General features: G+C 69.1%; 51 protein-coding genes (2 of these 51 cut by a window edge). 21 read left to right on the forward strand and 30 right to left on the reverse strand.

The window, feature by feature from the left end; all coding sequences use genetic code 11:
• A protein-coding gene (locus AC0IY0_RS11845; protein WP_471763863.1) for a hypothetical protein crosses the window boundary here: on the forward strand, positions 1–527 show its 3' portion. It extends 175 nt beyond the left edge of the window; 527 of the gene's 702 nt are visible here — the last part of the coding sequence; its start codon lies off the left edge, out of view; it ends in the stop codon at positions 525–527.
• Positions 528–580: 53 nt separating this feature from the next.
• Here the strand turns inward: AC0IY0_RS11845 and AC0IY0_RS11850 are convergent, their stop codons facing one another.
• Positions 581–865, reverse strand: coding sequence for a hypothetical protein (locus AC0IY0_RS11850; protein ID WP_147906706.1), 285 nt, complete (start codon positions 863–865; stop codon positions 581–583).
• A 495-nt stretch (positions 866–1,360) separates the two neighbouring features.
• Between AC0IY0_RS11850 and frc the strand changes: the two genes are divergently transcribed.
• Together frc and AC0IY0_RS11860 are read left to right on the forward strand one after the other, a co-directional pair.
• Positions 1,361–2,638 carry a formyl-CoA transferase gene (gene frc, locus AC0IY0_RS11855; RefSeq protein ID WP_147854566.1) on the forward strand — a complete coding sequence of 426 codons (1,278 nt, stop codon included), beginning with the start codon at positions 1,361–1,363 and terminating at the stop codon, positions 2,636–2,638.
• Positions 2,639–2,757: 119 nt separating this feature from the next.
• A complete protein-coding gene (locus AC0IY0_RS11860) occupies positions 2,758–3,690 on the forward strand; it encodes a methionyl-tRNA formyltransferase (RefSeq protein ID WP_471763864.1) in 933 nt (310 codons plus the stop codon).
• A gap of 20 nt (positions 3,691–3,710) precedes the next feature.
• Here AC0IY0_RS11860 and AC0IY0_RS11865 read toward each other — a convergent pair whose 3' ends face one another.
• Complete coding sequence (locus tag AC0IY0_RS11865) at positions 3,711–4,361, reverse strand: class II aldolase/adducin family protein (RefSeq protein ID WP_147906703.1); 651 nt, start codon at positions 4,359–4,361, stop codon at positions 3,711–3,713.
• 91 nt (positions 4,362–4,452) lie between these two features.
• Entirely contained in the window at positions 4,453–5,730 is a 1,278-nt protein-coding gene (gene oxlT / locus AC0IY0_RS11870; RefSeq protein ID WP_147906702.1) for an oxalate/formate MFS antiporter, read from the reverse strand.
• A 487-nt stretch (positions 5,731–6,217) separates the two neighbouring features.
• Between oxlT and AC0IY0_RS11875 the strand changes: the two genes are divergently transcribed.
• The 4 genes from AC0IY0_RS11875 (at position 6,218) to AC0IY0_RS11890 (ending at position 9,193) form a co-directional block, all read left to right on the forward strand.
• Complete coding sequence (locus AC0IY0_RS11875) at positions 6,218–6,910, forward strand: GntR family transcriptional regulator (RefSeq protein WP_147906701.1); 693 nt, start codon at positions 6,218–6,220, stop codon at positions 6,908–6,910.
• A gap of 331 nt (positions 6,911–7,241) precedes the next feature.
• Positions 7,242–7,394 (forward strand): hypothetical protein, encoded by a 153-nt coding sequence (locus AC0IY0_RS11880; RefSeq protein WP_187193691.1) that lies wholly within the window; start codon positions 7,242–7,244, stop codon positions 7,392–7,394.
• A 113-nt stretch (positions 7,395–7,507) separates the two neighbouring features.
• Positions 7,508–8,581: an HD-GYP domain-containing protein gene (locus tag AC0IY0_RS11885; protein WP_419830505.1), complete on the forward strand. Its 1,074-nt coding sequence runs from the start codon at positions 7,508–7,510 to the stop codon at positions 8,579–8,581.
• A 117-nt stretch (positions 8,582–8,698) separates the two neighbouring features.
• Positions 8,699–9,193: a CAP domain-containing protein gene (locus tag AC0IY0_RS11890; protein WP_471763865.1), complete on the forward strand. Its 495-nt coding sequence runs from the start codon at positions 8,699–8,701 to the stop codon at positions 9,191–9,193.
• Positions 9,194–9,248: 55 nt separating this feature from the next.
• Here AC0IY0_RS11890 and recJ read toward each other — a convergent pair whose 3' ends face one another.
• The 9 genes from recJ to AC0IY0_RS11935 form a co-directional block, all read right to left on the reverse strand.
• Positions 9,249–11,072 carry a single-stranded-DNA-specific exonuclease RecJ gene (recJ, locus tag AC0IY0_RS11895; protein WP_471763866.1) on the reverse strand — a complete coding sequence of 608 codons (1,824 nt, stop codon included), beginning with the start codon at positions 11,070–11,072 and terminating at the stop codon, positions 9,249–9,251.
• A gap of 136 nt (positions 11,073–11,208) precedes the next feature.
• Entirely contained in the window at positions 11,209–12,606 is a 1,398-nt protein-coding gene (locus AC0IY0_RS11900) for an NAD(P)(+) transhydrogenase (Re/Si-specific) subunit beta (RefSeq protein WP_147906697.1), read from the reverse strand.
• 4 nt (positions 12,607–12,610) lie between these two features.
• Positions 12,611–13,066 (reverse strand): proton-translocating transhydrogenase family protein, encoded by a 456-nt coding sequence (locus AC0IY0_RS11905; protein ID WP_147906696.1) that lies wholly within the window; start codon positions 13,064–13,066, stop codon positions 12,611–12,613.
• A 24-nt stretch (positions 13,067–13,090) separates the two neighbouring features.
• Positions 13,091–14,320, reverse strand: a complete 1,230-nt coding sequence (locus tag AC0IY0_RS11910; protein ID WP_147906695.1) for a Re/Si-specific NAD(P)(+) transhydrogenase subunit alpha — start codon at positions 14,318–14,320, stop codon at positions 13,091–13,093.
• Positions 14,321–14,507: 187 nt separating this feature from the next.
• Positions 14,508–14,801 (reverse strand): aa3-type cytochrome c oxidase subunit IV, encoded by a 294-nt coding sequence (locus tag AC0IY0_RS11915; RefSeq protein ID WP_147906694.1) that lies wholly within the window; start codon positions 14,799–14,801, stop codon positions 14,508–14,510.
• 124 nt (positions 14,802–14,925) lie between these two features.
• Complete coding sequence (locus tag AC0IY0_RS11920; protein ID WP_471763867.1) at positions 14,926–16,287, reverse strand: ABC1 kinase family protein; 1,362 nt, start codon at positions 16,285–16,287, stop codon at positions 14,926–14,928.
• An 85-nt stretch (positions 16,288–16,372) separates the two neighbouring features.
• Entirely contained in the window at positions 16,373–16,777 is a 405-nt protein-coding gene (locus tag AC0IY0_RS11925; protein WP_471763868.1) for a type II toxin-antitoxin system death-on-curing family toxin, read from the reverse strand.
• Positions 16,774–17,199 carry a hypothetical protein gene (locus AC0IY0_RS11930; RefSeq protein WP_147855379.1) on the reverse strand — a complete coding sequence of 142 codons (426 nt, stop codon included), beginning with the start codon at positions 17,197–17,199 and terminating at the stop codon, positions 16,774–16,776. Before AC0IY0_RS11930 ends, AC0IY0_RS11925 begins: the two co-directional genes overlap by 4 nt.
• 84 nt (positions 17,200–17,283) lie before the next feature.
• On the reverse strand, positions 17,284–19,146 hold the full coding sequence (locus AC0IY0_RS11935; RefSeq protein WP_471763869.1) for a M3 family oligoendopeptidase: 1,863 nt from the start codon (positions 19,144–19,146) through the stop codon (positions 17,284–17,286).
• Between the two features lie 236 nt (positions 19,147–19,382).
• On the opposite strand from AC0IY0_RS11935, the gene AC0IY0_RS11940 reads away from it, so the two are divergent.
• The 3 genes from AC0IY0_RS11940 to AC0IY0_RS11950 all read left to right on the forward strand — a co-directional run bounded on the left by AC0IY0_RS11940 (position 19,383) and on the right by AC0IY0_RS11950 (position 24,818).
• Positions 19,383–20,867, forward strand: a complete 1,485-nt coding sequence (locus AC0IY0_RS11940; protein WP_147906690.1) for a sigma-54-dependent transcriptional regulator — start codon at positions 19,383–19,385, stop codon at positions 20,865–20,867.
• Positions 20,868–21,110: 243 nt separating this feature from the next.
• Complete coding sequence (locus AC0IY0_RS11945) at positions 21,111–23,114, forward strand: L,D-transpeptidase family protein (protein ID WP_471763870.1); 2,004 nt, start codon at positions 21,111–21,113, stop codon at positions 23,112–23,114.
• Between the two features lie 195 nt (positions 23,115–23,309).
• Positions 23,310–24,818, forward strand: a complete 1,509-nt coding sequence (locus tag AC0IY0_RS11950) for a peptidoglycan L,D-endopeptidase MepK (RefSeq protein WP_471763871.1) — start codon at positions 23,310–23,312, stop codon at positions 24,816–24,818.
• Positions 24,819–24,845: 27 nt separating this feature from the next.
• Here AC0IY0_RS11950 and AC0IY0_RS11955 read toward each other — a convergent pair whose 3' ends face one another.
• The 15 genes from AC0IY0_RS11955 to AC0IY0_RS12025 form a co-directional block, all read right to left on the reverse strand.
• Positions 24,846–25,097 carry a hypothetical protein gene (locus AC0IY0_RS11955; RefSeq protein WP_147855265.1) on the reverse strand — a complete coding sequence of 84 codons (252 nt, stop codon included), beginning with the start codon at positions 25,095–25,097 and terminating at the stop codon, positions 24,846–24,848.
• A gap of 204 nt (positions 25,098–25,301) precedes the next feature.
• The gene (ppdK, locus tag AC0IY0_RS11960) at positions 25,302–27,992 is read right to left on the reverse strand and encodes a pyruvate, phosphate dikinase (protein WP_419830512.1); all 2,691 of its coding nucleotides are present in this window, start codon (positions 27,990–27,992) and stop codon (positions 25,302–25,304) included.
• A 157-nt stretch (positions 27,993–28,149) separates the two neighbouring features.
• Positions 28,150–28,302 (reverse strand): DUF3096 domain-containing protein, encoded by a 153-nt coding sequence (locus AC0IY0_RS11965; RefSeq protein WP_147855263.1) that lies wholly within the window; start codon positions 28,300–28,302, stop codon positions 28,150–28,152.
• 118 nt (positions 28,303–28,420) lie between these two features.
• Positions 28,421–29,533, reverse strand: a complete 1,113-nt coding sequence (gene pufC, locus AC0IY0_RS11970; protein WP_147906686.1) for a photosynthetic reaction center cytochrome PufC — start codon at positions 29,531–29,533, stop codon at positions 28,421–28,423.
• 10 nt (positions 29,534–29,543) lie between these two features.
• Positions 29,544–30,524: a photosynthetic reaction center subunit M gene (gene pufM, locus AC0IY0_RS11975; protein ID WP_147906685.1), complete on the reverse strand. Its 981-nt coding sequence runs from the start codon at positions 30,522–30,524 to the stop codon at positions 29,544–29,546.
• 95 nt (positions 30,525–30,619) lie between these two features.
• Positions 30,620–31,444: a photosynthetic reaction center subunit L gene (gene pufL / locus AC0IY0_RS11980; protein WP_147855260.1), complete on the reverse strand. Its 825-nt coding sequence runs from the start codon at positions 31,442–31,444 to the stop codon at positions 30,620–30,622.
• 84 nt (positions 31,445–31,528) lie between these two features.
• Positions 31,529–31,717 (reverse strand): light-harvesting antenna LH1, alpha subunit, encoded by a 189-nt coding sequence (pufA, locus tag AC0IY0_RS11985; protein WP_147906684.1) that lies wholly within the window; start codon positions 31,715–31,717, stop codon positions 31,529–31,531.
• 10 nt (positions 31,718–31,727) lie between these two features.
• Complete coding sequence (pufB, locus tag AC0IY0_RS11990; protein ID WP_147906683.1) at positions 31,728–31,964, reverse strand: light-harvesting antenna LH1, beta subunit; 237 nt, start codon at positions 31,962–31,964, stop codon at positions 31,728–31,730.
• 125 nt (positions 31,965–32,089) lie between these two features.
• A complete protein-coding gene (locus AC0IY0_RS11995; protein WP_187193692.1) occupies positions 32,090–32,311 on the reverse strand; it encodes a hypothetical protein in 222 nt (73 codons plus the stop codon).
• A 35-nt stretch (positions 32,312–32,346) separates the two neighbouring features.
• Positions 32,347–33,813, reverse strand: a complete 1,467-nt coding sequence (gene bchZ, locus AC0IY0_RS12000; protein ID WP_471763872.1) for a chlorophyllide a reductase subunit Z — start codon at positions 33,811–33,813, stop codon at positions 32,347–32,349.
• Complete coding sequence (gene bchY, locus AC0IY0_RS12005; RefSeq protein ID WP_471763873.1) at positions 33,813–35,342, reverse strand: chlorophyllide a reductase subunit Y; 1,530 nt, start codon at positions 35,340–35,342, stop codon at positions 33,813–33,815. Before bchY ends, bchZ begins: the two co-directional genes overlap by 1 nt.
• Before the next feature lie 3 nt (positions 35,343–35,345).
• Positions 35,346–36,350, reverse strand: a complete 1,005-nt coding sequence (locus AC0IY0_RS12010) for a chlorophyllide a reductase iron protein subunit X (RefSeq protein ID WP_419830515.1) — start codon at positions 36,348–36,350, stop codon at positions 35,346–35,348.
• Positions 36,347–37,285 carry a chlorophyll synthesis pathway protein BchC gene (gene bchC / locus AC0IY0_RS12015; RefSeq protein WP_471763874.1) on the reverse strand — a complete coding sequence of 313 codons (939 nt, stop codon included), beginning with the start codon at positions 37,283–37,285 and terminating at the stop codon, positions 36,347–36,349. Before bchC ends, AC0IY0_RS12010 begins: the two co-directional genes overlap by 4 nt.
• 100 nt (positions 37,286–37,385) lie before the next feature.
• Positions 37,386–38,465, reverse strand: a complete 1,080-nt coding sequence (locus AC0IY0_RS12020) for a methyltransferase (protein WP_147938501.1) — start codon at positions 38,463–38,465, stop codon at positions 37,386–37,388.
• A 71-nt stretch (positions 38,466–38,536) separates the two neighbouring features.
• On the reverse strand, positions 38,537–39,406 hold the full coding sequence (locus AC0IY0_RS12025) for a polyprenyl synthetase family protein (protein ID WP_471763875.1): 870 nt from the start codon (positions 39,404–39,406) through the stop codon (positions 38,537–38,539).
• A 109-nt stretch (positions 39,407–39,515) separates the two neighbouring features.
• Here AC0IY0_RS12025 and crtD point away from each other — a divergent pair, with 109 nt between their 5' ends.
• Together crtD and AC0IY0_RS12035 are read left to right on the forward strand one after the other, a co-directional pair.
• Entirely contained in the window at positions 39,516–41,051 is a 1,536-nt protein-coding gene (gene crtD, locus AC0IY0_RS12030) for a 1-hydroxycarotenoid 3,4-desaturase CrtD (RefSeq protein ID WP_471763876.1), read from the forward strand.
• Complete coding sequence (locus tag AC0IY0_RS12035; RefSeq protein WP_147906675.1) at positions 41,048–41,908, forward strand: carotenoid 1,2-hydratase; 861 nt, start codon at positions 41,048–41,050, stop codon at positions 41,906–41,908. The genes crtD and AC0IY0_RS12035 overlap by 4 nt, the downstream gene beginning before the upstream one ends.
• 456 nt (positions 41,909–42,364) lie before the next feature.
• Here AC0IY0_RS12035 and AC0IY0_RS12040 read toward each other — a convergent pair whose 3' ends face one another.
• Complete coding sequence (locus tag AC0IY0_RS12040) at positions 42,365–43,105, reverse strand: hypothetical protein (protein ID WP_147938499.1); 741 nt, start codon at positions 43,103–43,105, stop codon at positions 42,365–42,367.
• Between the two features lie 205 nt (positions 43,106–43,310).
• Positions 43,311–44,576 (reverse strand): glycosyltransferase family 87 protein, encoded by a 1,266-nt coding sequence (locus tag AC0IY0_RS12045; protein WP_471763877.1) that lies wholly within the window; start codon positions 44,574–44,576, stop codon positions 43,311–43,313.
• A 206-nt stretch (positions 44,577–44,782) separates the two neighbouring features.
• Between AC0IY0_RS12045 and AC0IY0_RS12050 the strand changes: the two genes are divergently transcribed.
• The 9 genes from AC0IY0_RS12050 (at position 44,783) to AC0IY0_RS12090 (ending at position 56,946) form a co-directional block, all read left to right on the forward strand.
• Positions 44,783–46,021 carry a glycosyltransferase family protein gene (locus tag AC0IY0_RS12050; protein WP_471763896.1) on the forward strand — a complete coding sequence of 413 codons (1,239 nt, stop codon included), beginning with the start codon at positions 44,783–44,785 and terminating at the stop codon, positions 46,019–46,021.
• On the forward strand, positions 46,018–47,298 hold the full coding sequence (locus tag AC0IY0_RS12055) for a glycosyltransferase (protein WP_471763878.1): 1,281 nt from the start codon (positions 46,018–46,020) through the stop codon (positions 47,296–47,298). Before AC0IY0_RS12050 ends, AC0IY0_RS12055 begins: the two co-directional genes overlap by 4 nt.
• Positions 47,286–49,331, forward strand: coding sequence for a glycosyltransferase (locus AC0IY0_RS12060; RefSeq protein ID WP_471763879.1), 2,046 nt, complete (start codon positions 47,286–47,288; stop codon positions 49,329–49,331). Before AC0IY0_RS12055 ends, AC0IY0_RS12060 begins: the two co-directional genes overlap by 13 nt.
• The gene (locus AC0IY0_RS12065) at positions 49,328–51,169 is read left to right on the forward strand and encodes an ABC transporter ATP-binding protein (RefSeq protein WP_471763880.1); all 1,842 of its coding nucleotides are present in this window, start codon (positions 49,328–49,330) and stop codon (positions 51,167–51,169) included. The genes AC0IY0_RS12060 and AC0IY0_RS12065 overlap by 4 nt, the downstream gene beginning before the upstream one ends.
• The gene (locus tag AC0IY0_RS12070; RefSeq protein ID WP_147938494.1) at positions 51,169–52,047 is read left to right on the forward strand and encodes a hypothetical protein; all 879 of its coding nucleotides are present in this window, start codon (positions 51,169–51,171) and stop codon (positions 52,045–52,047) included. Before AC0IY0_RS12065 ends, AC0IY0_RS12070 begins: the two co-directional genes overlap by 1 nt.
• A 47-nt stretch (positions 52,048–52,094) precedes the next feature.
• Entirely contained in the window at positions 52,095–54,086 is a 1,992-nt protein-coding gene (locus AC0IY0_RS12075) for an ABC transporter substrate-binding protein (protein ID WP_471763881.1), read from the forward strand.
• On the forward strand, positions 54,083–55,099 hold the full coding sequence (locus tag AC0IY0_RS12080) for an ABC transporter permease (protein WP_147906667.1): 1,017 nt from the start codon (positions 54,083–54,085) through the stop codon (positions 55,097–55,099). The genes AC0IY0_RS12075 and AC0IY0_RS12080 overlap by 4 nt, the downstream gene beginning before the upstream one ends.
• Positions 55,100–55,124: 25 nt before the next feature.
• Positions 55,125–56,267, forward strand: coding sequence for an ABC transporter permease (locus AC0IY0_RS12085; protein ID WP_471763882.1), 1,143 nt, complete (start codon positions 55,125–55,127; stop codon positions 56,265–56,267).
• 436 nt (positions 56,268–56,703) lie between these two features.
• On the forward strand, positions 56,704–56,946 hold the full coding sequence (locus tag AC0IY0_RS12090; protein ID WP_471763884.1) for a hypothetical protein: 243 nt from the start codon (positions 56,704–56,706) through the stop codon (positions 56,944–56,946).
• A 29-nt stretch (positions 56,947–56,975) separates the two neighbouring features.
• On the opposite strand, the gene AC0IY0_RS12095 is transcribed toward AC0IY0_RS12090, so the two are convergent.
• Positions 56,976–57,671, reverse strand: the 3' portion of a protein-coding gene (locus tag AC0IY0_RS12095) for a sensor histidine kinase (protein ID WP_147906664.1). It continues 1,521 nt past the right edge of the window; 696 of the gene's 2,217 nt are visible here — the last part of the coding sequence; its start codon lies off the right edge, out of view; it ends in the stop codon at positions 56,976–56,978.

The following is a 57,671-nucleotide window of genomic DNA, read 5'->3' on the forward strand; positions in this document are numbered from 1 at the left end:
CCGAAGGTCCCCTCGCCGCCCTGATCACGGATCGAACCGATGTCACCGCGCGCGACGAGGAATTGCGCGTCCTGCGGCGTCAGCGCATGGCGCCGGAGCGCGAACGCGAGTTGCTCGAGGCCAACAACCGGGTGCTCGCGCGGGCCAACGCGGCGGAAGCCGAGCGCGTGACCGCCGACGCCGAACTGACGACGGCATTGCGGGAAAGGGACGTCGCCCGGGAGGCCGAAGCGTTCTGGCAACGCTTCGCCTTCGATGCCGACGAATTGGCGACCCGCCGCCTGATCGAGCAGACCGACGCCCGGGCGGAAGCCGAGCGCGTCGCGATCCGCGAACGATGCCGACGTGAGCGGGCCGAGAGCGCGCTCCGCCTGTTCGCCGACAGGGCCGAGGTCATGCCGAAGGAGGGCTGGGCGTCGGACCTGGCCACCGCCAACCGGGACATCCCGCTCTGGTGGTTTCATGCCGCCCGGGTGGCCCTCGACTCACACGAGCCACAGCCTGGCCCGGAGCCGAGCACGCCGTAAGCCGGACCACGCCCACAGGGCGGGCAATGCAAGCCGCCAGCGTGGTGCGGACTTCAGGCGGCCGCGGGCCTCGCGAGATCCGCGGGCGGCTCGCGGAACAGGGCGGTGCAGCCGGAGCCGCGGTGCATGCTGAGGATCGAGGCGCGGTCGATGTCGGGATGCGCCTTCAACACCTTCTGCACGCAGCACAATACGCGGTCATATTGCGCGGCATCGAAATTCGGTTCCAGCGGGCTCACGGCGATGTAGGTCTCGACGACGAGCACGCGTTCCGCCCGGTCGCGGTCGACATCGACGGCGATCCAGGAAGACTTGATCAAGCTGGTGCTGGCGAGCATGGGCGTTCCTCGTTCAGCGTTGTCGCGGGACCGTCCGTTTGGCGAACGGTGGATTTTGGCGGAATGATGGACCGCCTTAAGACGCATGCCAAGAGGGACCGGATCAGTTCCCCCAGTGCACGGAGCCCGCAGCGTTGAGACGCAGAACTCTTGGGTCTATGCTAGGGCGATGCCTACAACCTTCGCGAGTGCTTCTTTCTACTCGCCTCCCGCGAATGGCATGTGGTATACAAGTGTGACGGCCCTCTCGACGGGGCCGGCGTGACGGGTCCGCGAATCGACGGGACCGCGCATCGGGAGGGAGTGTCGGCATGATCCGTCCGAGACGCGGGGACGCGGGTCTCCAAGATCGTTACGCAGCCGTCGCGACGGCGCGGCGCGCGAGACCTCACCGCTGCAGCCCGTCACCGTCCGTCGGCGCCAGGCCGATCACGGACCCGACCTGAGACACAGCCCGCCGCTTCCCGAAACCCGATCCGAGATCCGAGACCGACCATGACCAAGGCCCTTGAAGGCGTCCGCATCCTGGACTTCACCCATGTGCAATCCGGCCCGACCTGCACCCAGCTTCTGGCCTGGTTCGGCGCTGACGTGATCAAGGTCGAGCGGCCGGGAGTCGGCGACGCCACCCGCCAGCAGTTGCAGGACATCCCGGATGTGGACAGCCTGTATTTCACGATGCTGAACCACAACAAGCGCTCCCTCACGCTCGATTCCAAGAACCCGAAGGGCAAGGAGGTGCTCTGGCGCCTCATCGAGGAATGCGACGTCCTCGTGGAGAATTTCGCCCCCGGCGCGTTGGCCCGGATGGGTCTGACCTGGGAGAAGATCCACGCGAAGAACCCGCGCATGATCTTGGCATCCGTGAAGGGCTTCGGCCCCGGCCGCTACGAGGATTGCAAGGTTTACGAGAACGTCGCGCAATGCGCCGGCGGCTCGGCCTCCACCACCGGGTTCCGGGACGGCATCCCGATGGTGACCGGGGCCCAGATCGGCGATTCCGGCACCGGCCTGCACCTGGCGTTGGGCATCGTCACGGCGCTCTACCACCGCACCCAGACCGGCCTCGGCCAGAAGGTCGACTGCGCCATGCAGGACGGCGTGCTGAACCTCTGTCGGGTCAAGCTGCGCGACCAGCAGCGCCTCGAGCACGGCCCGCTAAAGGAATACAGCCAGTTCGGCGAAGGCATCCCGTTCGGCGAGGCGACCCCGCGGGCCGGCAACGATTCCGGCGGCGGCCAGCCGGGCCGGATCCTGCGCTGCAAGGGCTGGGAGCAGGACCCGAACGCCTACATCTACGTCATCACCCAGGCAGCGGTCTGGGACCCGATCTGCGACATCATCGGCGAGCCCGATTGGAAGACGGACCCGAACTACGCCTCCCCGAAGGCGCGCCTGCCGCACCTCAATGAGATCTTCACGCGCATCGAGGCCTGGACGATGAAGATGTCCAAGTTCGAGGCCATGGACATCCTGAACGGGCACGACATCCCGTGCGGCCCGATCCTGTCGATGAAGGAGATCGCCGCCGACGAGGCGCTGCGGGCGACCGGTACCATCGTGGAGGTCGATCACCCGACCCGCGGACGCTACCTCTCGGTCGGCAACCCGATCAAGCTCTCGGCGAGCCCGACCGAGGTCGTGCGCTCGCCGCTCCTGGGTGAGCACACCCAGGAGATCCTGCGCGACGTGCTCAAGTACTCGGAGGAGGAGGTCGGCGAGATCTCCGGCTCCGGCGCCATCGGGGGTGTGCAGAAGATCGCGGCCGAGTAAGGCCCTCAGGCGATTCCGGGCCGAGCGTCCGGGATCGCCGCCGACTGCCCGCTTAACGTCGTAGTCCAACTCAAGAAATCCCGCCTCGCTTCGGGGCCGGACGACGCCAGGGATCGCCCATGCGCATCGCCGTCATCGGTCAGCAGGACTTCGGCAAGGCCGTCCTGGAGGCATTTCTGAAGCGCGGGGATACCGTGGCGGGCGTGTTCTGCGCGCCGGAGAAGCCCGGTGCCAAGCCCGACGTGCTGAAGACCGCGGCGGAGGAGCACGGGCTGCCGGTCTTCCAATTCCCAAGCCTGAAGAGCCCGGAGGCCGAGGCGGCGATGCGCGGCCTCGAGGCCGATATCGGCATCATGGCGTACGTGCTGCAATTCGCGCCGCAGAGCTTCGTCACCATCCCGAAGCACGGCACCATCCAATACCACCCGAGCCTGCTGCCGCGTTATCGCGGTCCGTCCTCGATCAACTGGCCGATCGCCAAGGGCGACCTCCAGACCGGGCTGACGATCTTCCGCCCCACTGACGGCCTCGATGAGGGCCCGGTGATCCTGCAGAAGGTCTGCGAGATCGGCGGGGATGCGACCCTCGGAGACATCTACTTCAACAACTTGTTCCCGATGGGCGTGGACGCCATGCTGGAGGCGGCTGACCTCGTGGCGGCCGGCCAGCATATCGAGATCGACCAGGACGAGGACGCGGCGAGTTACGAAGGCTGGTTCCGTACCGCGGAGGCCGAGATCCGCTGGTCCGCCCATGCCGAGCAGATCTACAACCTGATCCGCGCCGCGAACCCGGCTCCGGGCGCCTGGACCACCCTGGCCGGCAAGAAGCTGCAGATCTTCGATGCGCGCCTGCACCCGGTCCGCCGCCTGGGCGACGTGAAGGGCAAGCCGGGAGAGGTCATCGTCGTGGACGACGACGGGTTCAGCGTCTGCGCGCAGGGCGGCTGGATCGAGGTCCGGAAGGTCAAGCCGGAGGACGGCAAGAAGGTCTCGGCCGCCGAGTTCGCCGCGTCCGGCGGCATCGCGGTCGGGCAGTTTCTCGGGCGCTGACTGCCGACCGAGCGCCGATATCAGTCGGTGGCATTGAGCCCGTAGCCGCGGAAGCGCTCGACGGTGTTGGCGATCTCGTGGTCGGACAGGACGTTCGGAGCCCCGACCTGAAGCGCCACGGCATATTGCCAGCACAGGGTCTCCAACTCGACGGCCAGCCACACGGCCTTCTCTAGGCTGCCGCCGGCGGCGATCATGCCGTGATTGGCCAACAGGCAGACGTTTCGGCCTTCGAGGGCGGCGAGCGCCAGTTCCGACAGCTCCGCGGTGCCGTAGGGCGCGTAGGGTGCGCAGCGCACGTTGGGGCCGCCGAAGGCTGCGATCATGTAGTGGACCGCCGGGATCTGCCGCCCGCAGAGGGCGAAGGCGGTGCAGTGGATCGGGTGGGCGTGGACGACGGCGCCCACCTCGGGCCGCGCCGCCAGGATATCCCGGTGGAAGCGCCATTCCGAGGACGGCTTGAGCCCCGCCGGGTAGGTCCCGTCGAGGGCCATCGGCACGATGTCGTCCGGGCCCATGCGCGCCGTCGGCACCCCCGAGGGGGTGATCAGCAGGCCGTCGCGGAACCGCACCGAGACGTTGCCCGAGGTGCCCCGGTTCAGACCCTGCGCGTCGAGATCCCGCGCCGCCGCGACGACGCCTTCGCGCGCGATCCGTTCGTCCTTGTCCATGCCCGGTCTCCGGTTGCAGCCGGCATCCGGTACGCATGAAGGCCCGGCGCCGTAAAGCGGCGCCGGGCCTCTGAGCGGATGGGTCCTGCCGTTACTGGGCCAGAACTGGTGCCAGGCTCGTCTGCGGGGCCTTGGTGTAGGCTGCGCGCATCGGCTTGAGAACGAACAGGGCCAGGAGCGCCGCCAGGATGTTGAGACCGGCCGCCACCAGGAACACCGTGTGCCAGCTTCCGGTCATGGTCGTGAGCACGCTGGTATAGGGCACGATCAGGGCCGCGGTGCCTTTGGCCGTGTAGAGCAGGCCGGCATTGGTCGCCGCGTATTTCGACCCGAACGTGTCGCCGCAGGTCGCAGGGAACAACGAATAGATCTCGCCCCAGGCGAAGAACACCAGGCCGGTGAGCAGCACGAAGGCGATCGGGTTCTCACCGAACTGGCTCAGCGCGTAGATGCCCAGACCTTCGATGGCGAAGGAGATGAACATCGTGTTCTCGCGGCCGATATGGTCCGAGACCCAGCCGAAGAACGGCCGCGTCACGCCGTTGAGCACGCGGTCGAGGGTCGCCGCGAAGGTAAGCGCAGGCAGCGTGATCCCCAGCAGCGAGACCGGGACGTCGGCGATCTTGAAGTCCTTGGCGATCGGGCCGAGCTGCGCGGTGGCCATCAGGCCGCCGGCGGCCATCATGACGAACATCGCGTACATCACCCAGAAGATCGGGGTGCGCACCATCTCGCCGGGCTTGAAGTCGCGCTTGGACTGGCTGACCCGGGCGACGTCCGGGACCTGGCCCTTGGCCGGCGACCGCAGGAACAGGGCGATCAGCATCACGATCACGCCCTGGCCGATGCCGAAGTAGAAGAACGCGGCCTCGTAGCCCTGCGACTTGATCATCGCCTGGATCGGCACGACGGTCAGTGCCGAACCGGCGCCGAAACCCATCGCGGTGATGCCGGCGGCGAGACCGCGGCGGTCCGGGAACCACTTGAGCGAATTGCCGACGCAGGTGCCGTAGACCGCTCCGGCGCCGGTGCCGCCGATCGCGGCGGCGACGTAGAGCATCGTCAGCGTTTCGGCGTAGGAATTCATCACCCAGGCGATGCCGCACAGCAGGCCGCCGAACAAGGTGACGATCCGCGGACCGTACTTGTCCACGAACCAGCCTTCGATCGGGACCAGCCAAGTCTCGGTGACGACGAACAGCGTGAACGCGATCTGGATCGCGGCGCGATCCCAGCCGTGACGCTCCTGCATCGGATTCACGAAGAAGGTCCAGCCGTACTGCATGTTGGCGATCATGCACATGCAGACGACGCCGAATGCGAGCTGCAGCCATCGGCCCGCCCCAACCGGTTTGCGAATCTCGGACATACGCTTCCCTCCTGGCTGGATTTATTATTCTGTATCTAATCCTGGCGGTGTTTATGCCCGGACACGGCCGCCCTTGTCAGAACAAAGCGAACGGCATGCTTTGAAAAATTCTTGACCGACAGACAAACGAAAACTCTGCCGGTGTTATCACTGACCGTCGCACCCCGTCACCGAATACATGCTGGTGTACGGTATGCCAGAAGGATGGTGCTGGCGACGGGAGATTCTGTCAATCGATCCTGCATAAAAATACACGAATATGCCGCTGGATTAATGCGCGCCGTCATTCGTATGGGCCAAATCCGGAACTACCGTTCCAGATAGTGCTCCTCGACGGCGCGGGGGCCGGACTGCGCTCAGGCCCAAGGGTCTGTGGGTCGGCTCGTAATTGACTAGGATCGGGAAAAGGTTTGCGTTAGTTCGTTTTACGAGCGCACGACAGAGAACACGTGCGAGACAATATGGGCGTGGGCCGGCTGGACGAGGCATGTCGAACTCAGAACCGTTGAGCGTTAAACCGATCGTCGCCAGCTCCAGTCTACGGACCTTGGCTTATGAAGCGCTCAAAACTGCTATAACCAACATGGATATCTACGGGCGGCCCGATGAGGTGCGGCTCGATGAGCGGAAACTGTCGCAGGATCTCGGGGTCAGCCGCACACCCGTGCGCGAGGCGCTCACCGTGCTGGAGCAGGAGGGGTTCGTCCGGTCCGAGGCGCGCCGCGGCGTGTTCGTCATCAAGAAGAACAAGGGCGAAATCGTCGGCATGATCCACGCCTGGACGGCGCTGGAGAGCATGGCGGCCCGGCTCGCCTGCACCCGGGCCACCGACGCGCAGCTACGTGCCCTGCGTGAATCATTCCCGGAATTCTACGAAGGACAGCCGTCCGAGCACATCGACGAATATTCGGATGCCAACATCCGCTTCCACCAGCGGATCATCGCGCTCGGACATTGCGAGCCGATTGCGGAGCTCACCAGCAATCTGCTGATGCATGTGCGGGGGATTCGCAGCACCGCGTTGCGGCAGGGCGACCGCGCGCAGCATTCGATCCGCGAGCACGTGGCGATCATCGCCGCGCTGGAGGCCCGGAACGCCGACACGGCCGAGCGGCTCGTGCGCGAGCACGGTCTTGGGCTGGCGCAACACGTCGACACCTACGGCGATTATCTGGACTGACCGTCCGTCCCAAGCGGGAATTGGCGCGACAACGCTTAGCGGTCCGTTCAACGCCACGGCACGCTACAAGCGACCTCAATCCTCAGCCGTGCCTGTGATTGCAGCCGCGCTTGCGGTGCAACACGTCGCTCGCGGATCGCACGAGGCTGTCGCTTAGAAAGTGGCGATCCCCTTCGGAAATGCGTCGGCCGGTCGGTTTCACCGCCTCGGCGAGGGCATGCGCTCTCGACATATTTGGCATTCGGTATTTGGCATACCAGTTTGCGTTGCGGCATGGCATTTCTTGCATCGCACCATTCAGCGTCCAGCCGAGCCGTACCGGAGCCTTCCGATGATCGCCAACTTCGTCGTCGTATTTACCGCCTTCGCCGCCTGCCAGGCCCTCCTGGCCGTCAAGCTCGCCGACGTACTGAGCCCGGCGTCCGATGCCGGCAAGCCCGTCGCGCAGCAGACCCGACAGGACGGCGCCGTCAGCCTCGCGTAAACACTGTTTTTCGGCGCCTATACGCCGGCAGATTGCGTAGGGTTAACACTTTGCTCAAAGGTTTCCGTTAGCGTCAACATATCGTTGACCATGCGGACCGGGGAGCAACCGCGTTGGCCCTCGGCATACAAGCGCAGACCGCAAACAGCCCGTTCGTGCTGTTGATTTCGGATCGCCCGACCGAGCGGGCGGCCCTGGAGCGCGCCATCGCGCTGGTCATGGATTGCCGGGCGGTTGCCGCCGGCTCGGCGATCCCGGCGGGGCGCCCGCACCTCATCATCCTGGATTTGCATCCGGCGCAGGCCGCGGCTTTCGAGCCGGCCCTGACCCATCGCGGCCGTCCGATCCCGCGCCTGGTCCTGGTCCGCGGCGAGCCGCTCAGCCCGGCGCCGCATCTTCGGCAGTTGCCCGCCGCCGCACCGCGCCAGCTCGTGCTGGCCAACGTCTTCGCCATGATCGAGGCGGTGACGCGCTCGGTGGAAACCCGCATGCAGCGCCTCGTCGGCCGCGTCACGGATGCCACCGGGATCGTGGCCGAGCTGTTCGACAGTGCGGCGCTCGGGGCGGGCCTGCAGCGCGCCGATGTCGAGCGCGGCATCGAACTGGTTCTGGCTGCCGTCTCGGAGGCCGGGATCACGGCCTGGCTCGCCGAAGTCTGGCGCCATGATGTCGGCGTCTACCAGCACACCCTCGGGGTCGCGGGACACGCTGCCAGTTTCGGGGCGCAGATCGGCTTGAGCCGGATCGATCTCGCCCGCCTCGTGCGATCCGCCCTGCTCCACGACATCGGCAAATCGCGGATCCCGACGGAGATCCTGAACAAACCGGGCCATCTGGATCCGGAAGAGCTGCGGCTGATGCAGCGGCATCCCGTGATCGGCGCCGACCTGCTGCGGGCTCAGGGCGGCTTCGAGGCCGAGGTGATCGATGTCGTCCTGCATCATCACGAACGGCTGGACGGCAACGGCTACCCGGACCGGCTCTCCGGCCGGGCGATCTCCGATCTCGTGCGGATCGTGGCGATCTGCGACGTGTTCTCGGCGCTGACCGAACGGCGCGCCTATCGCCAACCCGCCAGCCCCGCCGAGGCGCTGGCGATCATGGTCGACGGGATTGGCCATCTGGATCCCGATCTTCTGCGCGTATTCGCGCCGGTCATGCTCGGGGGCGACGCGCTCGCGGCATAAGATCCGTGGCCGTGGTGCCACGGTCGGGCTGTTGCGCCTGCGGGCGTCTCCCAGCGCCGCGCTTTCGCCGCAACCGGTCCGGAGGGAGACGCATCCCTCCCGGAACTGCGATCGACCGTGTCCAAAGCTCTCCTTCCTCTCGCCGCGGCCCTGGCGCTGGCACTTGCCGGCTGCGGCGGCCTGTCCTTCACGCCCAAGCCCAATGTCGAGAACGCGACTCATACCGCGATCCTCGACGAGGTCGCGGCGGCGGCCGCGATCTCGGCCTATCGGGTCCAGCACGGATTGAGCCCGGTCGTCGTCGATGGCGGCCTGGTGAAGGCGGCCGCGTTCCAGGCCGGCAACAACGCGCGCAACGGCCAGCTCAGCCACGATGTCGGCGGCAGCTTCACATCGCGGATGGCCTCGGCCGGCCTGGCGAAGTCCTACGCGGCGGAGAATCTCAGCGCCGGCTCGGAGACCTTCGAACAGGTGCTGGCGCGCTGGAAGGCCAGCTCCGAGCACAACAGGAACATGCTGCTCCCGCAGATCCGCAGGATCGGCATCGCCCGGGTCGATGCGCCCAACACCCGCTACAAGCGGTTCTGGGCACTGGTGATGGCAGGAAGCTGAGCGATCAGCGCATCGTCATTGTCGGTAAGCCGGCGGCCACCTTAGGATCGATGCGTCAGGCTTCGGCCGGAGCCAGATCGACGATCCGTACTTGCGCCCGCTCGGCACCGCGCCAGCGGTCGCAGGATAGGGTACCGGCGACGTGCATCTCCTGGCCGATGCTCCTCAGCAGGGCTTGGCCCAGCGGCCGCTCGGCGGCCCGGAAGCAGATCGCACCCACAGCCTGTCCGTCGCGACTGCGCAGGCGCGCCCGGACGTGCCCGGTGCCGACCACGGCGGCGTCGACCAGGCGGTGACGGCCGAGCGCGAAGACCGGCTCCGGGGCGCCCTGACCGAACGGTCCGGCGCGCTGGAGCAGCCGGACGGTCTCGGCGGTGGCGCCGCCGGCACTCAATCCGCCGTCGATCAGCAATGCGTCGGCGGCCCGCGAGACGGCGACGCTGGCGCCGAGCAACGCGGCCAGATGTGTCTCGAAGCGGGGGATGTCGTCGGCCCGAAGAGTGACGCCCGCCGCCATGGCGTGACCGCCCCCCTTGCTCGCGAGCCCGGCCTCGACGCAGGCCCGGACGGCCAAGCCGAGATCGGCCCCTGGGATCGAGCGCCCGGAACCGGTGGCGCTGCCGTCGGGCCTGATCGCAAACGCGAAGGCCGGCCGGTTGAAGCGCTCCTTCAGCCGCGCCGCGATCAACCCGACGATGCCCGGATGCCACGCGGCGTCCCCGGTCACCAGGACGGCGCGCGCCGGATCGTGGGTCAGGGCGCGGTCCATTTCGGCTTCGGCCTCGGCCACGGCATGGGCCTCGATGGCCTGACGCTCGCGGTTGAGCCGGTCGAGGTCCGCGGCGATGCGGGCAGCCTCGGCGGGATCCGCGGTGGTGAGCAGGCGCGCGCCCAGCGCCGAATCCCCGATGCGACCGCCGGCATTGATCCGCGGCCCGAGCACGAAGCCGAGATGCCACGCTTCCGGGGGCTCACTGAGCGAGGCGGCGTCGAGCAGAGCCGCCAGACCGGTCCGGCCCCGGTGGCGCATCACCGTCAATCCCTGGGTGACGAAGGCGCGGTTCAGGCCGACCAACGGGACGACGTCGGCAACGGTCGCCAGCGCCACGAGGTCGAGGGCGTCTGTGAGCGCCGGCTCGGGGCGATGCGGCCCGAAGAAGCCGTCCCGGCGCAGGGCGCGGTTTAGGGCGGCAAGCGTCAGGAACACCACGCCGGCGGCGCAGAGATGGCCGAGCCCGGAGAGGTCGTCGAGGCGGTTCGGGTTCACGATGGCCCGGGCTGGCGGCAACACCTCGGCGGCGGCGTGGTGATCCAGGACGATGACGTCGAGACCGGACTTTTCGGCCTCCTCCAGAGGCCCGTGGCCGCTGGTGCCGCAATCGACGCAGACCAGCAGGGTCGCCCCCTCGGCTGCGAGCGCGGTGATCGCCGCGACGTTGGGTCCGTAGCCCTCTGTGATCCGGTCGGGAATGTGGATCGGGGCCCGAAGGCCGAGCTGGCGCAGGTAGCCGGCGAGCATCGCTGCGCTGGCTGCGCCGTCGACATCGTAATCGCCGAACACGGCGACGATCTCACCGCACCGGATCGCGCGGACCAGCCGGCGCACGGCCACATCCATGTCGAGAAGCGTGTCCGGATCCGGCATCAGGTCGCGCAGGCGCGGCGCCAGATGCCGAGCGGCCCCGTCCGGGGCCACCTGCCGACCGGCCAGAACACGGGCCAGCAACTCGGGCAGGCCGTGTGCCTGGACCATCTTGGCGATCTGGTTCTGCACTGCCGAGCCGGCACAGCGCTCCTGCCAGCGCCGCCCTGTCACAGATGCGGATACCCCCAGGAACGGCGGCGGTTCGGAGATCAGCGAGGCGGTGGCGGCGGACACGGATGGCACCCTACACCGTGTCGGCCCCGGACGCGCGGCGTATCAGCAACAGCGGCCGCGATCGAACGGCGAGCCGGTACGACAAAGGGGCGCGCATCACTGCCCGCCCCTCGCCGAAACCACCCTGTAGAGGGCCTCAGAACGCCTTGAGGATGTTGTCGACCACCTTCTTGGCGTCGCCAAACAGCATCATGGTGTTGTCGCGGAAGAACACCTCGTTCTCGACGCCAGCATAGCCCGAGCCCATGCCGCGCTTGATGAACAGCACCGTCTTGGCCCGCTCCACGTCGAGGATGGGCATGCCGTAGATCGGCGAGGCTTTGTCGGTCTTCGCGGCCGGGTTGGTGACGTCGTTGGCGCCGATCACGAAGGCCACATCCGCCTGCGGGAACTCGCCGTTGATATCTTCCAGCTCGAACACCTCGTCGTAGGGCACGTTCGCCTCGGCGAGCAGCACGTTCATGTGGCCCGGCATACGGCCCGCCACCGGGTGGATGGCGTATTTCACATCGACGCCCTCCTTCTTCAGGAGGTCGGCCATCTCGCGCAAGCTGTGCTGCGCTTGCGCGACCGCCATCCCGTATCCCGGGACGATGATGACGCGCTCGGCGTTCTTCATGATGTAGGCAGCGTCGTCGGCCGAGCCCTGCTTGACCGGGCGGGTCTCGACCTGGCCCGGACCGGCTGCGGCGGTATCGCCGCCGAACCCGCCCAGGATGACCGAGATGAACGACCGGTTCATCGCGTGGCACATGATGTACGACAGGATCGCGCCCGAGGAACCGACCAGCGCGCCGGTGATGATCAGCGCGAGGTTGCCGAGGGTGAAGCCGATGCCGGCCGCGGCCCAACCCGAGTAGGAATTGAGCATCGACACGACGACCGGCATGTCCGCGCCGCCGATCGGGATGATCAGCAGGCCGCCCAACGCGAAGGACAGCAGCACGATCAGCCAGAACACCGCCTTGCTCTCGTTGCCGATGAACAGAGCGATCAGCACCACCAGCGCCACCGCGATGCCGATGTTGATCAGGTGTCGCTGCGGCAGCATGATCGGCTTGCCTGACATCCGCCCGTCGAGCTTGGCAAAGGCGATGACCGAGCCGGTGAAGGTGATCGCTCCGATCGCGGCGCCGAGCGCCATCTCAAACAGCGACTGCTTGTGGATGTGGCCGTTCTCGAGGATGCCGACCGCCTGCGGCGCGTAGAGCGTCGCCGCAGCGCCCGCGACGGCGGCAAGGCCGACCAGCGAGTGGAACGCCGCCACGAGCTGCGGCATCGCCGTCATCGGGACGCGCTTGGCGATGACCGCGCCCGCGCCGCCGCCGATGCCAATGCCGAGGATCACGAGGATCCAGGCGCCGAAGCCGGCGGGCGGATGGCCGATCAGCGTGGTGAGCACGGCGAGCGCCATGCCGATCATGCCGTAGAGGTTACCCTGCCGGGACGTGGTCGGGTGCGAGAGCCCCCGCAACGCCATGATGAACAGGACGCCGGAGACGATGTAGAGAAGGGCGGAGACGTTCTGGGACATCGTCTCAGGCCTTCTTCTTGTACATGCCGAGCATGCGCTGGGTCACGAGGAAGCCACCGAAGATATTCACGCTGGCCAGCACGATGCCGATGAATCCGAAGGCACGGGCCCAGCCGGTGCCTTTCTCCAGGAGCGGCACGCCCGCCGCCAACAGCGCACCGACGATGATCACCGACGAGATCGCGTTGGTGACCGACATCAGCGGGGTGTGCAGCGCCGGGGTCACGGACCAGACGACGTAGTAGCCGACGAGAATCGCCAGCACGAAGATGGCGAACTGGAAGACGAAGGGGTCCACGGCGCCGCCGGTGGCGGCGCTGATCCCGTGGCCCATCCCGGCCGCGATGGCCTGGGCTTGGTCAGCGGCGTTGCGGGCGACATCGGCGGCTGCGCGCGCCGCGTCGGCCAGGACGCGGGTCTGATCAGCGGCCTGATCGGGAGGGACGACAAGGTTTGCCATACTGCTTCTCCTCGCGATCGGTCTTCAGCGGGCGTCGGATGGGGCCGGGGCGGGCTCGGCCTTACCCGTTTCCGACTTGGCCAGACCCACGGCCGCAGCCTCCGAGGCCGGTCCGTCGGTCTTGGCCTGGAACGAGGCGTGGACCACGGAACCGTCACGCGTCAGGTTGGTGGCCTTCACCAACTCGTCGTCCCAGTTGATCGCCAGAGCCTTCGACTCCTTGTCGATCAAGGTCTCGACGAAGGCGTAGAGGTTGCGTGCGTAGAGACTCGACGCCGTGGCGGCGAGGCGCCCCGGCACGTTGGTGTGGCCGACGATCTTCACGCCGCGATCGGTCACCACGACCTCGCCCGGCTTGGCGCCCGCTACGTTGCCGCCGCGTTCTACCGCCAGATCGATGAGGACCGAGCCCGGCTTCATCGAGGCGACCATGTCCTCGGAGACCAGCTTCGGGGCCGGACGGCCCGGGATCAGCGCGGTGGTGATGACGATATCCTGCTTGGCGATGTGGCCTTTCACCAGCTCGGCCTGCTTGGCCTGGTAGCCCGCCGACATCTCCTTGGCGTAGCCGCCCGCGGTCTCGGCCTGCTTGAACTCGTCGTCCTCGACCGCGACGAACTTGGCTCCGAGCGACTCGACCTGTTCCTTGGTGGCGGGGCGCACGTCGGTGGCGGTCACCACCGCACCCAGGCGCCGGGCCGTGGCGATCGCCTGGAGGCCGGCGACGCCGACGCCCATGATGAACACACGGGCCGCAGGCACGGTGCCGGCCGCGGTCATCATCATCGGCATGGCGCGGCCGTATTCGGCGGCGCCGTCGACGACTGCGCGATAACCGGCAAGGTTCGCCTGCGAGGACAGTACGTCCATCACCTGCGCGCGGGTGATGCGGGGCATCAGCTCCATGGCGAATCCCGAGACGCCGGCATCGGCCATCGCCTTCAGCGCGGCCTCGTTGCCGTAGGGATCCATGATCGCGACCACGGTGGCGCCGCGCTTGAGCAGCGACAGCTCGTCTTCGGCCGGCCGCCGAACCTTCAGGACGAGGTCGGCATCCCGTGCCGCGTCTGCGGCGCTGCCGGCGATCTCGGCCCCGGCCGCCTCGTACTCGGAATCCAGGACTCCGGCCTTCTGCCCGGCCCCCGCCTGCACGGTGATGTCGACACCGAGCGCCTTGAACTTTTTGACGGTCTCCGGGACCGCGGCCACCCGCGGCTCCGCAGAGTCCGTCTCAGACAGCACAGCGATGCGCATGCGAGGCTTCCCCTGGATAAGCTTGGCCTCCCGAATGCGCGAACCGGCACGGCTTTTCGAGACGCGAAAGAAGATTGCGCTGATGGAATAAGTGGGAATGTAACCCGCGGCCTGCCGACAAGACGGCCGCGCTTCAACGCGTCATCAGACAGCTCGTCCAATGGGGCGAGCCGTTATCTTCGCGAACTCAGGCGAAGGCCAGGTAGAGGAAAAGGAGAATCGCCACCACGAGGGGGCCGCGCCAGCCGATCGCGGGGGCAAGCGCCCCAACGGCGCCGGCCACGCCCGACACGATCACGCTGAGAATCGCCAGCAGCCAGGCTTCGCGGATACCGCCCACTGCAAGGGCCAGCACCCAGCAGATCACCACCCCGGTACCGATCTCGACGAAGCGAACGAAGCCGCGATAGGTCTGCTCGTGGGTGCTTGCGTCCATCGCCGGGCTGTAGGTGTGCCCGCCCACCGTCTCACTCTCGGCCATCGTGCGCTCGTTTCCCTTGGATGCGACTTCTTGTGGTCGCATTGGGATGTAGCTCAAGCGTTTTCCTGCCGCAATCGGACGCACGCAAGTTGATTGCCCCCTCGGTGGACTCCCCTAGAGCCAACTAGGCCGGCATCGGCAATCCGGCCTGGGTCAGGATCTGAGCCTGCCGCTGCCCCAGCTCCTCCAGCGAGAAGTGCTCGATCTCGGCCTCGAACAGCTGGTGATAGTTCAGCTCCGAGCGAAGATGGAGGAACACCGCGCCGAGGCCCACGGCGGCGCGGTCCATGAACACGAATTCCTGCGGCACCGTCACTGGACCCCGCTCCTTCAGCGCCTGGTGGACCTGGAACGCCTGGCGCCGGCCGTATTCACCCGGCTTGACCCCATCGGCCACGGTGCGGGTGCGATCCTCCAGGAGCGGGCCGTAGATGAACCGCGCCCAGATGTTCAGGATCTCGATCTTTTCCTTGTCGAGGTTCTTGAAGCCCCAAACCTCGTAGGCGTGGACGATTCGGGCGGCGTCATCCTCCAACAGGCCCCGATACAGATCGACGACGCCGCCGACGAAGCGGGGATGGAAGATCCGCACGCAGCCGTAATCCAGCAGGTTGATGCCGGCCGCCTCACCGCCCTCGGAGAAGACGGTGTAGTTGCCGAGATGCGGGTCGCCGTGAATGACGGCCGCGCGGCTGAACGGATGCCACCACGCCTTGAACATCGACTGCGCGATGCGGTTGCGGACCTCGACGGGCTCCTCGGCAAAGCTCAGGATCTTATCGCCGTCGAGCCAGCTGAGGGTGAGCAGGCGCTTGGTCGACAGGTCCGGATAGACCCGCGGTACGCGCACCGCGTCGATATCCTTGAGGACCTCGCCGTAGAGGCTGGCGTGCTTCGCCTCGTGCTCGTAATCGAGTTCCTCGCGGACCCGGGCGCCGATTTCCTTGGCGATCTCGCGGGTATCGAGCCAGCTGTTCATGCGCCGGTGGAGCGCGAAAGCGATCTCGAGTTGCTTCAGATCGGCCTCCACGGCCGATTGCATGTCGGGATACTGGAGCTTGCAGGCCAGCAGCTCGCCGTCCGTCGTCGTCGCCCGGTGGACCTGACCCAGCGAGGCGGCGGCTGCGGGCTTCAGGTCGAAGCTGCCGAAACGACCCTGCCAGGCGATGCCCAGCTCGGATTGCATCCGGCGCTTTACGAACGCAGCGCCCATGGGCGGCGCGTCGGCCTGCAGCTTTTGAAGCTCCGCCGCGTATTCGGGCGGCAGCAGGTCGGGAATGGTGGCCAGAAGCTGCGCCACCTTCATGATCGGGCCCTTCAGCCCGCCGAGAGCCTGCGCCAGGGCCGCTGCGCTGGTCGTCCCCTCCTTGCCGAACAGCCGGGACATCGCCATCCGGGCGGCGACGCCACCGACATTGGCGCCGACGCTGGCGTAGCGCCCGGCGCGGGCGGAAAAGCGATTGGCTTCGCGGTCGGTCTCGGCCATTGTCCAGGATCTTCCTCGGTGCAGACCTGGACATAAGCCTTCGCCGGCGGCGCACCAGAGCGCCGGGTCGCTGCGCCGCGGCGTCTCAGCCGGCCGGCCAGTTATCCCGGATCCAACGGGTCAGGCCGGATTCGTCGATCTCGCCCGCCGCGAGGCCGAGGATAATGGCGGTCGCTTCCGCTTGGTCCGGAGCAAACCGCACATGGTTCAGCAGTAAGAAGCCGAGCATCGCCAAGAACCCGGCGCGCTTGTTACCATCGACGAACGGATGATTGCGGACGATACCGAAAGCATAGGCTGCAGCAAGTTCTGGAAGCTTCGTACCTTCGTAGCGCCACCGGTTGATCGGTCGGCCCAATGCAGATTCGAGTGCGCCTGGATCCCGGATCCCGGACGCCCCGCCGAAGATGCGGAGCTGTTTCGCGTGTGCGTTGATGACGTCAGCGGTCGTCAACCATTCCGGTTCGTCATCGGTCCGATTCTCGATCATTTCGCCAACTCGGCGAGAGTGTTCCGGTAGCGATCCATGATGTCATCCATGATCGCTGCCACCTTCTCGGCGTGGCTTCCGTTTGGCTCAGCGGGCATCTCCCAGATCGTGCCGGACTTGACGAATTTCGCTTTCCGGACGCGGCCACGGCGCTTTTCGCCACGCGCGTCCCGGGCGATGCGGAATCCTCGTGCCGTTAGTAGATCGCCGATCAATGCGCCGGTCGATTGGATCGCGTGGTTACGTGTCGCCGGATCAAAACTTTCGATGATCGGCTCGATGTCCCAAACCACCGCCTGCACGGCCGGGATCTCCAGGCGGCTCAGCAGTTCGTATTGCGGGATTTTTTCGGGACCGGTCAGGATCCTCCTGATGGCGGCGGCTTCGGGACGGTCGAAGAAGGCGGCATGACTTGCGTTCATGAGAATCTCCTACAGACTCATGTAACGGCTTAGCGGCGTCAGTCAACGTTGCGCAGCGCGACGTTGACTGACGCCGCTAGGCAATCAGTCCATCCCTTCCAGCTCGACGATCATCCCTTCGATCATCCCGAGCCCGATCTGCCAGAAACCCGGGTCCCGGGCGTCCAGGCCGAATGGTGCGAGCAACTCGCCATAGGGCTTCGAGCCGCCGGCTGCGAGCAACGCGAAGTAGCGGTCCACGAAGCCGGCTTCAGCTTTGGCGTAGACCCCGTAGAGCGAGTTCACGAGGCAGTCGCCGAACGCATAGGCGTAGACGTAGAACGGCGAGTGGATGAAATGGGGGATGTAGGCCCAGAACGGCTCGTAGCCGGAATCCAGGGTGATGGCCGGTCCTAGCGACTCCGCCTGGACCGAGAGCCAGAGGGCGTTGATCTGGTCGCTGGTCAATTCCCCCTTGGCGCGGGCGAGGTGGACCTTCCGCTCGAACGAGTAGAACGCGATCTGGCGCACCACCGTGTTGATCATGTCCTCGACCTTCGCGGCGAGCATGGCCCGGCGCTGCGTCGTGTCGGTGGTCTCGGCCAGCAGCTTGCGGAAGGTCAGCATCTCGCCGAACACGCTGGCCGTCTCGGCGAGGGTCAAGGGCGTTGGTGCCATCAGGGCGCCGTTCGGACCGGCCAGCACCTGATGGACGCCGTGACCGAGTTCGTGGGCGAGCGTCATCACGTCCCGCGGTTTTCCCTGATAGTTCACGAGGACGTAGGGGTGCACCGAGGGCACGGTTGGGTGCGCGAAGGCGCCCGGCGCCTTGCCGGGCCGCGTCGGCGCGTCGATCCAGCGCTCGTCGAAGAATCGCTTCGCGATCCCGGCCATCTTCGGCGAGAACGCGTCGTAGGCCGACAGCACGGTGTCGCGCGCCTCCGTCCAGGGAATCGTACGCTGCTCGACCCTCGGGAGCGGCGCGTTGCGGTCCCAGTAGGGCAGCGCATCCTGGCCGAACCACTTGGCCTTCAGCCGGTAGTAGCGGTGCGAGAGCCGCGGATAGGCCGCCTGCACGGCGTCGACCAGGGCGGCGACCACCTCGGGCTCCACCCGGTTGGCGAGGTGGCGCGCATCGGCGACGTCCTTGAACCCGCGCCAGCGGTCGGAGATCTCCTTATCCTTCGCGAGGGTGTTGGTGATCAGCGTGAAGACACGGAGATTGCCACGCAGAACCTCGCTGATCGCGCCCGCAGCCTCGCGGCGGACGGCGCCATCCGGATCCTGCAGCCTGTTGAGCGTCGGTTCGAGCGGCATCTGCTCGCCCTGGACGGTGAAGCGCAGGGCCGCGATCGTCTCGTTGAACAACCGGTCCCAGGCGGCGTTGGCCGTCACCGACTTCTCGAGGAACAGCTTCTCTGTGCGGTCGTCGAGCTGGTGCGGCTTCTCGCGCCGCAGATCCTCGATCCAGGGCGCGTAGTGCGCCAGCGGTCCCTGGGACATCGCGGTGTCCATCAGCGCATCGTCGACCCGGTTCAGTTCGAGGGCGAAGAACAGCAGGTCGGCTGAGGCATCGGTCAGGCGCTCGCGGGTGTCGCCGTAGAACTTGGCCCGCGCCTCGTCGGTCGTATCCCCGGAATAGATCAGGCCGGCGAACGACATCAGCTTGCCGAGCAGATCCTCGATACCCTCGTACGCCTGAACCGCCTCGACGAGGCGGTCGGACGCATTCGGCTCAGCGGCCAGCTCGGCGATCCGGCCGGCATAGCGCTCTGAAAATCCGCGGCACATCTCCTCGGCTCGGGCCATGTCGGCTGCGAATTCCGGGGTATCGAGACCGGAATAGAGGTCCGACAGGTCCCATTCCGGGAGATGGCCGAGGTCGACGGCCTTGGCGGCGGCGCGTGCGGCGCTCACGCCCTCCGGCAGACGGACGTTCACCGGCGAAGCGGTGGTGCTCGGCATCATATCTCGCGATCCTCTTGGGGGCTCAGCCTCGTACCGTGATATCGAGCGCGCGGCCACGCGTTCAACGGCACGGGTCGCCCCGACGCGATGACGACCGAATGCAAACGTCGTTAAGCGCCACTTTACGTCTCTCCGGCACCCTACGGTTCGAAACGAAACAGTCGCCGACTCGGGCGGTGCGGTGCGGGCCTGTCCCGAGCCGTGTCCAGGCCTGACTCGCCGATCAGGGAGCCGCCATGTCCACCACCGTTCTCATCGTGGACGACGATCCGGTTCAGCGGCGCCTCGCCGAGGCGGCGGTGCGCCGGTTCGGTTTCAACGCGCGCGTGGTCGAGACCGGTGCCGACGCGCTGACCGTGCTGAAGACCGAAGGTGCGGACGTGGTCCTCCTCGACCTGGTGATGCCGGGTCTCGACGGGCTCGGCGTGCTCGCCGAAATGCGCAGCAGCGGGCTCGACACGCCCGTCATCGTGCAGACCTCGAACGGCTCGATCGACGCCGTGGTCAACGCCATGCGGGCGGGCGCCGTCGACTTCGTGGTCAAGCCAGCCGGGGCCGAGCGCCTCCAGGTCTCGATCAAGAACGCCCTGCGGGTGGACGTGCTGGAGGAGGAGGTGCGCCGCATGCGCCGCCGCGCCTCCGGGGCGCTTACCTTCAAGGACCTGACATCCAAGAGCCCCGACATGGAGCGGGTCATCCGCCTCGCCGAGCGCGCGGCCAAATCGAACATCCCGGTTCTGATCGAAGGCGAGTCCGGCGTCGGCAAGGAGGTGCTGGCGCGGGCGATCCAGGGGTCGGGCGACCGGCGCGGCAAGGCGTTCGTCACCGTCAATTGCGGTGCCATCCCGGAAAACCTCGTCGAGTCGACCTTGTTCGGGCACGAGAAAGGCGCCTTCACGGGCGCCACCGAAAAGCATGCCGGCAAGTTCGTCGAGGCGTCGGGGGGGACCCTGTTCCTCGACGAGATCGGCGAATTGCCCCTCGACGCACAGGTCAAGCTGCTGCGCGCGCTTCAGGAAGGCGAGGTCGACCCGGTGGGCGGCAAGCGCTCCGTGCGCGTCGACATCCGCCTCGTCTCCGCCACGAACCGCTCGCTGCTCGATCTCGTGAAGCAGGGCAAATTCCGCGAAGACCTCTATTACCGCCTCAACGTCTTCCCCATGACGCTGCCGCCCCTGCGCGCCCGACGTGAGGACATCCCGGATCTGGTGCGCTCGTTCTGCGCCCGGTTCTCAGCCGAGGAGGGCAAGCGGGTCCGTGCGGTCACCCCGGAGGCGATGGCGCTGCTCACCCGCTATCCTTGGCCCGGCAACGTCCGCCAGTTGGAGAACGCCCTGTTCCGCGCCGTGGTGCTTGCCGATTGCGACGAACTGACTGTGGCCGAGTTCCCGCAGATCGCCGCGCAGGTCGAAGGTTTCGACGTCCGCATCCCGGCAGCGCCCACTCAGCCGCAGATGCCGGCCTACGCCCCCGAGCCGGTGCGCGAGATCGTCCGGGTCGAGGTCCGCGACCCGCATGCCATGTCGCTGGTCACCGAAGAGACCGGCGAGATGAAGACCATGGATGTGCTGGAGGCTGAGATCATCCGCTTCGCGCTGCAATTCTATCGGCAGCGCATGTCCGAAGTGTCCCGCCGCCTCGGAATTGGCCGATCCACCCTCTACCGCAAGCTGAAGGACCTCGGTCTGGAAGGCGACGAGAAGACCGAGGACGCCGCCTGACCCGCGCTGGGTGCGCTAGCGCACTGCGCGGTTCCTGGAGCGACGGCCGGACGAACGACTTCCCGGCTCTGTCGAGCCCATGAGCGTGACCAAGCGACACCATGTCGTTTGCTATTCCGACCAGATGTCACGACGCAGAAACTGAAGACTAGACGACGAAGACTGCAGTTGCTCAACGCCACGCTTGAGCGGATAATCACAATCTGAGCGTGCGGCCTTGCCGCCGCGTCCCGGGAGATCACGATGCGCGTCCCGCGCTCCAGCCTCGTCGCGCTGGCCGCCCTACTGACCGGATCGCTGGCATCGGCTGGCGCGCTCGGCGCCGAGACGGTTGCGCTGGACCCAGCGGTCCTCGGCACGCCTGCGCACCCGGTCGAGCCCGCGCAAGCGGCACCGACCGGCTCCGATCCAGTGTCGACCGCCCTGCCCGACTACAAGCCCGAGGCGCCGAAGCCCGAACCGGCTCCGGCGCCGGTGGTGACGGCGCCCGTCGCGCCGGCCGATCCGCTCGGCGCCGCGATCTACGCACGGTTCGCCGACACCGCACCGCTGCTGCTTCGCCTCACCAGCAAGGACCGTGAGGGGATTCGCGCGTTCTACGAGGCGCGGGCCGACAAGCCGCTCTGGATCGCCGACGGGGGCTGGACCGAGGCGGCCAAATTGGTTTCGGCGCGCCTTGCCGCTGCCGCTGAGGACGGGCTCGACGCCAGGGCCTACACGGTCCCCACCCTTGCCGGAACGCCCGACGCGAAGGCGGTGGCCGATGCCGATCTCCGGCTTTCGGCGGCGGTTCTGCTTTACGCCAAGGACGCCCGGGGCGGCCGCATCAACCTCGCCTCGATCTCTCGTCTCATCACCCCACAGCTCGATCTGCCCGACGCCAGCGCGGTGCTGACCAAGCTGTCCGAGGCGGGCTCCAAGGCTGGCGAGGCCCTTGAGGCGTACAATCCCTCCACGGCCGGCTATCAGGCTCTCAAGACACGACTCGCCATGCTGCGCGGGCCGGCCCCCACGGCTGTGAAGCCGTTGCGCCTGCCCCCGGGCCCGGCCCTCAAAACCGGCATGCGGGATCCGCGCGTGCCGCTGCTGCGTACCTATTTCGGTCTCGAGACGCGCCCGCCCGGGACGCTCGACCGGGCGCCGGGCGAGCCGGAGGAGTATGATGCCGCGGTGGCCGATGCGGTGGCGAAGTTCCAGCGCGGACGCGGCCTGCCGGGGAACGGCGTGCTGAACGTGCAGACCGTCCTGTCGCTCGCCGATGCCGGCCGGCCTGCTCGCGCGAGCGGCGGCGAGGCCGAGGTGATCGTCAACATGGAGCGTTGGCGCTGGCTGCCGGGCGACCTCGGCCCCGACTACATCCTGGTCAACATCCCGGAATACCGCCTGCGTGCCTATCGGGGCGGCAGCCTGCGCGACGAGGCCCGCGTGATCGTGGGCAAGCCGGAATCGCGCACGCCGCTCTTTTCCGGATTGATGGAATACGCGGTGGTGAACCCGTCGTGGTACGTGCCGCCCTCGATCCTGAAGACCATGGCGCCGAAGCTCGCGGGCTACGGCGGCAAGACCTGGGGCGGATACGAGGTGGTGCGCCACGGCGGCCACATCTCGCTGCGTCAGCCCCCGGGCGAGCGCAACGCGCTCGGCTTCATCAAGTTCATGTTCCCGAACCAGCACGCGGTCTACCTGCACGACACGCCGAACCGGTCGCTGTTCTCCGCGGCGAAGCGTGATTTCAGCCATGGCTGCGTCCGCGTCGACGACCCCTTCCGCTTGGCCGACGCCGTGCTGCCGGACTGGTCCGAGGCGCGGCTCAAGAAGCTGATCGGCAAGGGCGAGCGCACGATCCGGCTGCCCGCGAAGCTGCCGGTGCATCTGGCCTACTTCACCGCCTACGTGGACGACGGCGGCACGTTCCGCACCCTCCCCGATCTCTACGGGTACGACGCGCCGATGCGCGCCGCGCTCGGCCTGCCCGGTGGCGGCGGACCGGCGATCGCCAAGCTCCCGGAGGAGAAGGCGCGCAGGAAGCCCGAGGCCGCGCCGGTGGCCCAGGCCCATTCGGCCCCGCGCCGTGAGGCCGCGCGCGCCCGCCGCTACTCCGACGTTCAGCCCAGCGACCGTTACGACGACTATGATTCGCCGCGTCGGAGCGTGCGCCGGGCCGCCCGCGCGGACGGTGCGCCGGAATACGGGGAGCCCGGGCTGTGGACGCCCGCCCCCGCGCCTGTGTCGCGGGGCTGGTGGTAGGCGCGCCACCGAACCGCGCCTTCAACTCACAGGTGCGCGGCCGCACAGCCGGGCACGATTTCGCCACGGTCCAGCCTTAGCCGTTCCCATCGCAGACTCGGCGAAGGGAAGCGATGTCGGCCGTCACCGGCCAGCCGCCGCGACCAGACATCCGCCGAGCACCCTATGCGGGTTCGGGAGAGGATCAGGACCACCGTGCCGAGCCTTCGCAGAACCGCCCGACACCTCGTCCTCGCCTTGTGCGGCACGGCCCTCGGCTTGATCGCCGGAACGGTCGAGACCGAGAACGCGGTGGCCAACGGCGATACCCGCACGCTCACGATCTACCACACGCATACCAAGGAGAGCGCGACCATCACGTTCAAGCGCGATGGCCGGTACGACCGCGCGGCCCTTGAGCAAATGAACTGGCTCCTGCGCGATTGGCGCGTCAACGAGCCGATCAAGATGGACCCGCGCCTGTTCGACACGGTCTGGGAGGCCTACCGGCAGGTCGGCGCGACCCAGCCGATCCACGTCGTCTCGGCCTATCGCTCGCCCGGCACCAACGCGATGCTGCGCCGCCGCTCCCGGATGGTCGCCGAGTTCAGCCAGCACATGCTCGGCAAGGCGATGGACTTCTACCTGCCTGAAGTCTCGATCGACCGGATTCGAGAAGTCGGGCTGCAGATGCAGCGCGGCGGCGTCGGCTGGTATCCGCATGCCGGCACGCCCTTCGTCCATCTCGACGTCGGCTCCGTGCGGATGTGGCCGCGCATGACCCACGACCAGCTCGCCCGTCTGTTCCCGGACGGCAAGACCGTCCACCTCGCGAGCGACAACCGCCCGTTCCCACGCTACGAGGAGGCGAAAGCCGAGATCCTGGCGCGCGGCGGCACCGTTGCCGGCCTCACCACCCAGATGGCGAGCGGCGAGGAGGAAGACGGGCCGGGCCTGTTCGGCTTCCTGGCGAGCCTGTTCGGTGGCGGCTCCTCCACGCCGGAGCCAGTCGCGCCACCGCCGCCGGCACCCGTTGCGAAGAGAGGCCGCCAGGCCCCCGTCGTCGCGGTGGCCAGCGCAGATCCGCAGGATCCGGTCGGCACCCGCGCCGCCCTCGCCTACGCCGCACCGAACGCAGACGACACGCTTCGCAACACGCTCACCCGCCAGGACCAGGCCAGGACCGCTGTAAGCCCGCCGGTCGATGCCCGGGCCCTGCTCACCGTGGAGAAGCCGTCTACGGGCGCCGACGAGGCCGTGGCGGGGATTCTCGCACCCCTGCCGCCGCGCCGGCCCTCCGGGTTCGCCGTCGTGGCCGCGGCCGCCATCACCATGCCGTTGCCGCCGCCGCGTCCTATTCAGTTCGCCTCGCTCGCGGGCGGCATGGCCAACCTGTCGGCTCCGACCGCAACGCGGGCTCTGGCGAAGGATGCTGCCGTCGAGCCGGCCCCGCGGCGCCCCCTGGTGGCGGCCGATGCAGACGCGAAGGCGCAGTTGCGCTCCCTGTTCGAGGCGGCGTCCACCGGTCCGGTCACCGCGCCGGCAAGCCGCAACGCCCCGGTTCGCGTCGCGGCCACCCGTCTACGCGAGGCCGCTCCGGATGCCGTCGTGGCGGCAAGGCCGGGACCGGTGGCGACCAAATTCAGCGTGAAGAGCCCCGGCGACGAACTCACGGCCGCGCGGTTCACCGGCTCGGCTACGCGCACGACGGCCGGAACGCGCTGAGACCGGGATGGGTGGAAAAGCCTGAGCTCAGCGCAACGGCTTCGAGAGGTTGATCGCCAGGGCGGAGACCAGGGTCGCGGCGTAGCCGTCGTCCTGCGTGTCGGCGATACGCTCGGCCTCGCCGCCGCTATTGGCCGCGACCGACATCATCAGCATCACGGCGGTGGTGATCGCCCCGAGGCCGGCGACCGTCGCGACGTAGGCCCGCACGGCCGCCCGCGGGACGGGAGCCGCCTGGCCGGCGTCGACGTAGAGCGAAGGTGGGCTGCGGGGAATCATGGCTGGTGATTCTGACGCCTAACACTGGGCCCGGCACGGAGCGATGTGCATCACGCGCGACCGGCCGGATCAATTAGTAAACGTGCCGTTCTAGGCCCGGTTCAACAGCCGCAAACGCTTTTTCAACAGTGTTTCATCGGTCCTGGTTGACGGCCGGTATCGACGGCGGCTATCCGCCCCCGATACCGGCCGCGGATAGCCGGCTCAGCCTTCCTTGCCTTGCACCTTGCCGAGGGCTGCCTGGGCCGCCGCGAGGCGGGCGATCGGCACCCGGTAGGGCGAGCAGGAGACGTAATCGAGCCCAACCTCCTGGCAGAAGCCGATCGACGCCGGGTCGCCGCCATGCTCGCCGCAGATCCCGAGCTTGATGTCCGGACGTGTGGCCCGGCCGCGCTCGACGCCGATGCGGACCAGCTCGCCCACGCCCTCCTGGTCGATGGTGATGAACGGGTCGGCCGCCAGGATCCCCTTCTGTGTGTAGGGACCCAGGAAGGTCGCCGCGTCGTCGCGGGAGATGCCGAGCGCCGTCTGGGTCAGGTCGTTGGTGCCGAACGAGAAGAACTCGGCGGTCTGGGCGATCTCACCGGCCTTGAGTGCCGCCCGCGGCAGCTCGATCATGGTGCCGACCTGGTAGTCCAGGGTGGCGCCCTTCTCCTCGGACACCGCCTTGGCCATGGCGTCGATCCGCGCCTTCACGATGTCGAACTCCATGCGGGTGAACACCAGCGGCACCATCACCTCGGGGGTGACGGGGCTGCCGGTATCGGCGGCGGCCTGCACGGCGGCCTCGAAGATCGCACGGGCCTGCATCTCCGCGATCTCCGGGAACGCGATCGCCAGGCGGCAGCCGCGGAAGCCGAGCATCGGGTTGTGCTCGGACAATTCCCGCATCCTGTGGCGGATCTTGTCCTCCGATACGCCGGTCGCCTTCACGACCTCGGCGACCTCGGCATCGGTATGCGGCAGGAACTCGTGCAGCGGCGGATCGAGCAGGCGGATGGTCACCGGCAGGCCGGACATGATCGTGAACAGCTCGACGAAGTCCTGGCGCTGATAGGGCAGGATCTTCGCGAGCGCCGTCCGGCGGCCCTCGGCGTCGTCGGCCAGGATCATCTCGCGGACCGCGATGATGCGGTCGCCCTCGAAGAACATGTGCTCGGTGCGGCACAGGCCGATTCCTTCCGCGCCGAAATTCCGCGCGGTGCGGGCGTCGGTCGGCGTGTCGGCGTTGGCCCGCACCTTCATGCCGCGGAACTGGTCGGCCCATTCCATCAGGGTCGCGAAGTCGCCCGACAGCTCGGGCTCCAGCATCTTCACCTCGCCCTGGATCACCTGGCCGGTGGAGCCATCGATGGTGATCCGGTCGCCGGCCTTGAGGGTGGCGTCGCCGACCTTCATGGTCTGGGCCTTGTAGTCGATCCGGATCGAGCCGACGCCGGAGACGCAGGGCTTGCCCATGCCGCGGGCGACCACCGCCGCGTGGCTGGTCATGCCGCCGCGGGTGGTCAGGATACCCTCGGCGGCGTGCATGCCGTGGATGTCCTCGGGCGAGGTCTCGATGCGCACGAGGATGCACTTGCGCTCGGCCTTGCGCAGGGCCTCGGCGTCCTCGGAGTTGAACACGATCTCGCCGGTGGCCGCCCCGGGGGAAGCCGGCAGGCCGGAGGCGATGACCTTGCGGTCCGCCTTGGGGTCGATCGTCGGGTGCAGCAGCTGGTCGAGGGCGGAGGGCTCGACCCGGCCGATCGCCTCCTCGCGGGAGATCAGCCCCTCGCCGGCCAGATCCACGGCGATGCGCAGGGCCGCCTTGGCCGTGCGCTTGCCGTTGCGGGTCTGGAGCATCCAGAGCTTACCCTTCTCGATGGTGAACTCCATGTCCTGCATGTCGCGGTAATGCGCTTCCAGGATCCCGTAGATCCGGGTCAGCTCCGCGTAGCTCTCGGGCATGGCCTTCTCCATGGAAGGCTTGTCGCTCTCGGCCTCGATCCGGGCCTTCTCTGTGATGTTCTGCGGCGTGCGGATGCCCGCGACCACGTCTTCGCCCTGGGCGTTGATCAGGAACTCGCCGTAGAGCGCCTTCTCGCCGGTGGAGGGATTGCGCGTGAAGGCGACGCCGGTGGCCGAGGTGTCGCCCATGTTGCCGAACACCATGGCCTGGACGTTGACGGCCGTGCCCCAGCTTTCCGGGATGCTGTTCAGCTCGCGGTACTTCTTGGCCCGCGGGATCATCCAGGAGTTGAACACCGCGCTGATCGCCCCCCAGAGCTGGTCCTCGGCGACCTGCGGGAAGTCGGAGCCGTGCTCGTCGCGGACGATCTTCTTGTAGGTCTGGATCAATGTCTTCCAGTCCTCGGCGCCGAGCTCCGTGTCGAGGTCGTAGCCCTTGCCTTCCTTGTAGTGCTCCAGCGCCTCCTCGAAGGCGTGGTGCTCAACGCCCAGCACCACGTTCGAATACATGGTGATGAAGCGGCGGTAGGAATCGTAGGCGAAGCGCTCGTCGTCGGCCTCCTTGGCCAGCGCCAGCACGGTCTGGTCGTTGAGGCCGAGGTTCAGCACCGTATCCATCATGCCCGGCATCGAAGCGCGGGCGCCGGAGCGGACCGAGACCAACAGGGGGTTCGCTGCGTCGCCGAACTTACGCCCGGTGAGGGTGCCGATCTGGTTCAGCGCGGCGGCGACCTGCTCCTTCAGCTCCGGCGGATAGGCCTTGCCGTTGTCGTAGTAGGACGTGCAGACCTCGGTCGTGATGGTGAAGCCGGGGGGGACGGGCAGGCCGAGGTTGCACATCTCGGCCAGGTTGGCGCCCTTGCCGCCGAGGAGGTCGCGCATCTGCGACTTGCCCTCCGCCTTGCCGTCGCCGAAGGCGTAGACCCACTTCGCGCTGCCGGTCGCCATGTCGAACCCGTCCGTGTCTGATGCCCGGCACAGGCCGAGCTGATGGGCGCGGGTTGGACCATCCCGCAGCGCAACGCAAGATGAACGCATTGCGGGCTTGTGCGCGCACGACTGACGCGCAGCGAAGTCTGTCAGGAATCGCGCGTGCAGACCGGCTTTACGAGAAGCCGCGCAGCAGGCCGAGACCAATCACGCCGACCACGATCAGGTAGATCGCCACGATGTAATTGAGCAGACGCGGCGCGATCAGGATCAGGATGCCGGCCAGGATCGCGATGATCGGCTGAAGGTTTGAGATGGTGATGGTCACGGGCGCCTCCAGGGGCCGAGCTCGGCCGTACACAATCGACGTCCCTACAGCGCGGCGGTTCCCTGTAGCTGGAGCGCGACGAAGCGCCGGATCGTCTCCGGCGCCTCGTGCGGTCGTGTCAGGGCTTCGACGGCTTCAGGGCCGGCGTATTGGTACCCGGGATCGGATCCTTCGCCTCGCCGGTGGGCAGGCTCGCCTCGATGGTCGGATGCGAGAGTTCTGGATAGGGGCCGATCACGTTGGCTCCGTTGAGCGGCTTGTTGGCGCCGTTGTGGCAGGTGGCGCAGTTGATTTTCGGCACGTCACCCATGGCGCCGAGCCTGTTGCGCGGGAAGGTCGAGGTCAGCGGTTCCATGAAGTCCTGGTTCAGGTCCCGCACCATGCGGATGCCATACCAGGCATGGACCCGGTTGGGCGTGCTGGTGTCCCATTGCGCAACCGACCGGGTGTTGTGGCAGAAGGTGCAGTTCACGCCGAGCGATTGCGACATGCTGATCATGATCGCGAAGGTCTTCTCCGCGTCCTGGATCGGCTTGCCTTTGGTCACGGGCAGCACCGTGGTGCCGTTGACCCGCACCGCGTCCTCGGACGTGTCCTTGTGCTGGTAGAACGCCTGGTAGACGTCGTAGGGCAGCGAAGTGTTGCCAACCTCCGCGGACGCCATGTTCTGGCTGTTGTTGCGCGGGATGAACCGGCCCTCGCCCTGGACGGGACGGTCGAACCAGATGTTGGCCGGAACCGGATTGCCCCGGTGGCAGGTGTAGCAGGTCACGCCCGCCTCGTGGACGTGGTTCTCCTTCCAGGACGTATTGATCGTCTGGGTCATCTGCAGCATCCGACGGGCGACCCGCTTCTGGTACAACTCGTCGGAGGCCATGTTCTCGGTGCTGTGGCAGTAGGTGCAGCCCTGCTGGGGCGCCACCCACTCGGTGATCGACACCATCAGCCGGTTGAACTGCTCGGCCGAGAGATCGCCCAGGACCTGCACGTTCTCGTAGACCGCCGAGGCCTTGTCGCCGCCGGCCTCGGCCGGGTCGGCGGGGGCCGGGGCGACGTTGGCCGCCGCGAGCGCCTCGTTGCCGGCCCGGGTGCGGATCAGGTCCATGCCGGTGCCGCGGAAGCCGGTCTGCTTGGCCGCCATAGGGGGATGGGTCCAGCCCGCGCCCCCGAACATCGCGATGGTGAGGAACAGGGCGAGGGCCCCGCCGACCACCGCCAGAATCGTCTTCATGACGGCCTCCTCACGGCTTCATGCCGGGTGCGAGATGGGCGGGGTCGACGATCGGGCCGTAGACCTGCGGATAGGACGGGGCGACGCCGTGCTTGACGGCCCAGAGATACCAGTTGTCGACCACGGTGCCTGTGAGCAGGATCCCGATCCCGCCGGTCAGCGTCGTCAGCACCGCGAACCACCAGGCCCAGCGGTGGATCGATTCCATCGTGGCGTTGAAACCCATGGTCCAGCGCCAGAACAGGGCGGCGCGCTCGGTGGCGGTGCCGCGATCGACGATCTGGTCGATCTCACGGTCGGCACCGTAGCGGGAGCAGGCCAGGATGGTGCCCCCATGCATCGCGAACAGCAGCGTCGATCCGTACAGGAACGTGATCGAGAGCATGTGGAACGGGTTGTAGAACAGGTTGCCGTAGCGGAGCGAGAATGCCGCTGTCCAATCGAGGTGGGGGAAGATCCCGAACGGCACCGCCTCGGACCAGGAGCCCATCAAGAGCGGCCGGATGAAGCCGAGCACGAGGTAGAGCCAGATCGCCGAGGCGAACGCCCACGGCACGTGGGTGCCCAGCCCGAGCGCCCGCGCCCGGCGGTAGAGGTGGACCCACCACAGCAGGATCGAGGCGGTGAGGAAGAAACCGGCGATCAGCCACCAGCCGCCCTCGTTGAGCGGCGGCAGGACCTTGAGCCCGTATTTCGGCAGTGGCGGTTCCAGGGCGAGCCAGGGCAATTGCCGCACGAACTGAACCGGATCCCAGTTCACCGAGGCCCACATGTTCAGCCCGATGATCTCGAAGGCGATCAGCCCGCAGACCATCGACAGCGCCGCGACGTAGCCGATGTAGATCGGACCGACCTGGCTGTTGCCCAGCAAGCCGAACAGGTAGCTGTTGAACGGCTTGCCGACCCGCTCGTTCGAACTCACCGGGACGCCGTTCTCCGGCTCCAGCGGGCGCACCTGAACCTGTGTGAAAATATTTTGGTAATAGGTCATCGCCCGCCCTCCCCCCGGTGGGCCGCATGGTTCATGCGGAGCCGGCCTGGATCATTGGTATCGGTTCGCCCGATTCTCGGCGGGCGACGGGAATCTCAGCGCCAGACCGGCAGGTTGAGCCACCAGCCCCACCATTGCGGCCAGCCCTGCGTCCAGAACGGCCCGCTGATCACGATGCAGACCGCGCTCCAGAAGCCCGCGGACAACGCCAGGAACAGGCCGAGGCGGTGGATGCCCAGCGTGCCGATCGAGTAGCCGATCGTGTCGCGGAAGAACGTGTCCTCATGCTCGGGGGTCTTCACGGTCTCGCCCTTCTTCGGGTTGGTCGCCGAGAGGATGAGGCCGCCGTGCATGGCGAGCGCCAAGGTGGTCGTGAAGAAGAAGGTCACGGCCAGCATATGCGCGGGATTATAATGGAAGTGTAGGTACTGATATCCGGTGTTCGACACCCAATCGAGGTGACTGAGGATGCCGTACGGGAACCCATAGCCCCAGGCGCCCATCAGGAACGGCCGGACCACGACGAGGGTGAAGTAGGCGAAGATCGCCATGCCGAAGGCCGCCGGCACGTGGTAGCCGATGCCGAGCTTCCGGCAGATCTCGACCTCGCGCATCATCCAGGAGACGAATGACCCGAGCGCGCAGAACGTGATGATCTGCCAGAGGCCTCCCTCTTTCAGCGGCGCGAGCTTCAGCCCGTAACTGATGTCGGGCGGCGCGATGTTGATCTGCCAGACGTTCCAGGTCGGCCCGATCGCGGCGCCGTAGATCACCAGCGCGGTGCCGAGCACCGTGAAGAACAGCCCGGTGACGCCGAAGAATCCGACGAAGAACGGCCCGACCCAGAAGTCGAACAGGTCGCCGCCGAGCAGCGTACCGCCCCGGATCCTGTACTTTCGCTCAAAGCTCAGCATCGCCATGGCGGACACTCCTCAGCCCGGCCGCAATTTTTTGGGATTTTTTGGACCGCGGCCCCTTGGAGCCGCGGTCCCGGCCAGCCTGGGTCAGGCGGGCATGCTGGGCAGCACGAGCGTGATGTTGCTCGCCGCCTTGTTCTGCCGCGGACCTTCCAGCCAGTTGAACCGGTCGGTCGAGAGCAGGATGAAGTGGATCAGCAGCGCCAGGATGAAGAGGAAGGTGAACAGAGCCACCAGCGTGCGCCGCGGATCGAACAGCAACCAAACCTTATGCATGCGATCCTCCTCAGCCGATCATCGTGACGAAGGCGCGGGCCGCATCGGTGACGCCTTCGAGAGAGGCGTAGCCTTGCGGTCCGGGAAGCCACGGACGCCACATCCACACGAGGATGTGGGCGACCACGGCGATCGCCGTGAAGATGAGGAAGCTCGTCAGGAAGATCGCGTGGAACTCCTTGGCTTCCGGTTCCGTCAGCCCGGACAGGCTGCTCGGTCTTTCTGTTGCAACGGGTCCACCGGCCATCGTTCAGACCTCCGTGTGTTGGCCGCACTCCTTGCGAAGGGCGACGGGTGCTGCCGTGGTGCTCTAGGCGGTCACGGCTTGACCTCCCCCCGCGTCACCGGACGGAAGCGTCTCGATCAGGGCGTTCAGCCCATGAAGGCAAAGGGGATCGCCTGAACGGCCATGGCGCGCGCCTCGCCGAAGACGGAGCGGCGCGCCGGCGCGAACGCGGGGCGCGAGGCCCCATGGGCCGGCCGGACGCGGTTGAAGGCGGCGGCGGCGAGGAAGCACGGGTAGGTCACGGCCAGGATCAGCCGGAACTGCAGCGCCTCTTGGTGCAGGCGCGCGGTCGGGACCATCGTACGCATCGTCAGGTCTCCTCTCAGGGGAACGGAAAGGCGGCTCATGCGGGGATTCCCCCGGCAAGGTCTGCGCGCGCGCGCGCCACGTGGGCGGGGGCGACGGCGGTGGATTCAGCGGTGCGTGCGGCGCGCTCGGCGGCGTCGCGAAGGCGTTTGGCGGCGGAGATACGGGCCAGCACGGGCTGCGCCTCGACCAGCTCGTCGAGGGCGGCGCGCGCCGCCTCGTCCCACGGCAGCTCGCGATGGATGCGGGCCGGTGTGGCCTCGACCTTGTCCATGTCGCGGGCGAGCGGCAGGATGTGGAAGAGGGTATCGAACAACGCGTTGCAGACTTCCTGGACCAGATAGGTCGCCCCGGCGTAGCCCATGAACGGCGTGCCGGTATGCCGCCGGATGATGGCGCCGGGGAACGAGGCCGGGATGTAGGTGGCCCGGGCGCCGCATTCGGCGAGGTACATCCGCTCGTTGAACGAGCCGAACAGCACGAGCGGCGTCTTCTCCGCGACGGCCTTTCGCACGGCCTCGTTGTCGGGCTTCTGCCCTGCCGACCGGCTGAAGGCGAAGTTGCAGGGCAGGCCCATCTCGTCTTCGAGGAAGTGCCGGACGCCGCGGGCGTAGGTCTCGGTTGCGGCGATGCCGAAGCTGGCCGTGCCGAAGAAATCCTGCGTGACCGAGCGCCACAGATCCCAGACCGGCTTGATCGTGGTGTGGCGCTCGCGCTCGATGAACGGCTCCGGGTCGAGCCCGAGGATCGCGCCGAGCGAGCGCAGGAACTTGGTGGTCGATAGAATGCCGATGGGTGCCTGCAGGTAGGGCCGCTCCAGATCCTCGCAGAGGAGACGGCCGAACTCGCGGTAGAGACAGATATTGGCGTCGGCGTTGACGAGCTTGGGCACGTCACCGAGGTGCGAACCCAGCGGGAAAGTCAGGTTCACGTCGGCCCCGATCCCTTCCACCAGGCGCCGGATCTCGGCGAGGTCGGAGGGCATGTTGAAGGTGCCGTAGGCCGGGCCGATGATGTTCACCCGCGGGCGCTCGCCGGGCTTCTTCTCGGGACGCGCCGGGATGCCCTTCTTGGCGAACTTCTTGGCGGCGTATTCCTGCCAGAGCCAGCGTATGGCGCGGTCGGCGGCCTGCCACTGGTCCTCGTCGATGGTGCGCGGGAGGAAGCGCTGGAGGCCGGTGCCCTCGGGGGTCACGCCGCCACCGATCATCTCGGCGATTGAACCGGTGACCACCACGCTGGGCTGGCCCGGATCGAGGGTGGCGTGGGCGCGCTTCATCGCGCCCTCCGTGCCGTGGCGGCCGAGTTCTTCCTCGGCGAGGCCGGTGACGACGATCGGCAGCTCGTGCGGCGGCAGCGCGTCGGTGTAATGCAGCACCGAGGTCACCGGCAGGTTCTCGCAGCCGACCGGGCCGTCGATGACGACCTGCAGCCCCTTGATCGCCGTGAAGACGTAGACGGCGCCCCAGTAGCCCCCGGCCCTGTCGTGATCGAGGATCAGCATCACGCCATCTCCCCGATCGGCTTCATCGGGCCTTCGATCTTCGGCCCCTGCCGCCGCTGCGGCGTGTCCTGCCAGACGCCGGCGGAAAAGCCGGTGCCGACGCCCTCGAAGAAGTCGCGCATGGCATCGAAGCGGGGCTTGTTGGCCAGCGCGGCGTTGATCACCCGCGCCAGGGAGCCGGCTCCTGCCGCGCCCATGAGCGGGCGCGCCGAGATCAGGTTGGTGAAGTAGAGGGCGGGCGTGCCGCGCTCCTTGGCCTTCTGCACCACCGGCGTCGTGCCGATCACCAGATCCGGCTTCAGCGCGTCGAGGGCGTAGAGGTCGTCCTCGAGTGAGGCCCGATAGCGGATTTCGGTGCCGCGGGCCTCCAGCCAGTCGCGATCGGCCTCGGACCACGGCGTGCGCGGACAGGCGGTGCCAACATACGGCACCTCGGCCCCGCTCTCGACGAGGAGCCGTGCCACCAGCAGTTCCGAACCCTCGTAGCCCGAGAGCGTGATCCGGCCCTTGATCGGCATGGCGGCAAGCGCGCCGCGGATGCCGGGCAGGAGCTGGTTCTTGGCCGCCTCGACGGTGGCTCGGGCCACGCCGCAGGCCTCGCCGATCCTGTCGAGCCAGTCGGCGGTGCCGTCGACACCGACCGGCGCGGAGCCGATGACCGGCCGGCCCGCCGCTTCGAACTCCCGGATCGAGGCGGTGTAGAACGGGTGGATCGCGGCGACCGCGGCGCAATCCAACGCGGCGTAGAGTTCGCGCCATTCGCGGGTGGGGACCACCGGCCCGGCCGCGAGGCCAAGAGGCTCCAATAGCCCGGCGATCACCACCGGGTCGGCCGGGAAGATCTCGCCGAGCAGCGCCACGCTCGGGCGCTCCGACCGGCCGCCGCGCGGGGTCGCGACCGGACCCTGCTCAGCCTCGGTGCGGGCGACCTTCAGCATCGCGCCCGCGAGCACATCCTTGGCCTCGGCATGGGTCGGAACCCCGAAGCCCGGGACGTCGATGCCGATCACCCGGACGCCGTCGATCTCCTTCGGCAACAGGCGGAGGGGGACGCCGGAGGCGGTGGGCACGCAGAGGTTGATGACGACCACGGCGTCGTAATCCGCGGGCTTGGCCGTGGCGAACACCGCATCGCGGATGTCCTCGAACAGCTTGCCGGTGACCAGCGTCTCCGAGTTGAACGGCACGTAGCCGACGCTGCGCCGGGCACCGTAGAAGTGCGACGTGAAGGTCAATCCGTAGACGCAGCAGGCCGACCCGGACAGGATCGTGGCGGTGCGGCGCATGCGCAGGCCGACCCGGAGCGAGCCGAAGGCGGGACACATACTCTGCGGCTGGTCGTGCGGACCCTGCGGATAATCCTCCCGCAGCTTCGCGAGTGTCTCCGACATGCCGGCCGCCTCGGCGGCCGCCCGCATCGCGTCCTTGCCGGCGTGGCAGCCGAGCCCGTCTCCCTGGGTGGCGGCGAGGTCGACGGGCGCGGAGGCCTTGCGGGCGCGCAGATCGGCGATGTCGAGCGAGACGGCCATGCCCTAGACCTCGTCGTAGACGACTTCGAGGGACGGCTTGGTCACGTGGGCGACGCCGCACATGTCCTCATGGGTCGCCGGGACCAGGACCACGTCGCGGCCGGTCACGTCGCTCGAGAACAGGCCAAGCAGCCCATCCTGCGTGAGCGGAGTCGGCCGGTGCGGCGCCGCCGTCGCGACGTTGGCGGCCAGGTCCGAGAACAGGCTGCCCCAGCGGCTTTCCGGCCGGCCGATGATCTCGTAATTCGCGCTCTTGCGGCGGATGTCGTCGTCGGCCGGGATCGAGGCCAGGACCGGGATGCCAGCGGCGTCCGCGAAGGCTTGGGCCTCGCCGGTGCCGTCGTCCTTGTTGATCACCAGACCGCCGACGCCGACATTGCCGCCGAGCTTGCGGAAATACTCAACGGCCGAGCAGACGTTGTTGGCGACGTAGAGCGATTGCAGATCGTTCGAGCCGACGACGATCACCTTCTGGCACATGTCCCGGGCGATCGGCAGGCCGAAGCCGCCACAGACGACGTCGCCCAGGAAGTCGAGCAGGACGAAGTCGAAGCCCCATTCGTGGAACCCGAGCTTCTCCAGCAGTTCGAAGCCGTGGATGATGCCCCGGCCACCGCAGCCGCGCCCGACCTCGGGGCCGCCGAGTTCCATGGCGTAGACGCCGTCGCGCTTGAAGCAGACATCGCCGATAGCGACCGGCTCGCCGGCCAGCTTCTTACGCGTCGAGGTCTCGATGATGGTCGGGCAGGCCTTGCCGCCGAACAGCAGGGAGGTAGTGTCGCTCTTCGGGTCGCAGCCGATCAGCAGGACCTTCTTGCCCTGCTGGGCCATCATGTAGCTGAGGTTGGCCAGGGTGAACGACTTGCCAATCCCGCCCTTGCCGTAGATCGCGATGATCTGCGTCTCTTTCTTCACCGGCGCGGTGGAGACCGCATCCGGCTCGATCGCCGCCTCGGCGCGGAGTTGGGTGGCCTGGTCGAGGGCGGCCTTGTTGAGCTGAACGTTCACGCGGCGTCCCTCCAGTCGAGAATCATCTTGAGGCAGGCGGGATCGGCGAAGGCGGTGCGGTAGGCGTCCTGGGCTTTGGCCGCCGGGGCGCGGTGGGTGATCAGCCCATCGAGGGACAGTCGGCCGCTCTCGATCAGCGCCGTCACCGAGGCGAGATCGTCGGCGCGGAACTCCGCCGAGATCCGGATCCGTGCTTCCCGCATGAAAGCGGGCGGGAACGCGAAGGACAGCGGCGCCTCGTAGAATCCGGCAAGCACGATCTCGCCGCCGGGGGCGAGGCGGGCGATCAGCCCGTCGAGGCCGGATGCGTCGCCGCTGACATCGGTGATCACAGCGTAGTCGCGCCGGGCATCCTCGTCCGGCGCCAAAATCGCGTAGCCGGCGGCACCGTCCCGCCGCGTCGGGTCCATCTCCCAGACGGTCGGCTCCGCGCCGGCGGCGACGGTGAGGCGAGCCAGCAGCCGCCCGAGCACGCCGTGCCCGACGATCAGCGGTGTGGCTCCGGCGACGAGGCCGCCGAGCGCCCGGTAGGCCGTAGCGGCGAGCGCGATCAGGCAGGCCCGGTCACCCAAAGCCGGATCCACCGTCACGAGACGAGAGGCGGGGGCCACGAGATGGGAGGCGGCGCCACCGAACAGGCCGCGGACGGCGCCGAAGCAGCGGGCACCCGGAACGAAGACGGTTTGGCCGACCCGGACTGGCGCGTCGGCGGCGGCTTCGACCACCGTACCGACAGACTCGTAGCCCGGAACCAGCGGGTAGCCCATGCCGGGGAACGGCGGCATGCGGCCCGACCACAGGAGGCGCTCGGTACCGGTGCTGATGCCGCTCCAGCTAACCGCGATGATCGCGTCCGCCGCTCCGGCGGGTGTCAAGGGCAGGCGAGAGACCGCCAAGCGCTCCGGACGTTCGAGGATCACGGCGAGAGCGTCCATAACTGGAATATTCCGCCCGCTGTTTGTGCGACTCTCGCTTATGCGGAACCGCGATGTGTCATCCTAGATAGACACATTGCTGCGTCAAGTCATTCTTACTTTAACGCGCGTCTTTCTGCCCGACGATCAAGCGGGTGAGCAGCGGACGGCGCGTCCGAAGTTCCCGTGAGCTCGTGAAACCAGCCGTGCGTAGCATCGCCCGGAGTTCCTCGGCCCGGCGCGGCCGCCCCGAGCCCATGGCGAGGAGGTAGAAGCCGAAATACGCGTCGCCTACCGGTTCGGCGCCGGGCGTGCCGGCCATGGGCTCGGCCAGGATCAGGGTCCCGCCGGGGGGAAGCGCCGCATGCGCCGCGGCGAGGAGCGCCAGGGCCGGGCCATCGTCGTGATCGTGGACGATCCGCACCAGGGAGATCGTGTCGGCACCCAACGGTAGGCCGTCGTGGAAGCTACCGCCGCGGCAGGCGATCCGCTCGGCCAGGCCCGCCTGCGCGAGCCGATCGTAGGCGCGGCCGGACACCGCCGGAAGGTCGAACAGGGTCAGGGCCAGGCCGGGGTGCCGGGTCGCGACGGCCTGCAGGAAAGCGCCCTCGCCGCCGCCGACATCCATCAGGTGCCGGCTCCCGGACAGATCGCAGGCATCGAGCACGTCGTCGGCGATCAGCGCCTGCGAGGAGCCCATCAGACCGCCATAGGGCGCCACCGCGTCGGCGTCGGCGGCCTTGCCGGCGGCGTAGGGCCAATAGCGCGCAAGCTTCGTCGGCTCCGCCGTCCCACGCAGGAGCGCTACCGGATCCGCGAGGTCGGCGTAGAGCAGCGCGTGGTGCTCGATCATCGCGGCGATACCGGGATTACCGGTCAGGGCGGCGCCGAGATCGGCGAGGCCGAAGCGCTCGTCGGGGAGCGCCCGGACGAGGTCGAGGGAGACGGCGGCGCGCAGCAGGCGGCGCGCGTTCTCGACCGGGAGATCGAGGCGGAGCGCCAGCACGTCGAGGGCCAGCGGTCCCTCGGCCAGGATCCGGAACAGGTCGAGGCGGACGCAGGCCGTCAGCACCTGGGCGTAGACGAAGCCGGCGCAGAGATCGAACAGCGCCCGTGTGTTCTTCCGGGCGATGCCCCGGGTCAGCGGGAAGCCCGCTGCCCAGCGTTGGAAGCGTGGGCTCGCCACCAAGCGGTTGCGCATGCCGAGCCAGCGGTCTCGGAGCGTGGGCGCAGCCGCCAAGGCTGCGCCGGGGCGCGGGACCGAGCCGGCGGTCAGGCCGCCACCGCGCGCAGGCTCGCGGGCAAGAACAGCCGCGCCTGCGCCTCGATCTCGGCGGTGAGTTTGGCCACGCCCGGGCAGGCCGGGATCGCCGCCACCGCTTCCCGGGTGAGCCGGGACAGGCGGTCCAAGGCGCCGTCGGTCCCCAGCAGGGCGGCGGCGTTGGGACGGCCGAGGGTGGCGTCGCGGCCGGCGGGCTTGCCGATCTCCTCCTGGCGGCAGGCGACGTCGCGCAGGTCGTCGGCGACCTGGTAGGCCTCGCCCAGGCATTCGCCGAGGCGCCGCCAGGGTTCCGGATCGGCTCCCGCGGCGGCGGCGCCCAGCACGGTGGCGGCGGCGAACAGGGCACCGGTCTTGGCCTGCTGGTAGTCGCTCAGGCTGATATGCGCTTCGGATTCCCAGGCCTGACCGGCCGCGATGCCGCTGGGAGAGCCGGCGGCGCGCCCGAGGAGGCCGACGAGGCGGGCGAGCCGCACCGGATAGGGACCGGCGGCCCGGGCCAGGGTCTCGAAGGCGAGCACGATCAGGGCATCGCCGGCCAGCACAGCGACAGGCTCGCCGAAGGCGATGTGGACGGTGGCTTTCTGCCGGCGCAGGGGGGCGTCGTCGAAGCAGGGCAGGTCGTCGTGGACCAGCGAGGCGCAGTGCAGCAGCTCGATCGCCGCCGCGGCGGCCTCCGAGGCGGACGGATCGTCGTCGCCGCAGGCACGGGCCACCGACAGGCACAGGCGGGGCCGGATACGGTGTCCACCGGGAAAGACGGCGTAGCGCAACGCCTCGGCCAACAGGGGTGGCGCACCCGGCGCCTCGGCATAAGCCACGGCGCGATCCAGCGCCTGTTCGATCCGCCGGCCCGACTCCATGGCGCGCCTCCCGTGTTATGATCGGTTGTCAGCGACAAGTGTCATTTCTTATTGACACTGCGATGACCCGAGATCAATCCCAATCGGTGGCGTAAGTGCGAGGGTGAACGTGGCGCAGGAACGCGTCGTCGTGATCGGGGCCGGGATCGGCGGTCTGGCCGCCGCCTTACGGTTGGCGCATGCCGGCCTATCGGTAACGGTGGTTGAGCGCGCCGCACGGCCCGGCGGCAAGATGGCCAACGTTCCAGTGGGCCCACTCTTCGTGGAAACCGGTCCGACCGTGTTCACGATGCGGTGGATCTTCGAAGAACTGTTCGCCGAAGCCGGCGCAGACTTCGCGGACTACGCGCAGTTAACGCCCGCGCATCTCCTCGCTCGGCACGCCTGGTCGCGAACCGCGCGTCTAGACCTGTTCGCCGATCCGGACGCCTCGGCGGCGGCGATCGCCGAGTTCGCCGGCCCCCGGGAGGCCGACGGCTACCGCCGGTTCTGTGCCCGCTCGGCCGAGGTCTACCGGACCCTGGAGGGGCCGTTCATCCGCGAGGGCCGGACCAGCCCGACCGGCCTGGCGCAGAGGGTCGGGATCTCGGGTCTCGGCGACCTCTGGCGGATCCAGCCGTTCGCGACGCTGTGGTCGGCGCTGGGGACGTTCTTCCGCGATCCGCGGATGCTGCAGCTGTTCGGGCGCTACGCCACCTATTGCGGTGCCTCGCCGTTCACCGCGCCCGCGACCCTGATGCTGGTGGCGCATGTCGAGCAGGCGGGGGTCTGGACCGTGGCCGGCGGCATGAGCGCGCTCGCCGGGGCGGTGGCGGACCTCGCCACGCAGCGCGGCGCCACGTTCCGATTCGGGGCGCATGTGGACCGGATCCTCACCGAGGGGGGCCGGGTCTCCGGCGTGGTCATGTCCGACGGCGAGCGGATCCCGGCGGACACCATCGTCTGCAACGCCGACGCGGCGGCGCTCGGCGCCGGGCTGTTCGGCCTGGAAGCCGCGCCGATGGGCGAGCGGCTGGCGCCGGCCGAGCGCTCGCTCTCCGCCGTCACCCTGTGCCGGGCCGCGGTCCCGCGGGGATTTCCGCTGGCCCACCACAACGTGTTCTTCTCGGACGACTACCGGGCCGAGTTCGACACGATCCTGCGGCAGCGCCGCCTGCCCGACGAACCGACCATCTACATCTGCGCGCAGGACCGGACCGAGGCGGGCGCCGCGCCCGCCGGGCCGGAACGCCTGCTGATGCTCGTCAACGCTCCGGCGGACGGCCGCGAGCGCCCGCTGACGCCCTCGGAGATCGCCCGATGCGAGACGAATCTGAACCGCCGGCTGGAGGCCTGCGGGCTGACCTTCGCGGACACCCTGCCCCCGGTGGTGACGAGCCCGGCCGGGTTCGAGAGCCGGTTTCCCGGGAGCGCGGGGGCGCTCTACGGCCGGGCGCCGCAGGGCTGGGCCTCGACCTTCAAGCGGGCGGGCGCCCGGACGGCGTTGCCGGGCCTGTACCTCGCGGGGGGCACGATCCATCCCGGCCCGGGCGTGCCGATGGCGGCGCAATCGGGCCGGCTGGCGGCGGCGGCGATCCTGCAGGACCGCGATTCGACGGCCCGGTCACGCAAAACGGCTACGCGTGGTGGTACGTCGATGCGGTGAGCGACGACGGCCGCCAGGGGCTGACGATCATCGCGTTCATCGGCAGCGTGTTCTCGCCCTACTACGCCTGGAGTGCCGACAAGAACCCGTTCGCGCATTGCGCCATGAACGTGGTGCTGTACGGCGACCGCAGCCGCTTCGCCATGACCGAGCGCGGCGCCGGGAGCCTGTCGCGCAGCCGCCACCACATCGCCATCGGCCCCAGCGCGATGGAATGGGACGGCACCGCCCTGACGGTCCGGATCGACGAACGCGGCGCTCCCCTGCCCCACCGCATCCGCGGCACGGTGCGCCTGGAGCCGCGGGGCTTCACCCCCGGGCCGTTCCACCTCGATCCGGGCGGGCGCCACCGCTGGTGGCCGATGGCACCGTCCTCGCGGGTCGAGGTCGCCTTCGACCGGCCAGGCCTGCGCTGGACCGGCAGCGGCTATTTCGACACCAACGATGGCGACGAGCCCCTGGAATCGGCCTTCACCCGCTGGACCTGGTGCCGGGCCGACCTGCCGGACGGGGCGGCGATCCTGTACGACGTGCGCCACCGCGGCGGCGGCGGCCAGAACCTGTCGCTGCGCTTCGACCATGACGGCAGCCGCCGCGAGATCCGCCCGCCGCTCGCCGCGGCGCTTCCGGCCACCGGGTTCTGGCGGATGCCCCGGGACACCCGCAGCGACGACGGCCGGTCCCGGGTGCTCACCACCTTCGAGGACACGCCGTTCTATTCCCGCTCCCTGCTGGCCTCCACGCTCGGCGGCGAGCCCGTGCGGGCGGTGCACGAGAGCCTCTCCCTCGACCGCTTCCGCAACCCGCTGGTGCGGCTGATGCTGCCCTTCCGGATGCCCCGTCCGCATGAGGGGTGACGTTTTCCGGATCGGACTGCGTCGGATCTGGGTCGGCGCCGGCTCGACGGGCACGTCATCCCGAAGCCGCCAAACGAAGCCCGGGACTCAGAACCGTCGACGCGCCAAGTCCTTGCACAAAAGATGTTTCTGGATTCCGGGCTCGCCTGCGGCGCCCTGGAATGACGGTCTGGGTTATTCCGTATCAGGTATCGATCCTCGGGAGATGCCTCGTCCGACCTGTATGTCCCGGAGCCCGTATGGGAGAGCGGCTACGTCGCGTTCCGGCATCGACCCCGAACCGTCGGGGGACGTGCCCTCCCGGCTCGCCCCCGGACGGACCTTGCGGGGAGCGCCGCGTCGTCCGTAAGAATCTCGAACCTATAGGGTTGCGGGAGAGGGTCGGAATCTCTCTCCGTTGGACCGGCCCATCGATGAGAACCGCACGGTCGACCCGTCTCGCCGGTTGTTCCCCCGCTACAACCGACCCAAAGCCTTCGCCTGCGGCGCGTGGAGGCTTGTCCAGAGCGAGATGCCCTTCGACCAGGACGGCATGCCCTCGACATGGACCGATGCGCCGTCGTGTGCGTAGGCCTTCGCCTTCTCGAACTCGCCCCAGGCTTTGACGAAGTGATCGACCACGCGATTGCCGGTCTCGACGCCTGACGCCGCGCGGCCCGTGTGCAGCGCCGTCGCGAGGCCCTGATACCGGACCTGCGCCGCAGCGCGCTTCTGCGCCCAGTCGAGGGAGGCCATCTCCTCCGGGCCGGCTCCGTCCAGGACGGTGACCGTCGCCCTGGCGGCAGCCATTTGATCGGTACCGCGGGGATTGGCAGCCTTGGACGCACGCGCCTCGATCGACGTTACCTCGTCTTTGGCCGCCTTCGCCTCCGTGGCGGAGAATAGGCCGCCGTGATCGGTGGCGATGGCGTAGAGGGCCCGGCGGTCGAGAACCTGGATGCGGATCGCGCCGTGCCAATCCTGGTCCGAGGTGCCGGCATCGGCGACCTTGCCAAGTTTCAGATAGCCGGCATCCAGGAATTTCCGGGCGTCGACGGCGACCTGTGAGGCGGATGTCTGGCCCGCGTTCCCCGCGGTGGACGCACGCGTGGCTGTCGCCCTGGCGTATCGATCCGAGCTGGTCGGCGTGGCGGATTTCGCCGCCCCCGCGTGGGAGTGGTAAGAACTGGCTACGGATCGAAAGAAGGCTGAGAACATAGCGATTCGCCCTATGAGCTCAGCGCGAGATCAATAGTCCGATCCGAGAATCGATGAGCTGAAATAAACTCGGATCCGTCGAAATTTTGACTTCGATAAATTTTGGGCTTCGTTCGACTTTGTTTCTGTAACGCAAGACTTCCGGCCACGACGTCGCGTCGCTGTCAAGCGCGGGGTCACGGCGCGAGTGCTGGCGGCGGTCCGCTCAGGCCAGGGCACGTCCCCGTCCGCCTGGGTATCCCCACGGGCGGATCCGTTCGGCGATGCAGGCCAGGGTCGCAAGGCCCAGCGCGAGCCCGAGCGGGAATCCCGTCAGCCCGGCGCATTCGCGCAGGAGCGCGAACAGCGGTGTCGCCAGCAGGAGCGCGCGCTCGTGGCGGCGCAGGCCGCCGGCGCGGTGCGCGGCCAGCACCAGCAGCAGCGTCGCCGGGACCAGCGGGACGAGGTCGTAGACCGGCAGGTAGGGCGAGAGCAGCGGCGCGGCGGCGAGCAGGGCGGCGGCCCGGAGGTCGGCGGCGGCCGGCAGCGTCCAGGCGCGGATCGCGAGGGCGAGCGCCAGGGTGGCGACGAGCGCCTGCAGGGCCCAGGCGGCGGCGATCGGGCCGCCCAGCAGCCGGACGGCCCCGAACGCGCTGGCGTTGAGTTCGAGCCCGGCCGCCGCCTGCTGGAGAATGATGCGGTTGGTTTCCGACAGGGTCCCCAGGAAACCGATCCAGGGCGCGGTGCCGAACAGGGCCAAAGCGGCCAGGCACAGGGCCAGTACCGTGCCCAGGCAGGCAGCCAGGCAGGTGCCGCGGCCGGTGATCAGCAGCAGCAGCGGCGCCAGGGCGGCGAAGTGCGGCTTGTAGGCCAGCAGGCCGAAGCACAGGCCCGCGAGCCAGGGGCGGCGGTCGACCAGCACGGCCCCGACGGTCATGAGCGAGGCCGTGAACAGGCCGTTCTGTCCGTAGGTGAGGTTGCAGAACACCAGCGGATGGGCGAGCGCGATCCAGGCGGCGTCGCGCCGGCCGGCGGCGAACCGCATCGCCCCGGCGAAGACCGCCAGCGACAGGGCGGTCCAGAGCCAGAACGCCGGCTGCGGCTCCAGCGTCGCGAAGGCGGCGGCGGGAATCAGGAACACCGGCGGGTAGTGCCAAGCGAACCGGCAATCCGGCCCGAACGCGGCCTTGAGGTTCTCGAGATGGACCGGGAGATCGTAGGGCTCGCCGCCCCGCCCCTCGAGCGCCGACCGGCCGGCCACCCAGATCTGGCTGAAATCGTTGCCCAGCATGTCGCCGTACCAGTTGCGGCGCGGCTCCGGGCCGGTGCCGAACACGACCGCGACGATGAGGAGCGTCAGCGGCACCAGCACCCGGGCGGCCCGCCGGGCGAAGGCGAGGAGCCGCGCGTCGCTGCCGACGAGGTCCTTGAGATCGGCCCGGAGCGCCGCGAACCGCGACGCCGGCGCTTCGATCGGGATGGGCGCGGACATGGCGGCCTTCGGCAGGGTGCTGGAGCGCGAGCCGCCGACGTAGAGACCGGTTCGGCGTAAGCGAGCGCGTTGCTTCAAGGACTGGGAGCCACTTCTAGGCGACGGCGGTTCCGGCGCCGTTAACGGCGGGGTTTGCCGAACGCGGCGGCTTGTGCGAGACGAGCGCGGCTGCGACATTCGCGCCGTCAACGGGGGCGGCGATGACGATGCGAGCGGACGAGGCCTCCCCCGCCCCCCGGATCCTGATCTACAGCCACGACACGTTCGGGCTCGGCCACCTGCGGCGCTCGCGGGCGATCGCCAACGCCATCGTGGCCAGCAGCCCCGGTGCGCGGGCCATGATCATCTCGGGCTCCCCGGTGGTGGATTGCTACGCGTTCGCGCCCGGCGTCTACACCGTGCGGCTGCCCCCGGTGACGAAGTTCTCCGACGGCGGATACGCGAGCCTCGACGGCACCACGCCGCTCGCCAGCACCGTGGCGCAGCGCACCGCGATCATCGGCCGGACCGACGCGAGCTTCGAGCCGGACCTGATCCTGGTGGACAAGGAACCCGCGGGCTTCCACGGCGAACTGATGCCGGTGCTGGAGCGCGCCGCGGGCCGGGGCACGCGCCTGGTGCTCGGCCTGCGCGACGTGCTCGACGACGCCGACCGCCTCGTGCCCGAATGGGAGCGCAAGGGCGCTGCCGAAATCATGGCCCGGTTCTACGACGAGATCTGGGTCTACGGCCTCAGCCGGATCCACGAGCCCCTGGCGGCCCTGCCGATGGACCCCGAGATGGCCGCGCGGATCGCCGAACGGCTGATCTATACCGGCTATCTCCGCCGGGAGGTCCCTGCGATGCAGGCCGGCCGCGAGGAGCCGGCCGTCGCCCGCGCGCCGTTCGTGCTGGTCACGCCCGGCGGCGGCGGCGACGGCGCGGCGCTGATCGACTGGGTGATCGCGGCCTACGAGGCCGATCCCGGCATCCCCCTGCCCTCGCTGATCGCGTTCGGTCCGTTCCTCGACGATTCGACCCGGGGCGGCTTCACGGCCCGTATCGACCGGCTCGGGGGCCGGATCGCGGCGATCACCTTCGACAGCCAGATCGAGTTCCTGATGCGCAAGGCCGCCGGGGTCGTCGCGATGGGCGGCTACAACACCTTCTGCGAGATCCTGTCCTTCGACCTGCGGGCGATCCTGGTGCCCCGGACCGAGCCTCGCCGGGAGCAGGCGATCCGCGCGCTGGCGGCCGAGCAGCTCGGCCTCGCCCGGGTCCTGCTGGAGGCCGACGGCCGCGCCCCCAAGCGGATGGCCGCCGCGTTGCGCGCCCTGCCGGACCAGAGCGAGCCGTCGCGGGTGCTGGTCCCGGGCCTGCTCGACGGGCTCGACGCGGTCGCGCGCCGGGTCCGGGCCCTGGCCGCGCCGGGCGCGCTGCGGACCCGCGCGCGGGCCTATTCGTGACCGAGACGCGCATCGCGGTGGTGCTCAAGGGCTACCCGCGGCTCTCCGAGACCTTTATCGCCCAGGAGCTGCTGGCACTGGAGCGGCGTGGCCTGTCCCTGGAGATCTGGTCCCTGCGCCGGCCCACCGACCGGGCCCGCCACCCGATGCACGCGGCAATCCGGGCGCCGGCCACCTACCTGCCCGAATATCTGCGCGACGCGCCCCTGCGGGTGTTGCGCGGTCTCGGCTCGGCCCTGACGCGGCGGCGCCTCCCGGCCCTGCTCGCCCTGTTCGCCCGGGACCTTGTCCGCGACCCATCGGCCTCGCGCCTGCGCCGGCTCGGGCAGGCGCTGGTTCTCGCGCGGGAGCTGCCGGCAGAGGTCGGCCACATCCACGTGCACTTCCTGCACACGCCGGCGAGCGTCGCCCGTTACGCCGCGCTGCTGACCGGGCGGCGCTGGAGCTTCTCCGCCCACGCCAAGGACATCTGGACCACGCCGGCCTGGGACCTCACCGAAAAACTCTCCGACGCGGCCTGGGGGGTGACCTGCACCCGCGACGGGCTCGGCCGCCTCGACGCGCTGGCGCCGGGCCGGACGCGGCTGGCCTATCACGGCCTCGACCTATCGCGCTTTCCCGCCCCGCCGCCGGCGCGGGAGCCCCGCGACGGGACCGACCCGGCGGCACCCCTGCGGCTGCTCAGCGTCGGCCGGCTGGTCGCCAAGAAGGGCCACGACGACCTGATCGACGCGCTGGCGGCCCTGCCCCCGGGCCTGCACTGGCACCTCGACCTGATCGGCGGCGGCGACCTGCGTGGCGCGCTCGAAGCCCGGATCCGCGCGCTCGGGCTCCCGGACAGAGTCGCCTTCCGGGGCGCCCAGGCGCAGCCCGCCGTGATCGCGGCGATGCGCGCGGCCGACCTGTTCGTGCTGCCGACCAAGCCCGCCCCCGGCGGCGACCGGGACGGGCTGCCGAACGTGCTGATGGAGGCCGCGAGCCAGGCGCTGCCGATCCTGGCCACCGCCTTCGCGGGCACGCCGGAATTTCTGACCGACGGCAGCCACGCCGTCCTGGTCCCCCCGGGCGACCCGGCGGCGCTGTCGGCGGCCCTGGCGCGGCTTTCCGCCGACCCGGCCCTGCGGCTCCGGCTCGGCGCCGCCGCCCGGGTGCGGCTGGTTCAGGACTTCTCCGAAGACGCCGCCATCGACCTGATCGCGGAGGCCCTGTGCACCTCCGCGGGCCTCGCCGCGCCGGTGAAGGTCCGCGAACCGGATATGGCCGCGTGCGGGTCCTGATCGCGGTCACGCATCTCCTCGGCGCCGGGCATCTCACCCGCGCCGCCGCGCTGGGGCGCGCCTTCGTGGCCTCTGGCCACGACGCCCTGCTGGTCTCGGGCGGCGTCCCGGCGCCGATGGTGCGGCTCAGCGATGTCCGCCTGGTGCAGCTGCCGCCGCTCCGCGTCGCCGGCACCGACTTCGCCCGGCCCCTGGGACCGGACGGCAGCCCGGCCGATCCAGCCCTGTTCGCGCGCCGCCGCGCCCTGATGCTGGACGCGCTGGTGGATTTCGCCCCCGACGCCGTCATCACCGAGCTGTTCCCGTTCGGCCGTCGGGCCTTGGCCGCCGAGTTCCTGGCGCTGGTGGAGGCGGCGCAGGTGCGTCGGCTGCGCCCGCTGGTGCTGGCCTCCCTGCGCGACATCCTGGTCGCCTCCGCGAAGCCGGAGCGCATCGGCGAGGCGCATGACAGGGTCGCGCGGCTCTACGATGCCGTGCTGGTCCACGGCGACCCGGCGCTCGTGCCGCTCGACGCCTCCTGGCCGCTCGATGCCGGAACCGCGGGCAAGATCCGCTACACCGGCTACGTGGACGAGGGGTCCCCGGCCGTGCCGGCGGCGACCCGCGCGGGCGTGCTGGTGGCGGCCGGGTCCGGGCCGGCGGGTCTCGGGCTCCTACGAGCCGCCGCGGACGCGGCCCGGATGCGCCCGTCGCTCGGCTGGCGGATCCTGGCGGGGCACGGCGTGCCGGACCCCGAACTCGCCGCGATCGCCCATGGCTTGCCCGAGGGCACGATCGGGCGCGCCCGGCCCGATTACCGGAGCCTGCTCGCCGGGTCGGCCCTGTCGGTGAGCCAGTGCGGCTACAACACCGCCCTCGACCTCCTGGCGACCGCGACCCCGGCGGTGCTGGTGCCGTTCGAGGCCGGCGGCGAGACCGAGCAGCGGCTGCGCGCGGAATGCCTCGCAGGGCGCGGGCTGGGCCGGGTCCTGCCGGAATCCGAGTTGACCGCGGAATCGCTGCTGCGCGCGATGGATGCTCAGCGCCGAGCCACGCCGCCGGGGCCGCACGGGATCGATCTCGGCGGGACGGCGCGGACGGTCGCGATCGTCGAAGATTTGTTCAGGCTCCACGGGCGGCCGGAGGTGCTCGGTCAGGCGCCGGTCCCCCCTCCTGCACGGGAGGAGGGTTTCGTCGCGCCCTTTGAGAGCCGAGGTTTGAACGTCGTAGCCCGCAATGGGGGGAGGGAGAGCGCCCGGTTGGGCTTCGTCGCCCTCCGAAACGCCCTCGACGAAGCCGCGGCAGGCGGCCGGGGTGTGCGGTTCTGGTGGCGGGACGACGATGCCGTGGCGGCGTCCCCTGCCCTGGACCGGCTGATCGCCCTCGCTGAAGCGCACGGCGTGCCGCTCCTGCTCGCCGCGATCCCGAGTGGCATCGAGCCGTCCCTCGGAGAACGGCTCGCCGTGGCAAAGTCCGTGAGCGTCGCCGTGCACGGACTGGCCCACCACGATCACGCCCCGCCGGGTGAGAAGGCCGCCGAGTTCGGCCCGCACCGTCCGCTCGACGCGCTCGTGGCGGATGCCGCGGCCGGGTTGCGGATAGCCCGCGCGCGCCTGGCCGAGGCGCAGCTGCTGCCGGTCTTCGTGCCGCCCTGGAACCGGTTCGCCCCGGACCTGGCCGCCGCCCTGCCGGGACTCGGCTATCGCGGGCTGTCGGCGGTGCCCGGACCGGCGATCCCGGGGCTCGTCCGGGCCGACGCCACCCTCGACCCCATCGATTGGCGCGGCACCCGCTCGGTGCGCGACCCCGTCACGCTGCTGCACGACCTCGCGGCCGGCATCGCCCGCGATCCGTCCCGCCCGGTCGGCCTGCTTACCCACCACCGCGTCCACGACGCAGCGATCTGGGCCTTCGTGGCCGACCTGCTCGCGGTCCTCCGCGACCATCCGGCCGTGACATGTCTCGATCCCCAAAGCCTATTTTCCGGTGCCATGGTGGAAACCGGCGCTGCGGCATCTAATCTTCCGGTCTCACCCGCTGCGAGGACAGGTTGAGCCCGCTGTTGTCCATCCGCGACCTCGCGGTCACCTTCCGCACGGAGACGGGACCGTTCGCGGCGCTGCACGGCCTGTCGCTCGACGTGATGCGCGGGCGCACCCTGGCGCTGGTCGGCGAATCCGGCTCCGGCAAGTCGGTGACCGCCCAGGCGATCATGGGCATCCTGCCGAGATCGGCCGCGATCGCCGGCGGACAGATCCTGTTCCGCGACGGGCCGGCGGAGATCGACATCGCCCGGCTGGACACCGAGGGCTCGGCGATGCGGGCGATCCGCGGGCAGCGGATCGCCATGATCTTCCAGGAGCCGATGACCTGCCTGTCGCCGCTCCACACGATCGGCGACCAGATCGGCGAAGCCCTGCGCATCCACACCGGCGCGGACCGCCGGGAGGCCGATGTGCGCACGCAGGAAGCCCTGGCCCGGGTCGGCTTTCCGGACCCGAAGCGCGCCTTGAGGACCTACCCGTTCGAGCTGTCCGGCGGCCTCCGCCAGCGCGCCATGATCGCCATGGCGCTGATCCTCAAGCCCGCCCTCCTGGTCGCCGACGAGCCGACCACGGCGCTCGACGTCACCACTCAGGCGCAGATCCTCGCCCTGCTCGCCCGGCTCCAGGACGAGACCGGCATGGCGATCCTGCTGATCACCCACGATCTCGGGGTGGTCGCCAACATCGCACACGACGTCGCCGTGCTGTACCGCGGCCGCCTGGTCGAGGCCGGCCCGCGCGAGACCGTGATGCGCAACCCCGGTCACGCCTACCTTCGCGCGCTGCTCCAAGCCGTGCCGCGGTTCGACATGGCGCCGGGCGAGCGCCTGACCCCGATTCGCCCGGCACGCGCCGAGATCCCGCCGGTGCGGACGCCGGTGAAGCCCGCCGGTCCGCTGCTGCGGGTCGAGGGCGTCAGCAAGAGCTTTACCCTGCGGGCCGGACGCCTGTGGCAGAAGCCCCGGATCGTCCGCGCCGTCTCCGACGTGTCGCTGAGCCTCGCGGCCGGCGAGACCCTGGGGCTGGTCGGTGAATCCGGGTCCGGCAAGACCACGGTCTCGAAGATGATCATGCGGGCACTGCCGCCCGATTCCGGCAAGATCCTGTTCGATGACGGGGGTGGTCCGCGGGACGTCCATGCCCTGTCCGGCGACGCGCTGTTCGCCTACCGGCGCACGGTCCAGTTCGTGTTCCAGGATCCCTACGCATCGCTCGATCCGCGCATGACCGTGCGGCAGATCCTGTCCGAGCCCATGGAGATCCACGGCGTGCCCGCCGCCGAGCGGCGCGCGCGCTGCCGGGAGCTGATGGCGATGGTCGGCCTGGAGGCCAGCGGCCTGGGCCGCTACCCGCACGCCTTCTCGGGCGGGCAGCGCCAGCGGATCGGCATCGCCCGCGCCCTGGCGCCGCGGCCGAGCCTTCTGGTGCTGGACGAGCCGGTCTCGGCGCTGGACGTCTCGGTGCAGGCGCAGATCCTGAACCTGCTCAAGGATTTGCAAGCGGCCCTCGGGCTGTCCTACCTGATCGTCTCCCACAACCTGGCAGTGATCGACTACATGGCGGATACGATCAGCGTGATGTGCCGGGGCCGGATCGTCGAGGAGGCGCCCCGCGCCGCCCTGTTCCGCCGCCCGGTCCATCCCTACACCCGGGCGCTGCTCGCCGCCGTGCCCGACCCGAGCCTCGACCGCCCGCTCGACTTCGCCGCGATCACCGGCGACCAGAACGACCCGACCCGCTGGGCGGAACCCTACCGGCTCGGCCCCGACGAGGCCGGCGCGATGCGGGTGATCGAGGCAGGCCACCGGGTCCGGTTCGGCGCCGCCCAGGACGCGGAGGCCGCGTGATGCAGGGCCGCCCGCCCGTGATGCTCGAACGGCTGCGCCGCAAGGTGCTGGCGCCGCTGTTCGACCGCCTCGGCTACGACCTCGTCCCGGCCGCTCCCGACTGGAGCCACCGCCCGACCTCGCCGCGCGAGGTGACGATCCTGCTCGAATCGGCCGCCGCGATCCTCGAGCGGGATTTTTCCGCCGCCGGCCTCGCGTCGGACGGCGATCTCCTGGACTGGGTCCGGGAGTTCTGGTCCCTGATCCCCACCGCCCCCGTCCGGCAGCGCCGGGGCGGCAGCGGCTTCAACGGCGCGCTCCAGCTCTACGTGACGATGCGGGCGCTGAAGCCGGATGTCGTCATCGAATCCGGGGTGTTCCGCGGGCTCACCACCTGGGTCATCCGCATGGCGCGGCCCGGTGCCCGGATCTTCTGTCACGACCCGAACCTGTCCGGGCTGCAGTACCGCGATCCGCAGGCACGCTACAGCACCGCCGACTGGTCCACGGTGGACTGGTCCGGCATCGATCCCGCCGTCACGGTGGCGTTCTTCGACGACCACGTCGCCCAGGGACGCCGGGTCGTGGAGGCGCAATCCCGCGGCCTGACCCGGCTGTTGTTCGACGACGACGCCGCCGGCCACCGGATCCACGCTCATGGCGGCCCCGCGCACCCGACCATCGCGATGATCACCAGCCCGGACCCCGGCTCCGAGCCGATCCGCTGGACCCGCAACGGCCGCCCGTTCGAGCAGCCGGCCAACGATCCGCTGGTGCGCAAGGCCGGCCGGCTGATCGCCCGCGCGCATGCCTTCGACGACCTGCACCGGGCCACGGGGTACTCGCCGGCGCGGCTGACCTACGTGGCGCTACATCCGGTGGCGGGGGGCGGGTTGTGAGCGCTTTCGACACCCGCGGGGGCCTCCCTGGCCGACTGAACTCTGGCGTGCCCGAACGGGGCGCGGGCCCCTTCTCCGGCACGGGAGAGGGGGGCGGTCGCGGCCTTCTCCAACCGGCACGCGAAACCGATCGCGGCTTTGCGGGGGGAACCGGCGTCTCCCGCCGCGCGCTGATCGCCGGTCTCGGTGCCGCGGCCCTGCTCTACCGCCCGGGCAAGGCATTCGCCGAAAGCCCGCCAGCCGACGCCCCAGCCCCGCCCGAAAAACCCTTCGTGATCGACCTCGCCGCCCGGGGCCGCCGCACCGGCACCGCCGGCGGGACGATCCGGACGCTCATCGCGAAGGCCCGGGACGTCCGCTACCTCTCGGTCTACGGCTACACGCGGCTCGTCGGCTACGATGCCGCCCTGCAGCTGCGGCCCGACCTGCTGGAGCGGATCGACGTGGAGGGCGGGGTGTTCACCTTCACGCTGCGCCAGGGCCACCGCTGGTCGGACGGGCATCCGTTCACCAGTGAGGATTTCCGCTACTACTGGGAGGACGTCGCCAACGAGAAAGCCCTGAGCCCCGAGGGGCCGCCGGTGTTCTTCCTCGTGGACGGCAAGCTCCCGAAGGTCGAATTCCTCGACCCGGTGACGATCCGCTTCAGCTGGGACCGGCCGAACCCGATGTTCCTGCCGGCGCTCGCGGCGCCGCGCGATCCGCTGATCTACCGGCCGGCGCACTACCTCAAGACCGTCCACGCCCGCTACCTCGGCAAGGAGGCGGCCGACGCGAAGGCCAAGGCGCTGAAGCTGCGCGGCTGGGCGGCCCTGCACAACCGCCTCGACGACAATTACGAGCTGAACAACCCGGATTGCCCGACCCTCCAGGGTTGGGTGCCGCGGACCCGCTCGCCGGCCACGCGCTTCCGGTTCGAGCGCAACCGCAGCTACCACCGGGTCGACACCGCGGGGACCCAGCTTCCGTACGTCGACGCGATCGTGATGGACGTCGCCTCGCAGGGACTGCTGGTCGCCAAGACCAATGCCGGCGAGGCCGACCTGATGTTCCGCGGCCTGTCGATGCCGGATATCCCGAGCCTCAAGGAGGGCGAGAAGGCCCACGGCTACCGCACCAACCTGTGGCCGGTGGCCCGCGGCTCCGAGATCGCGCTCTACCCGAACCTCACCACCCGGGATCCCGGCTGGCGGGCGCTGAACCGGGACGTGCGCTACCGGCAGGCCCTGTCGCTCGCCATCGACCGGCGGACGCTCAACAACACGCTGCTGTTCGGGCTGGGCACCGAGGGCAACGACACGATCGTGGCCGACAGCCCGCTCTACACGCCGGAGCTGCGCACGCTCCACGCCGGCTACGACCCGGCCGGGGCCGCACGCCTGCTCGACGCGATCGGGCTCACCGGCCGCGACGGCTCCGGCATCCGCCTGATGCCGGACGGGCGCGCCATGGAGGTCGTGGTCGACAGCGACGGCGAGGCCGAGATGGTGCTGGACGCGCTCCTGCTCATCACCGAGTTCTGGCGCGAGGTCGGCATCCGCCTCGTGACCAAGCCGCAGGAGCGGACCAACCTGCACCGCCGCTCGATCGGCGGCATGACCGTGATGGTCGCAGCTCAAGGCCTCGACCTCGCGGTGCCGACCGCGATCATGCCGCCGACCGAGCTGAGCCCGGCCCAGCCCGAGCACTATGCCTGGCCGCTCTGGAGCGCCGACGTCGAGAGCCGGGGCAAGTCCGGCGAGGCCTGCGACGTCCCGGAGGTCCAGCACCTGCTCGACCTCGACCGGGAATGGCGCCACACGGACGACGCCGAGCGGCAGGCCGCGATTTGGCGCGAGATGCTGATGAACCACGCGCAGAACACCTGGGTGATCGGCACGGTGGCGGGCGCGCTCCAGCCCGTGGTCGCGGCCGACCGCCTCGCCAACCTGCCCGGGCGCGCCCTGTACGCCTGGGATCCCACGGCCCTGATCGGCGTGCAGCGCCTCGACGAGGTGTTCTGGGACAAGGGCGCCGACACGCGCGCGGAGGTCCGGTGATCATCCAGATCCTCCGCCGCATCGTCACCATGGCGGTGACGCTGCTCGTCATCTCCGCCTTGGTGTTCCTCATCATCAAGCTGCCGCCGGGCGACTACCTGACCAACCGGATCATGGAGCTGCGCGCCACCGGCGAAGCGGGCTCCGTGGCCAAGGCCGAGTTGCTGATCCGCCAATACGGGCTCGATCGGCCGGTCTGGGAGCAATACCTGATGTGGATCGGCCTGATGCCGGGACCGGTCGGGTTCTCGGGGCTGCTCCAGGGCGATTGGGGCTGGTCGTTCGAGTACGACAAGCCGGTGGCGGACGTGGTCGGCGACGCCCTGTGGCTGACCCTGCTGATCAACCTGACCGCGGTGGTCTTCGTTCACGTGGTCGCGATCCCGGCGGCGATCTATTCCGCCACCCACCGGCACACAGTCGGGGACGCGGTGGTGACGCTGCTCGGCTATGTCGGGCTCGCCGTGCCGGGGTTCCTGCTGGCGCTGATCCTGCTGTTCTACGCCAACCGCTGGTTCGGCCTGTCGATCGGCGGCCTTTACGATTCGGCGCTGACCAACCAGCCCTGGGACTGGCCCAAGATCCGCTCGCTGCTGGCGCATCTGGTGGTGCCGACCCTGGTGATCGGGCTGGGCGGCACCGCCGCGATGATCCGCCGGATGCGGGCGAACCTGCTGGACGAGCTGGCCAAGCCCTACACGGTTACCGCCCGGGCCAAGGGCCTGCCGCCGATGCGGGCGCTGCTGAAATATCCGTTCCGGATGTCGCTCAACCCGTTCGTGGCCGATATCGGCAACCTGCTGCCGCACCTCGTCTCGGGCTCGGTGCTGGTCTCGCTGGTGCTGAGCCTGCCGACGGTCGGGCCGCTCCTCCTCGACGCGCTCCGCAGCCAGGACCAGTTCATGGCCGGGTTCATCCTGATGTTCGTCGCCGGACTCACGCTGGTCGGCATGCTGATCTCCGACCTGATCCTGGTCTGGCTCGATCCGCGCATCCGCATGGGCGCGCGGTGATGGGCGCGCGGTGACGGAACCGGTGATGCCAGAGACGGCCCGAGGCCACTTCGTCGATCCGGCGCCGTTCGAGCCACAGGCGGTGGGCGAGAACCCCGCCGGCGGCGCTTCGGCCTGGCGGCTGATCGTCCGGAAGTTCCTGCGCCACCGGATCGCCGTGGCCTCGGCGCTGATCCTGCTGGCGCTCTACGCGACGGTGCCGTTCGTGGAGATGTTGGCGCCCTACGGCCAGGCCCGGCGCAACGGCGACTTCCTGCACGCGCCGCCGCAGGGCGTGCACCTGTTCCACGACGGCCGCTTCGTCGGGCCGTTCGTCTATCCCTACCGGGCGCATCTAGACCTCGACACGTTCCGGCGGGACTACGTGGTGGATGCGTCCCAGCCGCAGCCTCTGCGCGTCCTCTGCCGGGGCGATGGCTATGCCTGGCTCGGGCTGATCGCCACCGACATCCACGTCGTCTGCCCGCCGGAGGCCGGTACCCTGTTCCTGCTCGGCACCGACCGGCTCGGGCGCGACCTGTTCTCCCGCATGATCTACGGGGCGCGGATCTCGCTCACGATCGGGCTTGTGGGCGTTGCGATCTCCTTCACGCTCGGCATGCTGTTCGGCGGGATCGCGGGCTATTTCGGCGGGGTGGTCGATGCCGGGGTGCAGCGCCTGATCGAGGTGGTGCGCTCGCTGCCCGAGCTGCCGCTCTGGCTCGCCCTGTCGGCGGCGCTGCCGCCCAACTGGAGCCCGCTGCTCGTCTTCTTCGGCATCACCGTAATCCTCGGCTTGCTCGACTGGCCGGGCCTCGCCCGGGCGGTGCGCGGCAAGCTGCTGGCCCTGCGCGAGGAGGATTTCGTCCAGGCCGCGGAGCTGATGGGCGCCTCGCCGGCCCGGGTGATCGGCCGCCACCTGATCCCGAACTTCATGAGCCACCTGATCGCCTCGGCGACCCTGTCGATCCCGACCATGATCCTGGGTGAGACCGCCCTCTCCTTCCTGGGCCTGGGCCTGCGCCCGCCGGTGACGAGCTGGGGCGTCCTGCTCAACGAGGCGCAGAATCTGGCGGCGGTGCAGCTCTATCCCTGGCTGCTGCTGCCGGTCCTGCCGGTGCTGGTGACGGTGCTGGCCTTCAACTTCATGGGCGACGGGCTGCGGGATGCGGCCGATCCGTATCATTGAGGGTGGGTCGGGGCGGCGGACCGAGGTGTTCCGGGGCATGGATGATCCCCTCGGCCGAAAATGTACTGGAATCTGGTACCTCTCGAGGACCGGTCGTCGCGCTGCGCCATCCGGAATAAGCTGATGGGCCCGACGAAGCGCAGGCATACAGGAAGGTGACTCTTCCAACCTGTCGTTTGGAAGAATGGCGTGACCGGTCGAGTCCCACCGGTCGACCTCGCGAAGCAATACCGAGGATCGAACCGCCATTGGGTCGCTGGTTGAGCAATTTTGCCAAAAATCGCTCAGCATGTGTTCAGTACGAAACAGTCTTAGATGAGATCAATTCGCCGAGCATAATCTCGGCGGATGCGCTCATCTTCGTCGCGTCGCGGCAGGGATGCTTCGTTATCACCAGAAGCGCGACGTGAACCATTGATCTTCGGAAGGACCATCCATGCGTATCGTCGCCTGTATCGCTGCCCTGGTCGTTTCAACGGCTTTTCCAGCCCTGGCCCAGGACTTCCACAGGCAGCGCGAGCTCAACATCCTGAAGGACATCGAGTCCAGCCAGCGGAAGCAGCTTGAGCTTGCCCGCGAGCAGGCCCGGCGGGACAAGGACCGCGCTCGGCGCGAGGAGAATGTGTACGTCAACGCGCAGCGGGACGCGCGGAGCGCCCGCCGGTTCGACCGGCACTGATCGACCGGCCGGTCCATCCCGATACCGCCCTACCCCGCCAACGGCAGCGGCGCGATCCGGGCCGGCGCCGCGGCGCTCTTGCGCTCCAGCAGCCCGGGCGGTGGGACCGGCGCGTCGATCGTGCAGATCACGCCGGTCTCCTCGTAGGTCAATGCCACCTCGCCGGCCAGCTCGCGGGCGAGGCTGCGCTCGATCAGGCGGGAGCCGAAGCCGGTGCGCGTCGGCTTCTTCACCGGCGGGCCGCCGCGCTCGGCCCAGCGCAGGTACAGGCGGATCTCCGCTTCGCGCCGCACCGTCCAGGAGATCTCGACCGTGCCCCCCTCGACCGAGAGGGCGCCGTACTTGACCGCGTTGGTACCGAGTTCGTGCAGCGCCATGGCGATCGATAGCGCGAGCCGCGGCGGCAGGCGCAGGGCTGGGCCGATCACGGCGAAGCGCGACGCGTGTCCGTCCCCGGATTCGAGCGGCCGGATCGCGTCCGCCACGACGGCCGACATCTCCGCGCCCTCCCAGCTCTCGCGGGTGAGCACGTCGTGGACCCGAGCGAGCGCCAGCAACCGCGCCTCGAACGCCGCCCGGGCGGCGTCGGCCTCCGGGCCTTCCAGACCGCGTAAGGATTGGCCGGCGATCGACTGGACAGTGGCCAGGGTGTTCTTCACCCGGTGGTTCAGTTCGTGGATCAGGAGCAGCAGATGCTCCTCGGCGAACTTCGCGTCGGTGATGTC

Source organism: Methylobacterium sp. AC315, from assembly GCF_979253755.1.

Coding starts and splice junctions, on each gene's coding strand:
- AC0IY0_RS11850 (WP_147906706.1), bottom strand. CDS start 865: ATGCTCGCCAGCACCAGCTTGATCAAGTCTTCCTGGATCGCCGTCGAT.
- frc (WP_147854566.1), top strand. CDS start 1,361: ATGACCAAGGCCCTTGAAGGCGTCCGCATCCTGGACTTCACCCATGTG.
- AC0IY0_RS11860 (WP_471763864.1), top strand. CDS start 2,758: ATGCGCATCGCCGTCATCGGTCAGCAGGACTTCGGCAAGGCCGTCCTG.
- AC0IY0_RS11865 (WP_147906703.1), bottom strand. CDS start 4,361: ATGGACAAGGACGAACGGATCGCGCGCGAAGGCGTCGTCGCGGCGGCG.
- oxlT (WP_147906702.1), bottom strand. CDS start 5,730: ATGTCCGAGATTCGCAAACCGGTTGGGGCGGGCCGATGGCTGCAGCTC.
- AC0IY0_RS11875 (WP_147906701.1), top strand. CDS start 6,218: ATGTCGAACTCAGAACCGTTGAGCGTTAAACCGATCGTCGCCAGCTCC.
- AC0IY0_RS11880 (WP_187193691.1), top strand. CDS start 7,242: ATGATCGCCAACTTCGTCGTCGTATTTACCGCCTTCGCCGCCTGCCAG.
- AC0IY0_RS11900 (WP_147906697.1), bottom strand. CDS start 12,606: ATGTCCCAGAACGTCTCCGCCCTTCTCTACATCGTCTCCGGCGTCCTG.
- AC0IY0_RS11905 (WP_147906696.1), bottom strand. CDS start 13,066: ATGGCAAACCTTGTCGTCCCTCCCGATCAGGCCGCTGATCAGACCCGC.
- AC0IY0_RS11910 (WP_147906695.1), bottom strand. CDS start 14,320: ATGCGCATCGCTGTGCTGTCTGAGACGGACTCTGCGGAGCCGCGGGTG.
- AC0IY0_RS11915 (WP_147906694.1), bottom strand. CDS start 14,801: ATGGCCGAGAGTGAGACGGTGGGCGGGCACACCTACAGCCCGGCGATG.
- AC0IY0_RS11920 (WP_471763867.1), bottom strand. CDS start 16,287: ATGGCCGAGACCGACCGCGAAGCCAATCGCTTTTCCGCCCGCGCCGGG.
- AC0IY0_RS11925 (WP_471763868.1), bottom strand. CDS start 16,777: ATGATCGAGAATCGGACCGATGACGAACCGGAATGGTTGACGACCGCT.
- AC0IY0_RS11930 (WP_147855379.1), bottom strand. CDS start 17,199: ATGAACGCAAGTCATGCCGCCTTCTTCGACCGTCCCGAAGCCGCCGCC.
- AC0IY0_RS11935 (WP_471763869.1), bottom strand. CDS start 19,146: ATGATGCCGAGCACCACCGCTTCGCCGGTGAACGTCCGTCTGCCGGAG.
- AC0IY0_RS11940 (WP_147906690.1), top strand. CDS start 19,383: ATGTCCACCACCGTTCTCATCGTGGACGACGATCCGGTTCAGCGGCGC.
- AC0IY0_RS11945 (WP_471763870.1), top strand. CDS start 21,111: ATGCGCGTCCCGCGCTCCAGCCTCGTCGCGCTGGCCGCCCTACTGACC.
- AC0IY0_RS11955 (WP_147855265.1), bottom strand. CDS start 25,097: ATGATTCCCCGCAGCCCACCTTCGCTCTACGTCGACGCCGGCCAGGCG.
- ppdK (WP_419830512.1), bottom strand. CDS start 27,992: ATGGCGACCGGCAGCGCGAAGTGGGTCTACGCCTTCGGCGACGGCAAG.
- pufC (WP_147906686.1), bottom strand. CDS start 29,533: ATGAAGACGATTCTGGCGGTGGTCGGCGGGGCCCTCGCCCTGTTCCTC.
- pufM (WP_147906685.1), bottom strand. CDS start 30,524: ATGACCTATTACCAAAATATTTTCACACAGGTTCAGGTGCGCCCGCTG.
- pufL (WP_147855260.1), bottom strand. CDS start 31,444: ATGGCGATGCTGAGCTTTGAGCGAAAGTACAGGATCCGGGGCGGTACG.
- pufA (WP_147906684.1), bottom strand. CDS start 31,717: ATGCATAAGGTTTGGTTGCTGTTCGATCCGCGGCGCACGCTGGTGGCT.
- pufB (WP_147906683.1), bottom strand. CDS start 31,964: ATGGCCGGTGGACCCGTTGCAACAGAAAGACCGAGCAGCCTGTCCGGG.
- AC0IY0_RS11995 (WP_187193692.1), bottom strand. CDS start 32,311: ATGCGTACGATGGTCCCGACCGCGCGCCTGCACCAAGAGGCGCTGCAG.
- bchZ (WP_471763872.1), bottom strand. CDS start 33,813: ATGCTGATCCTCGATCACGACAGGGCCGGGGGCTACTGGGGCGCCGTC.
- bchY (WP_471763873.1), bottom strand. CDS start 35,342: ATGGCCGTCTCGCTCGACATCGCCGATCTGCGCGCCCGCAAGGCCTCC.
- bchC (WP_471763874.1), bottom strand. CDS start 37,285: ATGGACGCTCTCGCCGTGATCCTCGAACGTCCGGAGCGCTTGGCGGTC.
- AC0IY0_RS12020 (WP_147938501.1), bottom strand. CDS start 38,465: ATGCGCAACCGCTTGGTGGCGAGCCCACGCTTCCAACGCTGGGCAGCG.
- AC0IY0_RS12025 (WP_471763875.1), bottom strand. CDS start 39,406: ATGGAGTCGGGCCGGCGGATCGAACAGGCGCTGGATCGCGCCGTGGCT.
- AC0IY0_RS12040 (WP_147938499.1), bottom strand. CDS start 43,105: ATGTTCTCAGCCTTCTTTCGATCCGTAGCCAGTTCTTACCACTCCCAC.
- AC0IY0_RS12045 (WP_471763877.1), bottom strand. CDS start 44,576: ATGTCCGCGCCCATCCCGATCGAAGCGCCGGCGTCGCGGTTCGCGGCG.
- AC0IY0_RS12050 (WP_471763896.1), top strand. CDS start 44,783: ATGCGAGCGGACGAGGCCTCCCCCGCCCCCCGGATCCTGATCTACAGC.
- AC0IY0_RS12070 (WP_147938494.1), top strand. CDS start 51,169: ATGCAGGGCCGCCCGCCCGTGATGCTCGAACGGCTGCGCCGCAAGGTG.
- AC0IY0_RS12085 (WP_471763882.1), top strand. CDS start 55,125: ATGCCAGAGACGGCCCGAGGCCACTTCGTCGATCCGGCGCCGTTCGAG.
- AC0IY0_RS12090 (WP_471763884.1), top strand. CDS start 56,704: ATGCGTATCGTCGCCTGTATCGCTGCCCTGGTCGTTTCAACGGCTTTT.